Raw genomic sequence first — 57,671 nt, forward strand, 5'->3', positions numbered from 1 at the left:
GGATGAGCGAAAAACGAGAGGGAAAAAATGTCCCTCTCGTTTTTCACTACAGACTGACCTTTTGAGACAGCCTCTTTTCTTTGGCACTGAAGCGGCGGTTCTCGATTTCAGGCGCGGCTGACGCTTGCCAGCAAGTCTTTTGCATCTTTATAGGCCAATCCGTGTGCTTCCGCGACGGCTTTAAAAGTGACATAGCCGTCCAAAGTGTTTAAGCCCTTCAAAAGCGCCTCATCTTCCAGGCAGGCTTTGACATAGCCTTTGGCCGCGATCTTGGCGGCGTACGGAATAGTGACATTGGTCAGGGCCAGAGTCGACGTTCTCGGGACGGCTCCGGGCATGTTCGCAACGGCGTAATGGACGACGCCGTGCCGGATAAAGGTCGGATCGTCGTGCGTGGTGCTGTGATCCGAGGTTTCAACGATCCCGCCCTGATCGATAGCGACATCAACAATCACCGAGTTTTCAGGCATGGAGGCAACCATTTCTTCGGTGATCAGTTTCGGAGCTTTGGCACCGGGGATCAGCACACAGCCGACAACGAGATCGGCGTCTTTAACTGCTTCAGCGATGTTGTACGGATTCGACATCATTGTGTTCAGTGAGGTGCCGAAGATGTCGTCCAGATCACGAAGCCGGTCGGCACTGATGTCAAGAATTGTTACATCAGCGCCGAGACCGACGGCAATTTTTGCGGCGTTGGTTCCGACGATGCCGCCGCCGACAATCGTCACCTTGCCTCTTGAAACTCCGGGTACACCGCCGAGCAGGATGCCCTTGCCCGCCCCGTCGCTGAATTTTTCAAGATATTGGGCACCGATCTGCACGGCCATCCTTCCGGCCACTTCACTCATCGGCTGCAGCAGGGGCAGTACGCGGTCTGCACGCTGAACGGTTTCATAGGCGATCGACACCACTTTGTTCTGAACAAGCGCCCGGGTCAATTCGGCACTGGCCGCCGGTGCCAGATGAAGATAGGTAAAAAGAATTAAACCTTCGCGGAAAAAATGATATTCCTCGGGTTCCGGTTCTTTGACTTTAATAACCATTTCCGCCGACCATGCCTTTTCGGCAGAAGTGATTACTGCCCCCGCTTCCGCATATTCCTTATCTGTAAATCCTGCGCCTGCACCGGCCAGCGTTTCAACGTACACCTGATGGCCTTCACGGACCAGGTGATACGTTCCGGCCGGGGTAATCGCCACACGACGCTCGTTGTTTTTCAGTTCTTTTGGAATACCGATAATCATTCTCCATTCCTCCCGAAATTTTATAAATTCCCAAATCAGCCGAATAATCACACACCCGAGATTATTTCTGTCCGGATCCAATGCCGTCCTTCACGAATAAATTCTGCTTTTCGGAATGCCTGCAGGATCCATATCGTCCTATTGTTGTGCAGTGTATGTTATTCTTTATTAAGAATAGTACAAATAAAGCGTCATTATTTCATCATACGTTTTGTCTACTCTTTTTGACAGTTTACTTGACAAAAGCATTGAATGTAATATGATATTACATCATGAGGAATATTATATACATTATCGGGGTGGCTGCTATGGTCGAAGAAATGTCATTTTGTATTAAAGATGTTCTAAAAAGGCCGCTTTTTCATCGTGCGGCATTGATTGCCGGAGAAAAAGGAATCTATCGCGAAGTCCGCTGGGTTCACATATTGGAAATCACTCATGCCGCTCCTTATGTCAGCAAAAACGATCTGATTCTGACCACCGGCCTCTGGCTGAAACGGTCGGTTGAATCAGGGCTCGACTATATGCTCCCGATCATCGACCATGAGACCGCGGGCCTGTGCATTGAGTTCGGGACCACCATTGATCAAATTCCTGAAAAAATTATTGAACTTTGCAATAAATATGATTTTCCGCTGATTCTTTTCAGACAGCCGGTGCGTTTTGAAGAGATCACGCAGGACATTCATTCTTTTTTAATCAACCGGCATTTTGAAGTCATGAAAAACCTTGAGCGCTTTTCCCGGAAGCAGCAGCAGATTATTCTGCAGAGCACGGATATCCCGGCAGTTCTCCGCCTGCTGCACACATACACGTCCAGTCAGGTTGTTTATCTTTCCTCAACCGAGATGAACAAATTCTATCCTGAAGTCGATAAAAAGTCTGCTGAACAGTTCAGTGCCTTTTACAAAGAGAAAAAGAACGATCTGATTTCCTTGCGGGAAGCGAGCGTATTGAAAATGGACGATTGCCGCTTTTTCCTGATTCAGCCTGTTGTCTGCTTCGGGCAGGTTTTTTCTCATGTCGGCATCATTCTTCCTCAGAGCCACCCGACGGAATACATGATGCTGCTGAGCGATTATACTGCCAAAGCCGTGGCGACGCTTTTGCTTCGCACGCAGTTTCTGGAAGAAAAAATATTGAGAAACCAGAATGAGCTGATACAGGATATTTTAAGTCGAAGAATAGAAAGCGAAGAGCAGGCGCAAATGCGTATGGGGCTTCCGGAACTTAATGGAGAAAACTATCTGTTTATCGGAGGAATCATTGAATTCGAACATGACGTGACCGAGGCGGGACCGGAGCAGATGGAGGCGATGAATCAGGATATTCTCGTTCTGATTCGCTCTCTTCTGAAAAAATACCGGATGTACCATCTGATCATGATGAAAAGCAATCAGATCTATCTCTTATGTGCGAAAGAAACATTAAACGGTGAATCCGCCATTTTATTAAAAGACAACATTCGGGCGCTTATTGAGGGATTGAAAAAATATATTGAGCAGGTCTTGGGCAGGCTGGCCTTTCACGCCGGCTTTGGAAAAACGAGTCAGAAACTCCTTGAAACATGGAGAAGTTTTAACGAAGCCTGTCAGGTGATTGAGCTGTCGAAAACGGTGCCGTCGATGAAACACTGCTGTTTTTACGATGATTTAGGGATCTATCAGTTGCTGAAAGCCGTGCCGCAGCCGTTTTTAATCACATTTATCAGCGATCAATTAGGCAGTCTGATCGCCTATGACGGCAAACATCATCTGAATCTGATCAAAACGCTGGATGTTTACTTCAGAAACATGGGTTCAAAAGGAGAAACAGCCAGGCAGCTGTTTATACACAGACAAACCTTGTATAATCGTTTAGAAAAACTGGCCGATCTGCTTGGAGACAATTTTTTTGAACCGCAGAGGCGTTATTGTCTTGAGATGGCGTTGCTCGGCTATGAGATGTTAGGTTCCGGTCATTCGGAAAAAATAACATGATCATACGCTGAAATAATTTTAAGTCTATGCTGTTTATAATAATGAAAGATACGCGTAGTGCCTGTGCAGATGATCGCGAGGTATCCTTTATGTTTATCGATCGGGAGGAACAATGAATATTGATCGTCTTTATTTTCAGCTTCATTATTGCAAAGAATGGAAACGCACGAGCATGCGCAAAAAAAGCGGGGGAGTCAGCCGTATCCTGACGCACCATGAATTTATTTTTTTCGTGCGCGGGGAAGGCAGCTTCGCCATTGATCGGAAAAGCTATCCTGTCCATCATGAAACACTTCTCTATGTACCCGCTCATACCCTGCAGTCGTTCAGAATAAACGGACCGGTCGACTGTATCACCGTTCATTTCAGCTATGCTGTTATTTCAACCTGCGACAATCAATGGGAGATTCACAAAGAGGACGGTCCCCTGCCTTTCCCGCCGGTTCAGCAGATGGCAAATTCCCGGCACGTTGAGCGTCATTTTCGGCGATTGTTTGACTGCTGGACTAAAAAGATGCCCCAGTTCGAATGCCAATCGCTGATTTATTTTCAGCAATTACTCCTCGATCTTTACCAAACGCCTGATCAACAGAGCATGAATCAAAGATTAAAGATTAAAAGCGCGATTCATTATATGCACCAAAAGATCGATCAAAAAATAACTCTGGGAGAGCTGGCCCAATTCGTCCATACTTCTCCTGCTTATTTATCGCGGATATTTAAACGAATGACCGGATATACAGTCATTGCTTTTTTTAATCAGATAAAAATCAATAAGGCGAAAGAAATGCTCATTGAAGAAGACAAAAAGATTAAAGAAATTGCACTGGATCTTGGTTTCGTCGATGAATTTTATTTTAGTCGAGTCTTTAAACAGCTTGAAGGCGTAAGTCCGACTGAATATAAAGACAAAAATGTCCATGATCTATAATTCTATTCATGTTAGATAGACGCTTTCTATGATACGATGACGTTATAATCGTTCATCATTTCAGAAAGAGGGATTGCTTTTGTCTGTCTGGGAAAGAAATGATTCGCGGTCGGTCCGGCATGTTTATGAACGGAATCCTTATAAGTCGGGCTGCACCGGCATTTTTAAACCTCGTGAGGCATCCCTGTACGGATCCGTCCGGAGAGATTTTTCAATCATCCGGCCTTATTTTTGGTGCTGCCTTTATTGGATCCGCTGTTACGGGAATTCTTTTCATTCCCCGGGTTTTGTGCGTGCGACGCAGCCATCCGGTTCGGTTTAACTGCTGTACGGTTTATCTCCTCCGCAATGACACCCATGAAGAAAATCATGTCTTTTTCCGCTGCTGGAAAAGTTCTCTGCACCGGGCATGCCTGCTGTTTATTCAGCGGACCGGCTGCTGCATGGCCGGAAACCGGCAAGGTATATCCCGGGGCAAGCCGCTTGCTGCCGGCCGGCGGAGTTCGCGTCTGTGTTAAGGTCTGTCAAAAAATGAAACAGATGCATAGGGATCATTGCCCGTTACAAAAATAGAAATGGAATTGTGAGGAGGGCACGGATGAACTATTTGAAAACATACTGGAAGAAATACCGCTTGAAATTTGTGATTGCCATTGTTTTTTTGGCAGGCGAAGCGCTGGCGGATCTGATGCAGCCCGCCTTGATGGCTCAGATTGTAGACAAAGGAGTTGCCCGCTCGGATACTTCGTTGATTATTCATTTCGGGCTGCTGATGCTTCTGATTACATTTCTGGGCGCAATCTGTGCCAGCGTACGAAATGTTCTTTCAGTCGATGTTTCGCAGAAATTCGCGCTGGATCTGAGACAGGATTTGTATATAAAGATTCAGGGATTTTCTCAGAGGAATATCGACCGCTTCACCAGCGGTACGCTGATCACCCGGCTGACGAACGATGTCACCCGGGTACAGACCTTTGCCAACGGATTGATGCGGGTGATGATGAAAGCGCCGATCGTCGGCATCGGCAGCCTGCTGATGGCGATCCGTCTCAATCCGCGGCTTTCCGTCACTCTTGCCGCGATCGTCCCGATCATTGCCCTTTTGATCTATCTGAATATGAAAATCAGCTATCCTTTTTATCGGAACGTGCAGTCCGCGCTGGATCATGTCAACATGTCGATGCAGGAGTATCTCTCCGGCGTCCGCGTCGTCAAAGTGTTCAGCCGTTTTTCATATGAAGAGAAACGTTTCCGGGAAAACAGCCGCAGCCTTGGCAATCTGTCGACCTCGGCGGCCAAAGTCGGCAGCCTTTTCGGACCGCTCGTCAACCTGACCGTGAACTCGGGAATTATTGCCATTATCTGGTTCGGAGGCATCGGCGTGAACAACGGAACGATGCAGGTCGGTTCAATCATTGCCTTTATTAACTACATGATGCAGATCCTGTTTGCGATTATGGTCGTCAACAACGCTTTTAACATGTTTGTCAGAGCAAGGGCTTCGGCCGAGCGGATCGGCGAGGTGATGCGGGAGAAAAACGGGATGCGTTTTCCCGACTCGGTTTCTGAAGGCCGGAGCGAATCAGCCGTAGATGCGCAGAGAGGCCGGCTGGTCTTCCGCCATGTCTCTTTTTCATATGTGAAAAATGCAGAACGGCCGCAAGCGTTTCTTAAAGATATCAGTTTTACCGTCAATCCCGGGGAGACCGTGGGCATCATCGGACCGATCGCTTCCGGAAAAACAACACTTGTGAATCTGCTCCTGCGTTTCTACGACCCGGATAGGGGAGAGATCCTGCTGGACGGGAGGAATATTAAAACGTACAGCGAGGATCGCCTGAGAAGAAAACTGGCCGTCGTTCCGCAAAAGTCGCTGCTCTTTTCCGGGTCCGTGCGCGAAAACATACGCTGGGGCGATGAAAGGGCCAGTGACGAAGCAATTCTCGAAGCAGCGGTTGCCGCGGAAGCGGACGGCTTTATCCGTCATACGCCGCGCGGATATGACGCGATCATCGGTCAGGGAGGCGTTAATTTTTCCGGCGGCCAGAAGCAGCGGATTGCGATTGCACGGGCGTTAATCCGGCGGCCTGAGATACTGATTCTTGACGATGCGACCAGCGCGGTGGACGCACGCACGGACAGAAAGATCAGGACAAAACTGAAAAGCCTTGCCGATCGGCCGGCCTGTATTATTATCTCCCAGAGAATTGCTTCACTGATCGATGCCGATAAAATCATCGTGATTGACAACGGGAAGATCGAAGCGATCGGCACCCATGAACGTCTTCTAAAAACATCTGCTCTTTACCGGGAAATCTACGGAACGCAGTTTGAGGAAGAAGGCAATGAAAATGGCTGACAGACAACGGGATATGCCGAATTTCGGCCGGACATTGTCGGGAAGAAACCGGGGAAGGCGGGGGCCGGCGCGTTTTGCTCCCGTCGAAAAACCGAAGAATATGAAAAAAACTTTGAGCAGGCTCCGAACCTATTTTGCCGCTGAAAAAAAGACGCTGCTCTTTGTGTTTATGCTGATCGTTGTGGATACGGCGGTTACGCTGCTCACCCCGTACGTTATCGGTTTGGCCGTCAACCAGATCGGGCTGCACAGCCATAGCGTTCATTTTACCCTGTTGATCATGTTTCTGCTGATCCTGGGGTTATCCTATTTTCTGGACGGCCTGCTGACATTTTTTCAAGGATGGATCATGGCTGCCGCGGGCCAGAAGATTGTCATCAGCCTGCGAAACGGTTTATTTCATAAACTGCAAAAATTGCCGATCGCCTTTTTTGATCGCCATCATCACGGTGAGATCATGAGCCGGCTGACCAATGATATTGAAAATGTGGACGTCACGATTTCACAGTCGACCGTCCAGCTGATGAACGATGCCATATCGATTGCCGGTTCATTTATCCTGATGATCTGGATCAGTCCCATCCTGACATTGGCCAGCATGATTTCGGTGCCTCTCGTCTTTCTTCTGACGCGGACGATCGCGTCGAGGACCTCCCGGCTGTTTGTGGAGCAGCAGAAGGAGCTGGGAACATTGAACGGCCACATTGAGGAATCGATTTCGGGATTGAGCGTTGTTAAAGCGTTCAGCCATGAAAAAAAGGAAATTCAAAAATTTACGGAGATTAATCGGCGGCTGACGGACGTCGGCACGAAAGCACAAGTCTGGTCGGGTTTTCTGATGCCGATGATGAATGTGATCAATAACCTGAGCTTTACTGCGGTTGCTTCCGTAGGCGGTTTTCTGGCAGTCAAAGGCATGATTACGGTCGGCATGATTGCCAGTTTTCTCACGTATTCCAGACAATTTTCCAGACCGCTTAACGATGTGGCCAGCATCTTCAACACGCTGCAATCCGCGGTTGCGGGAGCGGAACGCGTATTCGATATTATGGATGAGGAAGAGGAAAAGCCGGATCGCAAAGATGCGAGAAAAGTCGGGAATTTCAAGGGAGATATCGTTTTTGACGATGTTTCTTTTCATTATGAGCAGGGGCACCCGATTCTGAAACATGTCGATTTTCACGCCCGTCCCGGTGAGACGATAGCGCTCGTCGGGCCGACCGGTGCAGGAAAAACGACGATTATCAATTTGCTGACCCGCTTTTATGATGTCAGTGAGGGCGCCGTACGGATCGACGGCGTGGATATCCGCGATTACAAACGGTCGGAATTCCGCCGGCTGTTCGGCATTGTTCTTCAGGATACCTATCTGTTCAGAGGCAACATTCTTGAAAATCTGCGCTACGGGAAACCCGGCGCGACGGACGAAGAGGTCAGACAGGCGGCACGGGCGGCCAATGCGGACGGTTTTATCATGAAAATGGAAGAGGGTTATGAAACCCTTCTCCAGGAAAACGGTGAGGAACTGAGCGAAGGGCAGAAACAATTGCTGACGGTGGCACGGGCGATTCTGACCGATCCCGCCATACTGGTGATGGATGAAGCGACGAGCCACGTCGATACGCAGACCGAGAAACGGATTCAGGCGGCGATGTCGCGGCTGATGCAGGGGCGGACCAGTTTCATTATTGCCCACAGGCTGTCGACGATCCGCAGCGCCGATAAAATTCTTGTCGTCGAAAACGGGCAGATTGCAGAACAGGGGACCCATCGCGAACTTTTGAGAGAAAAGGGACTTTATTACACATTATACATGGATCAATTCCCTTTGGCAGAAAGATAATCGGAAAAACATGCTGAGGCAGGTCGTCTTAAAAAGGCCTGCCGTTCTCCCGGCCAAAGGAAAAACATCCGCCGGATTCAGACCGCCGCCTAATTTAGGAGGCGTTCTTTTCCATGGATGTTTTTTAGATGCCCGCTGAATACCCGCCTTTTTCCCTGAGCCGGTCCTAAAGCCGATTTCAGGCGAAGCGGGCCGTGCCCCGTCTATCGCCGTTTACATTATCTGTCCGCTGCGCGGGCGGGACAAGGTATTAGGGACGTCAGTCGGCGGTGCCGATGTGAGCGGAAGGACAATTCTGGCAGGGGACGGACAGAGCTGCCGGCCGAAGTCCCGTTTATTCTTTTCTCTTCAAGAAATCGCTGACCTGTCTGACAAATTCAGTGCGATCGTAATCACGGTAAAGCGCACTCGCGAGCCGGATCGGATCTCCGAAAAAGAAGCGCTCATACAGGGTCTGCCTTCCGGCAAATGCGCTTAATGACAAATCCCAGGCGAGCCGGAACAGTTTGACCTTTTCATATCCGTCACGGTCGGACGACTGCAGATAGTTCCTTATGTCGGCTCCCGACTCCGATTGGAAATCTTTTTCCGTCGGAATAGAAACGAGCCCGCTTGCACCGATCAGCTGCATGATCTCGACAAAGCGCGGATAGATGCGCGGATACAGGTTCATGGCGGCCATTAACGGGTGGCGGTCCGGCGTCATCGTTCCCCACTGATCGATCGACGCGTGGACTTCCGAAGCCGTCAGCAGCGCCTTGAGTGTCTCAAGCCCGAGGATGACCTCTGCGACTTTTTCCTGAATGTGCTGATATTCTTCGATATTGATGGCATCAATCAGGGACTGCAGGACGCCGAGTACAAACTCGGTTTTGACGATGTTCTTGGCTGTCACCTGGTGCACCTGCTGAGGCATAAATCCGCTTTCTGTATAGAGTTTACTCGCAACTTCCGTGTTTCCGTGCAGAAAGACCCTGTCCCACGGAACCGTGACGTGATCAAAAATAACGATGGAGTCGATCTCTTCGAATCGTGCGCTTAACGGATGGTCGAATACATTTTCTCTGTCATTGAAAGACTCGCGGCAGAGGAACTTCAGGCCCGGTGTATTGGAAGGGATGGAAAAAGCATAGGCATAAGCGTCGTCAAAGTGAAAGGCGCCGGTGGGGAAGACAAGAATCTCGTCGGTCATGCCGCCCTGTGTCGCGAGCAGCCGGGCGCCGTGAATGACAATTCCCCGATCATTTTCGGCGATCATCCGCGCGGCAATCGCATCGGACGGATTTTCAAAGTAGAGGGACGACCGGTTCACCTGAGGCTGAATGAACGTATGAGTCAGCGAAATATCGTTCTCCCGGCAGTATTCATAGAAACGGCGCATATTCCGGCTGCATCGTTCGTCGGCGAAAAGATCGGCGCAGGCGGCAAAGGTCATGACGACGGTATTCATATAATCGGGGGAACGGCCCATCATCCCGGCATTTTGCCGGGCCCACAGCTGGACAGCTTTTCTTCTTTTTGCCAGATCTCTTTTCGTTTTGGGCTCGAGATAAGTCGCTCCGACTTTCTGTCCGCTGCTTGGCGATCGATATGTCAGTATATTGGTGCAGGCCTTCTCGTACTGCATATCGTATAATTTCGCCTGGCTTTTCATGGCCCCTTTAAATGCTGGATGTTGGGATATTTTCCCGGTTATTTTCGAACCGTCGATTCTGACATCCGATTGCAGCCCGTCGATTCGGTCGAGATACGTTTTCCCGTCGATACAAGGCATGAACAACACCCCATTCTGTGAAAATTATTCTGTTTTACAAAATATGAGAGGGCTGCCCGGGTCATGCCAAGATAAATTGACGGCGGGAGCTGTCCCGTTTCCATCTTCACTGATATTTTTTCCAGGCCGGGCTTTCCTCAGCATTGCCGATGAGACTCGAAAGCGGATTTCTAATGTAAAAAGGAGAAAATTGTGTGTATTCCGCGGGCCTGATTGGAGCATCTTATACACGAGTCTTTGCAAGCGGAAATAAACGGGGGGAGACGCCGTGCCGTATATAGAAACGCCTAAAGGAATTAAGCTTTATTATGAAACGTTCGGGCAGGGACGTCCGATCGTTTTTATCCATCCGCCGTTAACGGGACATGTTATTTTCAAATATCAAGAAAAGCTGGATAAATCCTTTCAGGTTGTCCTTTATGATCTGAGGGGACACGGAAGAAGCGGTTATCTGCCTTCACAGTCGCAGGAGCACGTATTTCCGGATCACCTAGGCGACTTAAAAGCGCTGATCGACGGCCTGAAGCTTGAAAATCCGGTCGTTGCCGGCTATTCCGCCGGCGGACAGCTTGCCCTCTCCTATGCACTCGCCTATACGGAAAGAGTCGGCGGCCTTGTTTTATCCGGGGGCTATCCGACGATCGACTCACTGCTCCTGGCCTGGGAATATCAGATTGGTCGGATGCTGATCCGTGCGAAGAAGAAAAACGTATTAAGCAGCATTTTGGCAAACAGCCATAAAGTGACGGAAGCTGACAAAAAAATGCTGTACACATATGCCATGAAATCGAACGATAAGGCGGTTCTCGATCTTTACATTTCCGGGAAACGCTTTAATGAGGTTGAACGGCTGCCGCGGCTGAACCGATTGCCGGCGCTGATCCTTTACGGAACCCGGGACCGGTTCATCAGCAGGCACAAGAAGTATTTTGAACCCCTGTCCCGGACGAAAATCGTTTTTATCGACCGGGCTTCTCATCAGATTCTCACACATCAGCATGAAATATTCAATCAGGCGCTCACCCGGTTTTTAAATGAGAACCTGTAGGAGAGCAAATCGTGAATAATGCAAGGGAGATTGACCCGCCGTCTCTCTTTTTCTCATGTTAAAAAAGTTTTTTTTAATCGCCGCCTTGTAGGGAGCGGCTCAAAATGACAACCTGTCGCATCTGCTTTTTATGCTTTTTTCAGCAATTTTTGCCGAAAATCAGCGGCCTTAAATGGAGCAAATGGGAAATCGTGACAATGACAACGAAGTCTGCAACGATTATATTATTTATAGAGCATGCAAACTGCCCGCTATACATAGACACGGAACCGGCAACAGAATTCTGCAAAAGCTGTAAAATCAGGAATGGCATTTATGTGCCGCAGAGCGGCACTTGAAATGTTTTTTGAAAGTCAGATAATTTGGGCACGCAGGCCGTGCGTGCTCTGGATCTTGAAAAATAAATGTATCGGGATTTCCTGACAGGGAAAAGGATTTTCACGCACCTTTTCCTATTGTTTTTTGCGTTCATTAAAGAAATCAAATTCTCGTGCATGAGAAGGGTACGGTAGGCACATGAAGCAGATTTTTGCTGAATCGGCAGCAAGCAGCAGTCCGAATACATACGAAGTTGAAACAAGCATAAAAAGCAAAGGGCCGGCGCCGATGAGCCGGTCGACGGCCCTGAATGAAAGACGCCTTCACCGACGCTATATGCCGGGGCTTGACGGCCTGAGGGCTATCGCTGTTATGGCTGTAATTTTCTATCATCTGGGCATTTCCTGGGTCAGCGGAGGCCTGCTCGGCGTCAGTGTTTTTTTTGTTCTCTCAGGATATCTGATTACCGATCTGCTTGTCTCCGAGTGGGAGAGATCGCAGACGATCCATCTTAAGCATTTCTGGCTGAGACGGGCGAAACGCCTGCTGCCGGGCATGATTTCGACCGTCGTTCTGCTGCTTGTCTGGACGTCGCTGTTCAGGCCGCAGCTCCTGGGCACGTTGAAAGGGGACGCTGTCGCTGCCCTTTTCTATGTCAGCAACTGGTGGTACATTTTCCATCAGCTTTCCTATTTCCAAAGCTATGCCAATCCATCGCTTCTGATCCATTTCTGGTCGCTCGCCGTCGAGGAACAATTCTATCTGATCTGGCCGTTATTCCTCTTTTTCGCCATCAGATTCACAGGCATCCGCAAACATTTATTTTTCATTGCGCTGGCCGGTGCCGCCCTTTCGGCCCTGCTGATGGCCGCACTCTATCATCCTGATATGGATCCGAGCAGAGTTTACTATGGTACGGATACCCGTGCATTCTCCATTTTGCTCGGTGCCGCGCTCGCCTTTATATGGCCGAGTCAGAAACTCTCAACCAGCCTCTCGAGATGGTCACGAATCTTCCTCGATCTAATGGGAACCCTTGCCATGGTGATGATCTTCATTATGATTACGATGGCCGACGAGTATGATCCGTTCCTTTACCGGGGCGGACTTTTCGTGCTCTCCGCGGCGACCGTTATTGTGATCGCCGCGGTAGCCCACCCGTCGACATGGCTGGGGAAATGTCTGGGCCTGGCTCCGCTTCGCTGGATCGGTGCACGGTCTTACGGAATATATCTCTGGCAGTATCCGGTTATTATATTGATGGGCAACAACTTCGACTCGGGCGGCATGCAGATTGTGCGCGGCATCGCGGAAGTTGCCCTGATCTTCCTGATCTCGTCGCTGTCGTTCCGGTATATTGAAAATCCGATCAGACACGGTTCGTTCGCGCAGTTCCGAGAGAAAATACATAGTGTAAGCAAACCGGAATCGCGGCGGAAAATTATCGGAGGCGGAGTGCTGGGTATCGTCTTATGCCTGGCGGCTATTGCCGCCTTCGCCGCTCTGAACGAGTCGAATGCAAGCGAGCGGACGGCGGCCACCCAGCATACAGCCGGCGTTCGGCAGGCGGAGAAAGTACCGGCCGCCAGCAGCGGCGGAGCTCAGTCCTCGGTGGAAACGGCTCGTGCCGTACGTTCACATCAGCTGGCGCAGGCAGCGCCTGTCAAAGGTGAACCGGCCGCGAAAGCTGCGGCTGTCAGCGAACAGCCTGTCACAGCTATCGGCGATTCGGTCATGGCCGACGTTAAACCATTCCTGATGAATGAATTTCCAAAAGCAACTGTGGACGCAAAGGTTGGACGGCAATTTTATGAGGCCATGGGCATTATTCAGCAGCTTAAAAACCAGGGAAAACTGGCTGACGCGGTCGTCATTGAACTGGGTACCAACGGTCCGTTTTCGATGGATCAGCTGGCCTCAATGATCCGGGAGATCGGTGCTGCCCGGCATGTGATTTTAGTCAATACGCGAGTGCCCAGGCCCTGGCAGGCCACGGTCAACCAGTCGCTGCAAAAAGCGGTATCCATGTATCCCAATGTACGTCTTGTAAACTGGTATACAGCGAGCGCGGGCCACGCCGATTATTTCGAACCGGATGCCGTGCATCTGAACACGGCCGGTTCGAAAGTCTATGCGGATTTGCTGGCACAGTCGATTACAGCTGCGAAAAAATGAATCCAATAACCGGCCGGGCCGGCTGGCTCTTGATGCCGTCCGTTAAAAATTGAACGTCAAACCCCCGCTAAAGCCTCTTCCGGCGGTATCCGTAAAAATCCGGATTTCACAGCGGCCGATTACAGGGCACGGCTTATGATGAATTTGATAACGATTCCGCAAACGACGCCGATAAACATTGAGGCAAGGGTGCCCAATAGAAAATATTCCGCAAAGTCACGGTCGTCCATCTGCTTGAAGCGTGCGATCGACTTGGCCGCTGCAATGAAAGCGATGCCTGAATAGGCTCCGCTGGCCATCAGGACAATGACCAGCAGCCTCTCAAAATAACCGATAGTCACGCCTCGCGTGCGATCGCTCTTTTTATTGATTAAATAAGTGTATTTTTCCTGTAGAGAAGATGTGTTCCGGGACGCGTCCGATCCCGTCTCCTGGTTTGTCAGTACATATTTTCCTTCAGACAGGGATAAACGGTCGGGAATCATGCCGACAAGAAATCTGATGAAATGACCGCTGACTGTTGTTGCGACGATCAGCATGATCGCCAGAAGCAGAAGGACACTGACCGGCGCTGCCTGAAGGGGGAGTCCCTTCTTAATGACTGCGGACAGCCGATCGAAATAAGCCGGAAAATTCACGTTCAGAAAAAACGCACAGACGAACATGATTGAAGCAACGTGCAGAAACTGGTCGATCACAAACAGATAAAGCGGATATAAAGGAGAACCGTGTTTTTTTGAAACAATTATTTTTCCCTGATCGATGCCATAATGGAAGAGAACAATCATGAGCGATGCGCAGGCGATCTGAAAGAATGAAAGATGGAGCCGCTGGTTTGCGAGCGCCAGAAGCGTCAAAACGAAAAGGGTGAGAATCAGGTGATGCACTAAATGCCTGATCAGATATTGGGATTTATGCGCGGCCATTGTACGGGTCTGCAGATAAAAATCACCCACTAAATGGGCCAGAATCAGGCTTAGAAAAATCATCCATTTTCCCTTCTTAGTCTATTCTTTATTAAAAAAAAGAAGCGAAGACATTGATTTTTTCAATTGTCCGCGGATAGCGTCATTCAAGTCGTGAATCAGCAGCAAAATTCGATTAAAATCCTGTACTCCGGCTCCTTCTTCCAGGCCGAGCAGTTTCTGAATCTGAAAAAAATTTTTCTGCAAAAGTTCGCTTCGTCCTCTTGTAAAATGCGAAGATATCGTGGACGGCGTCTTGTTAAGGAGTCGGGCAATTATTTTCTGTTCATTGAAAATGGAGTAGAGGGCATAAACCAGCCTTTGATTTTCCGATTGTCCCTGCTGCAGAACGAGCTGATTTTCGATCAACAGATTCAGGACGTCCGCGTTCGAGATCAGGTTGTGCAAATCGGATTCATCGGCAAAGCGCATCGTTATTTTCCGGTCCCTGTCCCGTTTAATCTTTTCATTCTGGGACCGGGCCTGTTTGATCAGCGGATGATTCCAGATCTCGATATCGAGCCGGTCAATGTCCTCTGACACGGCACCGTGCGACAGCCCGAAATAAGGCCTCTGTTCCGCAAACTTCCAAAACAGGCTCATGTAATGAGCAATCGTGTAAGCGGAAAAGCAGTGTTCGCCGACAAACAGGATTTCGTCCCCGCGCCGATGCGACACCTTGGCCGTCATAATATTGCTGCACCAGCCGTCGATCACGTGCTCCCATTCCTGCAGATAATCGGTGATCCGGTTCCAATTGTCCTTGGAAGACGAGCTGCTGATATCCATAATAAAAACTGAAATATATCGTTTCATTTGCTGCCTCCATTTTATCATTAAAAACATTTGTTCGCATCTGTTTTTCAGCTTTTTAATAATATTGATAAAATCGGTACACTTATTATAGATGTATTCGACAAAATAGTCTAATTGATCTTCGATTAGATATATTCGTCGAATTTATAACAAATTCGATCAATTCGTCTACATCCGTTGAAAGATATAGGCAGCGCCTTTGATTGACAGTGCTCCGGCTGAAGCAGTATCTTATAGGGTAGTTAATTCGTACATTATATTGAATTTAGGGTGATTGTATTGGCTGTCTCTTATGAAACAGAAGAATATGACGGACTGCTGGCCGCCGTTCAGAGAGCCGGCAGGCTGGGTCGGAAGGTTCTATTCAGCCTGACGGAAAGAACCGGCGCTGTCGACCCGTTGTCGTTCTCTTACAGGGGCCGGTCCCGATTTTCCGAAGGACGTTTTTTTTGGCGAAACGGGACGGGCAATGAGATTATTGCCGGATTGGGACAAGCAGTTAAGATAGAAGCAGATAAAGAAGTTTCACGTGTTAAAAATGTCAGAGACACATGGTCGGAAATTCTGGATCAAGCCGTTCTGTCCGGAATTACCGGCCGGGAAGGCACCGGTCCGCTCCTTCTCGGCGCTTTCTCTTTTGATCCGAAGACGAAACCTTCCCGGCTCTGGCGCCGCTTCGGGACCGGTTTGTTTTCTATTCCGGCCGTATCGCTGACCGATTTTCACGGACAGGCTTATCTGACGCTGAATTTAGCCTGCGCGGCCGGAGACGATCCCAAAAAGCTGATGGGCCGCCTGCAGGAAATGAAAAAGAATGCAGCAGGGGAGTTCCCTGCAGTCCCGGATTTCAGGGGCCGGCTGATGGAAAAGGAAGAAAAAAAGCCGGATGAATGGAAAAGGACCGTCCGAAAGGCTGTCGATCAAATCAAAACGTCCGGCCTTAACAAAATAGTATTGGCGAGGGCCCTGGAATTGGCTTTTGATGATCCGATCAATCCCGAAACCGTTTTAAACAGGCTGCAGGAGCAGCAGAAAGGCAATTTTATTTTCAGCCTGGAATCCGCCGGCGACTGTTTTCTCGGAGCGACCCCCGAACGCCTTGTCCGGAAAAAAGGCAGTGAGTTATTTTCGGCATGTCTTGCGGGTTCGATGGTCCGGGGAAAAGACGAAGAAAGCGACGAACGGCTGGGAGAAGCATTATTAAACGATCCCAAAAACCGGCTTGAACATCAGTACGTCGTTTCGACGATTAAAAAAGCGCTCGGCGGGCTGTGCCAAAGCTTAAATGTGCCCGTTGAACCGGTTCTGATGAAGAACAAACATATTCAGCATTTATATACTCCCGTACAGGGCCTGTGCAATCCGGAGTTTTCCGTTTTCGATGTGATCGACCGGCTTCATCCGACGCCGGCGCTCGGAGGCGTTCCTACGGAACAGGCGGTAGACTGGATCCGCGAAAATGAAAATCTGGAACGCGGATTATATGCTTCTCCGATCGGCTGGTCGGACGCATTTGGCAACGGCGAGTTCGCGGTCGGGATCCGTTCGGCGCTGATCCGGGGAAAGCAGGCAACGCTTTTTGCCGGGTGCGGCGTGATTGAGGGCTCAATAGCGGAAAAAGAATATGAAGAAACAGCGGTCAAATTCCGTCCGATGCTGAGCGCATTTGAGGTGAAATGATGAATCATAGTGAACTGCTTACGGCTTACTTATCTTCTTTTGTTGATGAACTTTCGATTAACGGGGTCCGCGATGTCGTCATAAGCCCCGGCTCCAGATCCACACCGCTTGCCCTGCTTTTTGCGGAAAATCCGAAAATCCGGGTTTATCTTGATATTGACGAGCGTTCTGCCGCTTTCCTGGCACTTGGTCTGGCTAAAGCAAAGAAAAAACCGGTCGCGCTGCTTTGCACGTCGGGAACGGCAACGGCCAATTATTATCCGGCCGTCGTCGAGGCATTCTGCGCCCGGGTTCCGCTTCTTGTACTGACGGCAGACCGGCCTTACGAGCTTCAGAATGTCGGCGCGCCGCAGACGATCGGCCAGTCGGAATTGTACGGCAGCCATGTGAAACAGTTTATCGAAATGGAGGTACCGGAAAACGACCTTTCCCTGCTCCGGCACACGCGGACCGTCTGCGCCCGGGCCGTTTCGCTGGCTCTTACCCGTCCTTTCGGCCCGGTGCATCTTAATTTTCCGTTAAGAGAACCGCTTCTGCCGGACATGAAGACGGCCGCCGGCTATCGCCGGCAGGAGGAAAAAGCTGTCCGCATACACGGCGGTCTACTCGCCCTGTCCGTTTCAGACAATCGTTTGATTGCTGAAACGATCCGAACAGCCCAAAAAGGGATCATTATCTGCGGGCAGCTGGAATCCTCAGGGACAGAAGAGGCCGTAACGGCTTTTGCGGAGCATCTCGGTTTTCCGATTCTTGCCGATCCGCTTTCGCAGCTCAGACGCGGACCGCATGCTTTTTCAAACATCATCGAGTGCTACGATGCTTTTTTGCGGGATGATCGGACGGCTTCGCTTCTTCAGCCGGATTTGATCATCCGTTTCGGGCCGATGCCTGTTTCCAAAGCCCTGACGCTTTGGCTGAAAAAGCAGCGGACGCCTCACTTTGTGGTTGACGGCGGCCGGGGCTGGCGCGATCCTTCAGCGGCGGCAACGGAAATGATTTACTGCGATGAAGAACGGTTTTGCCGTGATCTGACCGGACTTCTTCCGCAGAGCGGGCGCCGGGACTGGCCGCTCCTTTGGAAAAAAATCAATCAGGCTGCCAAAACGGCACTGCTCAGTGTCCGTGATGAACAAAAGCTGAGTGAGGAAAAAGCCATGGTTCAGATCGGCGATTTGCTGCTCGATCAATCCTGCCTGTTTGTCGGAAACAGCATGCCGATCCGGGAGCTGGATACGTTTCTCTTTACAGACACCCGGGATGCGGCGGTCTATGCCAATCGGGGCGCAAACGGAATCGACGGTGTCGTTTCGACTGCCGTCGGCGTCAGCCTTGCCGGCAAGCCCACAGTACTCGTGATCGGCGATCTCAGCTTTTTTCACGATATGAACGGCCTCCTGGCGGCCAAACAGCAGCGGACCGATCTGACCATCGTTCTGATCAATAACAACGGGGGCGGAATCTTTTCGTTCCTCCCCCAGGCTGCGGAAAAGGATTATTTTGAAACACTGTTCGGCACGCCCCACGGGCTGGATTTTGCCAATGCGGCACGGCTCTATGGAGCAGATTATCAGAATGTCCGCAGCTGGAGCGAATTTACAGCGGCCTTCACCCGTTCGTTTTCAAAACCGGGATTGAAAATCATTGAGATCCGGACAAACCGTGAAGAAAACGTCCGCAGACGGGGGCGGCTAAGGCTCCTTGTCAATGAACAAATATCGGCGGTTTTAGGAAGGGACGGACAATGATCGTCACACTTCGCGGCATCGCCTATCATATTGAAATGTCCGGACAGGGCGAAACGGTGCTGCTTCTTCATGGATTCACAGGGAGTCTCGCGACTTGGCAGTTTCTCGATCAGGCGCTCGGAGACCGGTTCAGGCTGGTCAAAATCGATTTAATGGGACACGGACAGACGGCCTGTCCGGCAGATCCGCGGCGATATGCAATGGATGAAGCCGTCAATGACCTGGCAGCCCTGATTGACAGGCTGGGGCTTGAGAAAGTACATATTCTGGGCTATTCGATGGGCGGAAGGCTCGCACTCGGTTTTGCCTGTACCTGCCCGGACCGGGTTCGCAGCCTGATACTCGAAAGCGCCTCACCCGGACTGGCGGATGAAGACAGCCGGAAAGCACGCAGGCTCCACGATCGAAAACTCGCCGATTTTATCAGGCATTCGGGAATCAGGCGGTTTGTTGATTATTGGGAGAACATCCCCCTTTTTGAATCGCAGAAGCAGATGGCGGCGGAAAAACGGGAAAAATTAAGAAGGGAACGGCTGGCGTGCAGTGAAAACGGACTGGCGGGCAACCTGCTCGGCATGGGCACCGGTTCCCAGCCGTCGTGGTGGGATGATCTTGATTCGCTCTCTTTTCCGGTTTTGTTGCTGACGGGCCGGCTTGACCGGAAATTTTGCCGCATTGCGGATCAGATGGGCAAACGTTTAAAAAAAGTGGACCGGCAAGTGATTGGTTCGGCCGGCCATGCGGTTCATCTCGAAAAGGAGTCGGTTTTTTCGCAAAAAGCCCTCAAGTTTCTGATCGACCGTACCGGACGCAAATAGACTGTCTGTCCGGCCGAAAATTTTGGCTCGACTGAAGTGGGAGTGATGAGATGGAGATTGATTCAATCACCCTTCGACTAATTTCATCGCCGCTGAAAACACCTTTCATCACTCACCTGGAAACCGTCACAAAGCGTGAAGCGATCATCATTGAAGCCAGGGATCGGGAGGGAAGAACAGGCTATGGGGAAGCCGATCCTTTTTCCAGCCCGTGGTATACGGAGGAAACAATCGCTACCTGCTGGCTGATGCTGCGTGACTATTTAATTCCCCTGATGCGGCATCGGGAAATTTCCGGTCCCCGGGTGCTGGATGCCCTATGGTCCGGCATTCGGAGAAACAGGATGGCCAAATCGGGCTTAAGCCAGGCAATATGGGATCTGTATGCCAAGGAAAAAGGCCTGTATCTCGGCCGGTTAGTCGGATCGGTGAGAAAAAAAGTGGCGGCTGGCGCCGTGATTGCAGCGGGAAATAATGAAGAGGCGGTCCGGCAGATTGAACATTATTCGGCATCCGGTTATCAGCGCTACAAAATAAAGATTTCCCGTTCGACGGATGTAGCCCTGCTTTCTCTAATCAGAGACCGGTTTCCGGATATAGCTTTGACGGCCGATGCCAACTCGGCCTATTCGTTACGGGATCTGGAGCATCTGAAGCAGCTCGATGCCTTTAAACTGCAAATGATCGAGCAGCCGTTTGCGTACAACGATCTCGTTGAACATGCGGCCCTGCAGCATCAGATAAAAACGCCGGTCTGTCTGGATGAAAGTATTTGCTCGCTTGATGATGCACGTTCTGCTTTGAAGCTCGGCAGCTGCCGGGTCGTCAATCTGAAAATGGCCCGCGTCGGCGGCTGGGCCGAGGCCCTGAAAATTCACGGACTTTGTCTGAAAGAAGGCATTCCGCTCTGGTGCGGGGGAATGATTGAATTCGGCGTAGCTAAAGCACACAATATTGCTCTGGCGGCGCTTGAAGGCTTCACACTTCCGGGAGATCTGTTTGCTTCTTCACGCTATTGGCCGCGCGACATTATTGAACCTGAGATAAAAGTTGAAAATGGTTATATCCGTGTCCCGGACGGTAAAGGAATCGGATTCGGAATCAATCAAAAACAGCTTGAAGCGCTGACAAAAAATTGCATGGTGTTCAAAATGTAAGACTTGTTTTCCAAATTTATTTTTCTCCCACAAAAGCCATGAGGTCAATCTCATGGCCTTTGTCATAATATGGAATCTTTTTGCCCGTTTTCCGCTGCCGGGTGCCGAATCCCGCCGCTGTTGAAATCGATTTCATCGCCGCACTTTTATTATCCGTTGCGGATCAGCGGCTGTTACAAGCTGCTTTATCAGCTGCCGTTCAGACATGCATCGATTAATCGCTCCGAGACGCTGACAGATGCCAAGATACGGAAGCATTATCCCCGAATGCGAAGCATGCCGCCCTATCTTTTTTAGAAACAACATCTGCTGTCCGGTGTTCAGGCTCAGGCAGCCGGCCTTCTCCACTGCGTGTTTCAGCCATCCGCTTTTTTCCTTAAACTCTTTCTCATTCAGACCTGCCGCTGACGGATTCAGTTCGGCCGATGAAACGCTGCCGCAGCGAAAGACCGGATATTCTCTCCAAGCAAAACCGGCCGGTTCGCGATTCATATGGCGGACAGGCAAAGAGCCCGGCGAAAATGGCGGGCAGAGACCTGCTGCGTAAAATTTCTGTGAGACAAACGTCCTCCGCTAATAATCCTTTCAATAAATAGGTGCCAGTACAATCAAAAATGCCTAAAGATTAATAACGTATAGAGTAATTGAATTATGAGGTGTTGCGCTAATGAAAAAAGCCATAATTACCGGCATTACGGGACAGGACGGATCTTATTTAGCCGAGCTTCTTCTTAAGAAGGGCTATGAGGTGCACGGTATTGTCAGGCGGCACAGTTCCCCGAACACAGAAAGAATCGATCATTTATTGAAAAATCAAACAAAAGATCGGCAGAGATTGTTTCTCCACTACGGAGATTTAAGCGATTCAAATAGTTTAAGCAAATTAATCTATGCGATTCAGCCGGCTGAATTTTATAATCTGGGCGCCCAGAGCCATGTCAGTGTTTCATTTGATATTCCGGAATTCACATCGGATGTAAATGCATTGGGGACCTTGCGTATCCTGGAGTGTATTAAGGAAGTCAACCCAAACATTAGATTCTACCAAGCTTCCTCAAGTGAACTTTACGGTCTGGTCAGAGAGATTCCCCAGAATGAAAATACGCCCTTTTATCCGAGGAGCCCTTATGCGGCTGCAAAGCTCTATGCTTACTGGATTACAATCAATTACAGAGAAGCATACGGTCTGTTTGCCTGCAACGGCATCCTTTTTAATCATGAATCGCCGAGAAGAGGAAAAAACTTTGTGACTCGAAAAATTACAACCGGTATCGCCGACATATTGAACGGAAAACGGGAAAAACTCGTTTTAGGAAATTTAAATGCAAAAAGGGACTGGGGTTTTGCAGGCGATTATGTCGAAGCGATGTGGCTGATGCTGCAGCAGGATCACCCCGACGACTATGTGATCGCAACCGGAGAAACGCATACCGTGAGGGAATTCTGCGAGCTGGCCTTTAGAATCGCCGGTATTCAATTGACCTGGACCGGTGAAGGGTTAAATGAGAAGGGGATCGATGCGGACACCGGCAAAGAATTAATTTCCGTCAGCAGCGAGAACTTCAGGCCGAGCGAGGTTCATCTGCTGCTGGGGGATCCGTCTAAGGCCAAAAGCAAACTTGGATGGAAAACGAATGTGACCTTTGAACAGCTTGTTAAAATGATGATGAATCATGACCGAAGCGGCTGAACGACGAATGCTAAAAAACAAAGGGCGCTGACTGCAATGGAAAAAAACAGCTGTATTTATGTGGCAGGGCATACCGGACTGGTCGGCTCTGCCTTAGTTAGAAGTCTGAATCGGAATGGCTATAAAAATATCATCGGCAGGACCCATGGAGCACTCGATTTAACGAATCAGGCAGCAGTTGAAGACTTCTTCGCAAAAGAAAAAATTGACTATGTGTTTCTGGCGGCGGCCAAGGTCGGAGGAATCGGAGCCAACCGCACTTACCCGGCAGACTTCATTATGGATAATTTACTCATGGAATGCAACGTCATTAAAAGCGCGTTTCGCCATAAAGTCAAGAAGCTTCTTTTTCTAGGCAGCTCCTGTATTTATCCCAAACTGTGCCCTCAGCCGATAAAGGAAGAATACTTGCTGACAGGTCCTCTGGAACCGACAAATGAAGCTTACGCTCTGGCGAAAATATCGGGGCTTAAGATGTGCAGCTACTATAAAGAACAGTACGGCGCGAATTTCATCAGCGCAATGCCCACAAATCTGTACGGCCTGAATGATAAGTTCGGCTCGAACGGTTCTCACGTTATTCCGGCTATTCTATCAAAAATGGAAGCTGCGAAACGACTCGATCAACCGGCCGTGAAATTGTGGGGCACCGGAACGCCTCTCAGAGAATTCTTATTTGCGGATGATATGGCAGACGCGTGCGTCTATCTGATGGAAACTTACAACGGCCGCAGCCATATCAATATCGGCACGGGTCGGGAGTTAAGTATTCGCGATCTGGCGGAATTAATTAAAAAAACAGTGGATTACAAAGGCGACATCGTTTTTGATCCGGGCATGCCGGATGGAACGCCGAGAAAATTGTTGGATTCGTCCAGAATAGAAAAATTAGGATGGAAAGCGAAAATCGGTCTGGAGGAAGGGCTCAGGTTGACTTATGATTCGTATATCCGCAGCCTGAGAGCGTAGGCTTTTTGCAGTTCCGTGTGTTTTATCATCAATCAACAGGAGTGCGTTATGTTATATGGAAAATTATGCCGTTATTATGGCCGGAGGTTCCGGAACAAGGCTGTGGCCTCTTTCCAGAGAAAAGAAACCGAAACAGTTTATATCTATTGACGGCGGCAAACCGTTCCTTGTTCAGACGATTGAACGTATATGTGAAGTGATTCCGGCAGAAAGATGCTTTGTGATCACCAACAAAGATTATCTTAATATGACAGAAGAGGCCGTTAAGGACTTCATTCCGCTTTCAAATATCATTACAGATCCCTTAAAAAAAAATACAGCAGCGTGCATCGCTTACGCAACTTTATATTTAGAAAAAATGTTCGGCCGAGGCTCGGTATGTTTTATTCCGGCCGATAGCTACGTTAAGAATAAAGCCGGCTATCTGAACGCTGTCCGGAAGGCCTGTCAGGCGGCCGAAGACAGCGGCGACATTATGGTTGTCGGCGTTAAGCCGTCTTATCCGTCCACGGCGTTCGGCTATATACGAATCGGCGCCGAGAGTCGGGAAGGAATATATAAAGTCGTCCAATTTAAAGAGAAGCCTGATCCTGAAACGGCCGAAAAATATATCAAAACAGAAAAATATCTATGGAACAGCGGTATTGTTGCGGGGCAGCTGCAGGCACTGGCAGCCGGAATCCGGCATCACATGCCCGAGCATTATAAGAGACTGTCCGAAGCTTTGAAGTATCAAGGTACTTCCCGTTTTTCCCCGATGATTGAAGCCGCCTACAGCGGCCTGGATGACATCTCCTTCGACTCGGGAGCCTGGAGGCCATTTCCATCCTGATCGGAAAAGACGACCATAATAATTCCGTCGTTGGAAAACATTTAGGCATTGATACCGAGAATTCTACGATTTACAGCCTCGATAGCCTCATAACCACGATCGGACTCAGCGACATGATTGTCATGGAAATCGGCGGTACGATTATTGTTTGTCCGAAGTCCAGGGCGCAGGACGTAAAAGCTTTAGTCGAAATGCTTAAGAAAAACGGGTATGAAAAATATTTATAGGCATGCCGCTTTTCGATTTTTCGCAATAAATACAGACGGCGGCCGTTGAATTAAGATTCAGCATATTTTTATTTTTGCTTTTGAGAGAAAAAATATTTCAGGAGGAGTGTCTGATGCATTCGGCGAATCATGATTTGAGCATTTTTCAAAAACACGAAAATTTCAAAATCAGAATTATCCGGGAAGAACCATTAACTGTCGGCAAGACTGGACAGACGGATCAAAACAGCGGGGCGAGCCAATGCCGTGTGCCGGAGAAAAATGAAAACACAAAGGATATTTTAGTAGCGACTTCCATTAAACCGGATGATATTAAGTTGCAAACAGAAGCGATTGATACATGGCTGAAAACGGGTTTTAAAGTAGTTGCTCTGAACACCCGGGAAGAGGCCGAGCGGCTGAAGCCTTATTTTCCCAATATCCACTTCCATATCATTGAAAGAAGCGCTAAAAAACGATACGGGCGGTCCTATATCTATATCTACGATATCATGCGCTATTTGAGCGGCACGGATTACGATATTGTCGGGATCGTCAATTCCGATATCTATTTTAAAGGCGTCCGCCGCAATTTTGTTGATTTTATCCGGCGGGAGGCGGCCGGCAGTCTTGTATACGGACACAGGCTCGATGTGAGCCATCTTAGTGATAACTATGGGACTCTCAGGAACGGAGTCGACTATTTCTTCTTCGATAAAAACCTGATTCCGATTTACAAGGACGACGGAATGTGCCTGGGACAGCCCGCCTGGGACTGGTGGATGGTCTGCGTTGCCGCTGCGGCTCATAAACCGACCAAACGGTTATTAAGTAAAATTGCCTTCCATCAGATCCACCCCAAGGAGTGGTATGAATCGCTGAACCAGTATCTCATCGAAAGTGTCGTTTTCAGAAATTATTTGCAAAAATTGTATCCCGGCGCAGCAAAACGTGAACTGAACAGTAAAATGTGGGATATTGTGATTTCCAAAAACGGCATTGAATATGAAGCGGAAGATACGGCTTCTCCACTGGAATCTCCTGCTGCAGAAGTGCCGGAGACGGAACCCGAAGAAAAGCAAATTCCGGCCGCTTCACCAAACAGTATCAAATATGAGGCGGAAGATACGGTTTCATCACCGGAGCCCCCTCTCGCAGAAGTGCCGGAGACGAAACCTGAGAAACTGCAAATTCCGGCCGTTTCACCCAACGGCATTAACTATGAGAAGAAAGCCGCGGCTCCTTTGCCTGAGCTTCCTGCTCTCAAGACGCCGGAAAAAAGGCTCGAAGGGACGGAAATTCCGGCCGCTTCACCAAACAGTATCAAATATGAGGCGGAAGATACGGTTTCATCACCGGAGCCCCCTCTCGCAGAAGTGCCGGAGACGAAGCCTGAAAAGCTGCAAATTCCGGCTGTTTCACCCAACGGCATTAACTATGAGAAGAAAGCCGCGGCTCCTTTTCTTGAGCTTCCTGCTTCCAAGACACCGGAAAAAAGGCTTGAAGGGACGGAAATTCCGGCTGTTTCAAATAGAAAAGCGCTCAAGCTCAAGCCCATCTTAGTGGCGACTTCCGTCAGTCCCGACAGAATAGAGGCACAAAAAAGGGCCATAAAATCATGGCTGGATGCGGGTTTTGATGTCGTTTCTCTGAATACGGAAGAAGAAGCAGATACGCTTAAGGCCCATTTTCCGGACATTAAGTTTCACATCGTGAAAAGAAGCGCCAAAGAAAAATACGGCAAACCCTATATTTATATCTATGATTTTATGAGTTATCTCAACAGTACGGATTATAAAGTTGTCGGAATCATCAATTCTGACGTCCAGTTCAGGAATATAAGGCCCGATTTTATAAACGTTATTTACAGTGAGGCGCTGAACAGCCTGGTTTACGGACACAGAATGGATGTCACCCATATAAGTGATTCCTCGGGTACGCTCAGCAACGGCGTCGACTATTTCTTTTTCGACAGAGACTTGATATCTGTTTATCAGGACGATGGACTCTGCATGGGACAGCCCGCCTGGGACTGGTGGATGGTCTGCGTCCCCGCATCAAAAAATAAAATAACGAAACGGATATTGAATCCGATTGGATACCATGAAATCCATCCGCAGCAGTGGGATCAGGAACTGAATAAACATCTGATTGACACCATTGTTATGGAAAAGTATGTAAAGAAATTATACCCGGATGTTGCCGATTATTATGAATTGGATCGCAAGATGTGGGGTATCGTGATTACGAAAAACGGTATCGCAATTTAGTGAAAGGAAAAACAACAAACGGCAGTCCGCTTCAAACACCCGTCTTGCTCCCTTTCTTCCGCCTTCTTTTCATTCATATCCGGCAGGATAAATGCCTTTCTTGCGGAGGCAAGAGAGTTTTTGCAAAGAGAAAAAAAGTGCTCGATCACTCCTATAGTTTCTTTAGAAACCGATCGGCCGTTCACTTAGGCGGGCGGTTTTTATTTTAATGGGTATCCCCTCAACTCATGTATCAGTCGGGCCCCAGCGTGAAAATGCCATCGATTCTTCCGGAATGCTCATGAGAACGGCGGTTTATTTCGCTGAAAAAGAGGGCTGTCCGGCGCAGACAGGCGCTGCCTGCGGAGATGCCCGATCTTTTTCTTCGGCTGCCGCGATTGATGAAAATGCCGGCTATCAACTTTAAATGGCTGCTTATCAGCGGTTGCTTTCGGTTTAAACTCCTGATGGGCCGATATTTCGCCGGAATAGGGCGAATCGAGGCCCTTTTAGGGCGATTGTCTGCTGCTTTGGGGGCAATTAGCCAATTTTTTCGGGGATGAGGATTCTCGGACCGATACTGGCCGGCGGCCTGGCTGTATGGATCGGATTTTAGTCCATTATTGAGCTGTTTACCGATTATTACCGCGGTTTTATCGGCCGTCGCCGGCGATTAATCGGTCGTCAGCAGGTACACCCGGTTTATCAACCGTGACAGGAGTTTATCGGCTGTTGCAGAAGTCCGTTATTCACGGAAGCGCTCTCCGTCTTTCGAGAGATTGATGTCTCAGGAAAGGCCGGTCATCATCTGAAGGCTCAGCAGGAAAATGAACGAAAGAAATACTCATATTTTTTTCCCCGAAACCTCATACCATTCGTTTTTGCCGTATTCTTAGGGTAAGATAAAGAAGAAGAGCTGATAAAGAAAGAAGGTGGTTCCATGCCGATCAATAAGAAACCCAATCGATTAATCGCTGAAAAGTCTCCGTATCTGCTTCAGCATGCACACAACCCGGTTGACTGGTATCCATGGGGAGCCGATGCATTCGACAAAGCGAAACGCGAAAATAAACTTATTTTCGTATCGATTGGGTATTCCTGAGCTGGCGTGATAAAGCTACATGTCACTGGTGCCATGTGATGGCACGCGAATCATTTGAAGATGAAGAAACGGCAGGGCTGCTGAATCAATATTATGTGTCCATCAAGGTGGACCGTGAGGAACGTCCGGACATTGATGCGGTGTACATGAAAGTATGTCAGGCCCTCAGCGGACAAGGCGGATGGCCTCTGAACGTGTTTCTGACGCCGGACCGGAATCCGTTCTATGCAGGCACCTATTTCCCGAAAACAAGCGTGTACGGCCATCCGTGTTTTAAGGATGTTTTGTTGTCTCTGAAAAAGCAATATGATGACAATCCTTCCGAGATTGAAAGCCTGGCAGACCGGATTGTCAGAACGCTGTCGGAAGAATCGAGACGGAATGTCTCCCTGCCCGAAGACGTTCTCGATGAAGTTTTTAATCACCTTCTGCAAAATTTTGATCCGCAGTACGGCGGGTTCGGAGCGGCTCCGAAATTTCCGGCGCCTCATCAGCTCCTGTTTCTGCTGCGTTACGCGCGCTGGAGAAAAAACGGACGGGCCGTCGGGATGGTCCGAAAAACGCTTGTGTCGATCGCCAGGGGCGGCATTCACGATCATATCGGGGGCGGATTTTCGCGTTATGCAACGGATAGGAAATGGCTGGTTCCGCATTTTGAGAAAATGCTTTACGACCAGGCCATGCTTGCGATCGCCTATACGGAAGCCTACCAGGCAACCGCCGATCCGCTTTTTGAGCGTGTGATCGATGATATTTTTGAATACTGCGGCAGGGAACTCCGCAGTCCGTCCGGCGGTTTTTATTGTGCGGAAGATGCGGACTCGGAAGGGATCGAAGGGAAATACTATGTCTGGTCGCGGGAAGAAGTCTGCGAAATTCTCGGAAAAGAGCAGGCAAGGCTGTTCTGCACCGCGTATCATATCGCCCGCGAAGGAAATTTCAACGGGAAGAACATACCGAACCTGATTGGGACCGATCCGGCCGATCTGGCCCAAAGATTTTCTGTCGGCGCAGCAGAACTTGCGGACCGATTGCATGAAGCCGGAAAGAAGCTGCTTGAAGCACGGAACGGCCGTGTGCATCCGCGCAAAGATGATAAAATTCTGACCTCCTGGAACGGACTGATGATCACGGCTCTGGCTAAGGCAGGCTTTGTTCTACATAAAAAAGATTATGTAAACTTAGCAGAAAGTGCGTGGCAATTCGTCGAAAAGCATCTGATACAAAACGGAAGATTAATGGCCCGCTTTCGCGACGGCGAAACAAGATATGACGCCTATCTGGATGATTACGCATTCTTATCACTCGCTTGTGAAGCTCTGTACGAAGCAACCTTTCATCCGATTTACCTGAAAGAAATGAAGCACCTTGCCGATGAGATGATCGCCCGGTTCTGGGATGAGGCGGGCGGCGGATTCAGGCTCTGTGCCGCTCGTGACAAACAGTTGGTTCTTAAGACGAAAGACGCCTATGACCATGCGATTCCGTCCGGAAACAGTGCGGCAGCTTTTGTTCTGCTGCGCCTTGCGCAGCGGACCGGAGAGAGCGGCTATGCCCGTTATGCGGAAAAAGTATTTTCCGCTTTTGCCGAAGATATTCGTACTTATCCGCCCGGTTACACCTTTATGCTGACGGCTCTGCTCTTTCGGGCATCCATTCCGAAAGAACTCATCGTCCTGAAAGGCGGGAAGGGAGACTCTTTCAATGATGCCATCAGGCGGCTGCAATCGCTTTTTCTTCCTGAAGTGACTCTTTTTGCGGGGGACGAAGATACGCTGGGAAAGCTGAATCCGCACTTGAACGTGTATTCGGCCATCGGCGGCCGGACAACCTATTTTCTCTGTGAGGATTTTATCTGCCATCTTCCCGTCGTTCACCTCGGGCAGCTGCTCAGGCAGCTTGGTGAAACAGATTCCTAATTGTGCCTTAACTTCTCTTTTACAAAGCCTTTTGCTCATTATGGTATGATGGAGAAACAGGAGATCAGATGGGGAGGAAGAAAATGAACGTCAATACGGTATTGTTTGATTTCGACGGCACGCTCGCCAATACGTTGCCGCTGGCGATATACGGCATGAAGCAGGTCTTCGAAAAGTTCGACGGACGCTCTTTTGATGAAAATGGAATCGTTTCGATGTTCGGTCCGACGGAAGACAGTATGATCGCCAGGAACTTCCGGCATAAAGAGAAGATTCAGGAAGCTATTGACTCTTATTATCAGATCTATGAAGACCGGCATCACGATTATGTTGAGGACAATTCGGATATTGTAAATCTGCTTCAGGAGCTGAAAGAGCTCCGGATGAAAATCGGTGTGATCACCGGAAAGAGCCGGCGCGCTTACCGCCTGTCTGAAAAAGCGCTCGGTTTTAAAGGCTTTTTTGAAAGTGTGATCACAGGCGACGATGTCAGCAGGCCCAAGCCGGATCCGGAGGGGATCAAAAAGACGCTTAATAAATTTGCGGCCTTGCCGGAAACAGCCATCTACATCGGGGACAGCAATACGGATATTCTGGCAGGAAAAGCCGCGGGTATCAGAACGGCGGCCGTGCAGTGGCTTCCGGTCACCCAGTCGAGCTCTTTTCCCGCACGGCCGGACTATCATTGGTCGAAAGTCAGTCAATTGATCGATTGGCTGAAGGGCGAAAGGGCACTTTAAAAAAAATCCGGGCAATCCCGGAAGAACATCTCCGAATAATCGGATCAGCTCAGCGTGTCCGGATCAAAGTGGTTGAAATCTGCCTTGATAAAAGTGTCGATGCTGTCCATCTGCACGGCCGGACGGTCATTGACGAGCAAGGTGGGAATCCCGTTCATGGCCGCATAGACGGGAAGCAGGTTGGCTGGCGTCACGGTCAGCGACGTGCCTAAAATGAGCAGACGGTCGGCGGTCCGAACCGCATTTTCCGCCTGCTCAAAACCACGGACAGCTTCACCGAAAAGCACAATATCCGGTTTCAGGACAGTTCCGCAAATACCGCCTTTAGAATCTTCGGCCGTACAGCGCGGAACTTTTTCATGACGGACAGAATCGGTCGGGTAGACAGCCCCGCATTTCGGGCATACAGTGCGGTCGAAAGCGCCGTGTACCTCGATGACATGACGGCTTCCTGCTTTTGAATGGAGGCCGTCGATATTTTGTGTCATAACGGTCACTTCTCTGTCTTTTTCAAGGCTGCTCAGCCAAAGATGGACCGGATTGGGTTTTGCGCCGAGCAGCAGGTCCGCGTCAAACAGGGACCAGTAGAACGCCCAGAATGATTCGGGCCGGCTCTCGAAATAGTTCATTGAAAGATAACGTCCGACATCGGCATGCTGATAGAGCCCGTTGCTTCCGCGGAAGGGTGGGATTCCGGAGGGGACGCTGACGCCGGCACCTGTCAGAACAGCAATCCGCTTATCCCCGGCAACGATCTGGTTCAAAGTCTTCATAAAAACAACCTCCTCGTTTCATTGATTCGATGCGGTGAATCTCATCTTTATAGTAGAATAAATCATACACTTTATATAGCGAACATTTATTCGTTATGCTATAATTAAAGGCAAAAGTTAGTCAGTAGTTGACCGAGCTTTATAAAAAAGGATAAGGAAGGTGTCCCGGATGAAAGTGCGTCAATCGATGGCGGATCTGCTGGCGATGCTGAAAAAGGATCCGAATATTGTACATTGGCACACCATTCCCGGCAGAAAGGCAATGATGGCTCCTTTTCCGGAAAATCTGGATGGGCGTTTGAAGCGGGCGCTTGTTGCGCGCGGCATCGGATCGCTTTATGTCCATCAGGCGGAAGCCTTTGAGACCGTTCTGGCCGGAAAAGATCTCGTTCTTGTGACGCCGACAGCGTCCGGCAAGACGCTTTGTTATAATCTCCCGGTACTGCAGACCGTTCTTTCCGATCCGTCGTCCCGGGCGCTTTATCTTTTTCCGACCAAAGCGCTCGCGCAGGATCAGAAAAATGAAATGGGAGAACTGATCGACGCGATCGGAGTCCCTCTGAAAAGTTATACATACGACGGCGACACATCGGGAGAAATCAGGCAGAAAATACGGCAGGCGGGGCAGATCGTCATGACGAATCCGGATATGCTTCACTCATCCATTCTGCCTCACCATACAAAATGGGTGTCGCTGTTTGAAAATCTGAAATACATTGTCATTGATGAACTGCATACGTACCGGGGAGTTTTCGGAAGCCATGTGGCCAATGTTCTGCGCCGGCTGGCCCGGATCTGCAGCTATTACGGCAGCCGTCCCCAGTTTATCTGTACGTCGGCGACGATTGCCAACCCGAAAGAGCATGCTGAGGCGCTGACCGGGCGGAAGATGGCTTTGATCGACCGCAACGGCGCGCCGAGCGTACGAAAGCATTTCCTGTTCTATAATCCGCCGGTTGTTAATAAACAATTGAATGTACGTGAGGACGACATGCTTGCCGTAAAGGATCTGGCGGCGCGGTTTATCAAAAACGGCATACAGACGATTGTTTTCGCGAGGAGCCGCCTGAAAGTGGAGCTTCTCGTCAGCCATCTTCAGAAAATGAACAGCGGCCGGGAAGCACGTGCGAAAATCTGTGCGTATCGGGGCGGTTACCTTCCGCTGGAAAGAAGAAAAATTGAGAAGGGGCTGAGAGACGGCGAGATTATGGGCGTGGTCAGCACGAATGCCCTTGAACTCGGCGTGGACATCGGCCGGCTGCAAGTCTGCATTATGACCGGCTATCCCGGCAACATGGCCAGTGTCTGGCAGCAGGCAGGCCGTACCGGCAGACGGAGCGAGGATGCCGTGATTATCATGGTTGCTTCCTCTAATCCGCTTGACCAGTACATGACCGGCAATCCGGATTATTTTTTCTCGAGAAAACCGGAAGAGGCGCGGATCAATCCCGATAACCTGATGATTCTCGTCGATCATGTCAAATGTTCCGCTTATGAGCTGCCGTTTAAAAAGGGCGATACGTTCGGCGGCCAGCAAGCGGACGAACTGTGCGAATTTTTATCGGATGAAGATGTCCTGCATTATCAGGCGGGCAAGTGGTACTGGATGAGCGATGCTTTTCCGGCCAATGAGATCAGTCTTCGTTCCGCTGTTCAGGATTCATTTGCCATCGTAGATATAACAGACCGGGGACACGTGAAGGTGATCGGGGAGATGGACCGCTTCGGAGCGATGACGATGCTCTATGAAGATGCGATCTATATCCATCAGGGCCGGCAGTATCATGTGGACGAACTGGATCTGAAAGAGCGGAAGGCGTATATCCGGCGCGTGGACGTCAACTATTACACGGATTCGGATCTGGCCGTTCAGCTCGATGTCCTGGAAACGGATGAGCGCGGCTTTCTTCCTTCGGCCGATGCCGAAAAGGGCTATGGCGATGTTTCTGTACGCGCGCTGCCGACTGTTTTTAAGAAAATACGATTTGAAACGCTTGAAAATATCGGCTGGGGACGGATTCACCTGCCCGAACTGGAAATGCATACCAATGCGGCATGGATCAGCTTTCCCAGTGACTGGGTAGACCGGTTCGGAAAAGATATCTTCCAGGGGGCACTGGTCGGGCTGAGCCATCTGCTGCGTCACGCCGCTCCGCTGTACGTGATGTGCGATCAGGCGGACCTTTCCGTTGTCCCGAAAATCAAGGCGCCGCACACGGAACGGCCGACCGTCTTTATTTATGACAAGTACCCGGGCGGAATCGGCCTCAGCAGAAAGCTCTATGAAGCGATGCCCGAGTTGCTTGAAAAAGCAAAGGAGATGGCCGAGCGGTGCGGCTGCGAGTCCGGCTGCCCGTCCTGCATCGGTTTCGTCAACGAAGGAAAGGCGGCCAAACAGGCTCTGATTCGCCTTTTAAAGGATCGATCAATGTGTCGCTAAAACGAAAGCTTCAGCTTTATAAAAAACAGCTCCACCAGGCTCAGAAAGCAGAAAATCAGGAACACAAAGAGAAAAAAGTAAGCACCGATTCCGACACCTATGAACGGGAGATCAGGCAGGCGGCACGGGATATGGATGCGGAGATCCGTCATTTTGATAATCAGTACGTTTTGGTCCATACTGAAAGACTGAAGCCGGAGACAGCGATCGGCCCTTATTCGGCAGGCGCTCTTTTTAAGACGGTTTCAGACTGGCAGAAGGGATCTTCCGTGCATCCGCTTTCCGCATACGGATTGGCGGCGGAAGATCTGCTCTTTTTTGATACGGAGACGACCGGACTGGCTTCCGGAACCGGGCAGATGATTTTTCTGATCGGCCTGGCCCGTGTGACTCCGGCCGGTGTGATCATGAGACAGTATTTCCTCCCCGGGCCCGGACATGAGGCGGCCTTTTTCAATGCTTTTCTGAGAGACAGTCATTCTCTGAAGAATCTGGTGACGTTTAACGGCAAAGCATTTGACTGGCCGCGAGTGAAGACGCGCCACCGCTTTGTCCGTGATCAGGTGCCGCGCCTTCCGGCTTTCGGCCATTTCGATCTGCTGCATGCTTCACGCCGCCTGTGGAAGAACCGTCTGGATTCTGTCCGCCTGCAGACGGTGGAAAAGGAAATTCTCGGCCTGGAACGTGAAGAAGACGTTCCGGGTAAGATGGCTCCCTTCCTCTACTTTCAATTTTTAAAGCGGCCGGAAGCGGACCTTGTTAAGGGAATTATTGAACACAATCGGACCGATGTGCTGTCTCTGATCGCTTTATATATCCATCTATCAAACAAAATTCTCGGGAATATGCCGTGCGATGAGCATGAGCGTTATGAGATCGCCAGGTGGTACCGTCAAATCGGCGACAGTGAAAGAGCCCTTCCGCTGTTCAGAAAGCTGGCGGCTCACGATTCGGCGATAGGCGCCCGCTCCAGGGCTCAGGTGGCTGCTCTATACAAACGGGAAGGATATTACGGACAGGCCTTAACAATGCTGCAGTCGGTCATTGGCGACGACAACAGGGCGGATGATCATATTTATATCGAAGCCGCAAAACTGATGGAGCATCAGTTTCAAAACTATGAAGGCGCCATTAGTTATACGGAACGTGCGCTCAGATCGCTGCAGGAGAAGCAGAAAACATTGCCGGATGAGATAATCGAAAGAAAAACGTCGGCCTATATAAAGCGGATCAATCGCCTGGATGAAAAGTGGCTGAGAAAAAAAGAACGAGGATAAAATCGCAGATAATGAAAATAGGGCAGCATTTTTATTGCCCGGGTAAGCGCAAATAGCGCCCGCAATCGGCAATTATCGAACATTTATCAATATTTTTTTCGGCCGATTCGACATCATTCGCCGTTTAAAACCTTGATGTCATGAACCCCGCGCTGTTTAATTCCCTTTGGCGGGAAATAAAGGACGGCGAAACAAGCAGAGGGTGAAAATCATGGATCATTCGGAAGTCGTTCTTGTCACAGGATACAAACCTTACGAACTGGGCATATTTACAGCCGATCATCAGGGAATACCCGTCATCCGTTATTGTCTGAAGAAGCAAATCAGGAGACTTGCCGACGAGGGGACGACGTGGTTTGTGATCAGCGGCCAGGCGGGCGTCGAACTCTGGGCGGGCGACGCCTGTCTTGAAGTGAAAAAAGAAGACGGCCTTGATATTAAACTCGCTGTGCTGGTTCCCTTCCTTAATCAGGAAGTACGCTATAAGGACTGGCTTAAGGAGCAATATTATCGAATTATCGAGGCGGCGGATTTTACGGGAGCGATCAGTCGGCGTCCGTATGAGAGCCCGGTGCAGCTCAGGCAGAAAAACGATTATCTGGTTGCGAAAACCGATGGAGCACTGGTCCTTTATGATGAAGAGACCCCGGGGTCGCCGAAATACTGTCTGGCCGCGGCAAAACGGAAAGCCGGGAATGAGGACTATCCGATCCGGATGATCGACCGTTACGATCTCTCATCTGCGGCGGAAGAGCTTCAGCAGCAAAATCCGGATTATTGGTCGCAGATGTAATTGACATTGCCGGGCAAATTTGAAAAAATATAATGTAATTAGATTCGAACTTTGGGGTGATGGTTCAGAATGGCAGATCAAAAAACGGTCAAACTGACGAAAAATGAAATTCTGCATAAAGAATTCAAAACAGTTTTTCACGGATATCAGGCAGATGAGGTTGATCAATTCCTGGATGCGGTAATCAGTGACTACGATATATTTAATGGGGAAATTTCGCGTCTCCGCGAAGAAAACAAACGACTGAAAAGCGAGCTTCTTTCGCGTGGAGAATCACAGAGAGAGCAGCCGGTTCCTCCGGAAAACCAGGGACAGACGAATTACGATATTCTGAAACGGCTTTCTAATCTTGAAAAGCACGTTTTTGGCAACCGTCTCGATGAATAAAAGAGACGATTGTTGAACAAGGGTTGATTCTTTTATAAAAATGGATTATAATGTACATCTGTGACATTGTTTGTGTTCGGGTGATCGCTGTATTCCTTGAGAATATAGAGGAAAGTCCATGCTCGCACGATCTGTGATGATCGTAGTGTTCGTGCCTGGCGAAGTCATAAGCCAGGGTAGTCCGGAACTGTCCGGGCTAACGGCAGATGAACGGCCTGTGTCCCTTCCGGGGGATATGGTTCAGTAATCTTGAAAGTGCCATAGTGACGATCTCTTTCGGAAACGAAAGAAGTGGAACGCGGTAAACCCCTCGAGCGGGAAACTCAAACTTGGTAGAGGAACCCTTTGGAAGGAATCGAACGGAAAAAGGGACAGATGATTCTGTAGATAGATGATTGCCGCTTTTGTACGAGGAGCGACCGCTCCGTTTGAGTGCGAAAGTACAGAACATGGCTTACAGAACATGAATAATGCATTTTTTAAAAGAAAAGCCCTTTACGGGCTTTTTTTATTGCCGATAAAAAGTTGGGACCGGGAAAGGCGCTGAACTTTTTTAGAACGAAGAGGCTGCTTGGGAGGGCGAAGCAATGGCAAAAAGTCTGTCTCTGATCGCCACGGCGGCAATGGGTCTTGAATCCGTCGCTGCCGATGAGCTCAGAAAACTTGGCTATGCGGATCTGACGGTTGAGAACGGCAGGATTACATTTGCTGCAGATCCGGTTGATATTTGCAGGACAAACCTTTGGCTGAGGACGGCCGATCGGGTGAGAGTGAAAGTAGGAGCGTTTGAAGCGCTGACTTTCGATAGTCTCTTTGAACAGACGAAAGCCCTGCCGTGGGCGGATTTTCTTCCGGAAAACGCTGCTTTCCCGGTCACAGGGAAATCGCATAAATCCCGGCTGCACAGTGTCCCCGATTGCCAGGCGATCGTGAAGAAAGCGGTCGCTGAGAACATGAAGACCCGTTATCACAGGGAATGGTTTACGGAAGACGGCCCTCTTTTCAAAATACAGGTTGCCATTGACAAGGATCAGGTCATTCTGTCCATTGACACAAGCGGTGAAGGGCTTCACAAGCGAGGCTATCGCCGGCTGCACAGCGCCGCCCCTTTAAAAGAAACGCTGGCGAGTGCGCTGATTTATTTAAGCCGCTGGACGCCCGACCGCCCGTTTGCCGATCCTTTTTGCGGTTCCGGGACCCTTCCGATCGAGGCGGCGATGATCGGGCAGAACATTGCGCCCGGGTTTAACCGCTCGTTTGCCTCGGAGAACTGGCCGATGTTCCGGAACAACGAGTGGAAGGCTGCCCGTGAAGAGGCCGAAGATCAGGCGAACTACGATCGACAGCTCAATATATTGGGGAGCGATATTGACCATAATATGGTCGAGCTTTCGGAACATAATGCTCTGGAAGCGGGCCTGGGCGGTTTGATCACTTTTAAACAGATGCAGGTGGCCGACTTTACGGCAAAACAGGATTACGGATGCCTGATCGGCAATCCTCCTTACGGGGAACGGATGGGCGAGCGGGAACAGATTGAACAAATCTGCCGCGATCTCGGACAGCTTTTCCGGAAAAATGAGACCTTGTCTTTTTACTTCATTTCATCGTTTGAAGCTTTTGAAACGTTTTTCGGCAGAAAAGCGACAAAGAAACGGAAACTGTATAATGGCCGTATCCGTACGGATTATTATCAGTACTTCGGGCGTAAAAGGCCGAGAGAAGCAGAACCGTCACGATAATGACTGAATTCTGATGGACGCCCCGCTTCCAAAAAAAGCTTTCGATTGTTTTAGAAAGGCCGGCCGATAAAAACGGATATTGCACTATAAAGAACTTTGACGATTTTGTTGCAAGCAGGACATTATCTTTTGAAAAGAGAAATAGACTACAGATTCTTCTTAACAAAAAAGAGAAAGGTCGGGGGTCATGATGCCGATTGAAGAAACAGTGAAAGCTTATTATCGATACGTTAAAAAAATTATGGATTTTAATGAAGCGATTGCCTTGGCAGAATGGGATATGCGCACGGGCGCTCCGAAAAAAGGAATTGCACAGCGTTCGGAGGTTGTCGGAACGCTGGCGGATGAAGTGTTCAAACGGTCTGTTTCTGCGGAAATGAAACAGTACATCGATGCCCTGACGGATCCGGCGGTACAGAATAAGCTGAGTCAGGCAACCCGGAGAATGATTGAAAAATCAAAAAAAACATACGATCATTATGTAAAGATACCGACGGAAGAAAATCAGGCGTATACCGTTCTGCAGTCGCAGGCACAGAGTGTCTGGGAAGATGCCAAGGCAAAGGGCGATTTTTCGCTGCTTCGTCCTTATCTTGAAAAAATGGTAGATTTTAAGCGGCATTTTATCCAGTATTGGGGCGTCGAGACAAATAAGTATGACGCGCTTCTCGACCTTTATGAACCGGGACTGACCGCCGACACGATCGACCGGATATTTGATCAGCTGCGCCGGGGGATTGTTCCCCTTGTCCAGGCCATTGCTTCCTCAGGCAATCGGCCGGAGAGCGGTTTTCTAGCCGTCCGCTTTCCTGCCGAAAAACAAAAGGCATTCTGCCTGCACATTCTGCGTGAAAACGGCTACGATTTTGCGGCGGGCCGGCTTGACGAGACGGAGCATCCGTTTGAAACAACCCTGAATCCCGGCGATGTGCGCGTCACGACCCATTATCGGGAAAACGATTTTATCGCGGCCGTGCTCGGAACGATTCACGAAGGCGGGCACGCGATCTATGAGCAGCATATTTCCCGCGATCTGGTCGGAACGCCGCTCTGCGAGGGCACGTCGATGGGCATCCATGAATCGCAGTCGCTGTTCTTCGAGAATTTTATCGGCCGCAGCAAGGCTTTCTGGGAATATCATTATGAAGAACTGAAGCGTTATGCAAGCGGACAGTTTGACAATGTTTCGCTTGATAATTTTTACAGGGCCATTAATCAGTCTCATCCTTCTTTTATCCGGACACAGGCGGACGAACTGACCTACCCGCTGCACATCATGGTGCGCTATGATATTGAGAAGGCGCTGTTCGACGGAGATCTGGAAGTCGCGGACCTTCCGGGGGTATGGAATGAGAAGATGAAGGAATATCTCGGCATCGAGCCGAAAAATGACCGTGAAGGCGTGCTTCAGGATATCCACTGGCCAAGCGGAGATTTCGGCTATTTTCCGTCCTACGCGCTTGGGTATGTGTATGCGGCTCAGTTCAAACATGCCATGCTTCGTGAACTTCCGGATTTTGACGAGCACGTCCGCCGCGGAGACATTGCGGCCATTACGGACTGGCTGAGCCTGCACATTCATCGGTTCGGCAGCCTCAAGAAACCGCTTGAGATTCTGAACGATGCGACGGGCGAGGGTCCCAATCCCGACTATCTGATCCGTTATCTGACGGAGAAGTACAGCGATATTTACAGACTGAATCATTAATACGGGAAATACGTTTATTAAAGGATATTGCTCTCTTTTTTCATAAAGACAGAATGATGCCGCCTGAAACGGAAAACAGCCGTCAATCAGGCGGCGAAAGGGGTTTTTTATTTGGCAAGACAGGTACCGGCCTATGACGATGACACAATTCAAATTCTGGAAGGCCTCGAAGCGGTCAGAAAACGTCCCGGCATGTATATTGGATCGACGGATTCGCGGGGGCTGCATCATCTCGTCTATGAGATTGTCGATAATGCCGTTGATGAGGCTCTGGCGGGCTTTGGCAACGAGATCCTTGTCAGAATCCATAAGGACGGCAGCATCAGTGTCCGCGATTTCGGACGGGGCATGCCGACGGGAATTCACCGGACGGGCAAGCCGACGGTCGAAGTCATATTTACCGTGCTTCATGCCGGCGGAAAATTCGGACAGAGCGGCGGCTACACAACGAGCGGCGGTCTTCACGGCGTCGGATCGTCTGTTGTCAACGCTCTGTCCGAATGGCTTGAAGTGACGATCTGGCGGGACGGTTCTATTTTCAGGCAGCGTTTTGAAGGCGGCGGCCATCCGGTCTCGACTCTTGAAAAAATCGGAACGTCCAGGGAAAGCGGTTCGTTGGTCCATTTTAAACCGGACCCTTCTATTTTCAGCACGACAGCGTTTCAATTCGATGTTCTGAGCGAGCGGCTGCGCGAATCGGCATTCCTGAAGAAAGGGATGAAGATCGTCCTGACCGATGAACGCGCCGGAAAAGAGGAAACGTATCAGTATGAGGAGGGCCTGAAAGCGTTCGTTGCTTATCTGAATGAAGATAAGGATACCCTGCATCCGGTCGTTTCATTTGAAGGGAAGGCAAACGATATGGAAGTCGACGTTGCCTTTCAGTTTAACGACGGCTATTCGGAAAATCTGATCTCGTTTGTCAACAACGTCCGGACAAAGGACGGCGGAACACATGAGTCCGGATTCCGCACGGCTTTGACACGCGTTTTCAATGATTACGCCAGAAAGTCGGGACTGCTGAAAGAAAAAGATAAGAATCTCGACGGCAGCGATATCCGCGAAGGCTTCATGGGCATCGTCTCGGTCCGGATACCGGAACAGCTGCTTCAGTTTGAGGGCCAGACAAAGGAAAAACTGGGGACGAACGAGGCCCGTTCGGCCGTCGATACTGTCGTTTCCGAGCAGCTGTCCTATTATCTTGAAGAAAATCCGCAAACGAGTGAAATGCTGATCAGAAAGGCCGTCCGGGCCCAGCAGGCGCGTTTTGCTGCCCGCAAAGCGCGCGAGGAAGCGAGAAACGGCAAAAAAACGCGGCGGAAGGAGTCTCTTCTGAGCGGGAAGCTGACACCGGCTTCTTCAAAAAATGCAGACCGCAACGAGCTCTATCTGGTGGAAGGCGATTCGGCCGGCGGTTCCGCCAAACAGGGACGGGACCGTAAGTTCCAGGCTGTCCTTCCTTTGCGCGGAAAAGTGATCAACACACAAAAAGCGCGGCTTGAAGATATTTTGAAAAATGAAGAGATCAGTACGATGATCTATGCAATCGGAGCGGGCGTTGGGGCTGATTTCTCAATCAAAGACAGCAATTACGATAAAATCGTGATCATGACCGATGCGGATAATGACGGAGCCCACATCCAGGTACTGCTGCTGACCTTTTTCTATCGGTATATGCGGCCGCTGTTCGATGCGGGAAAGGTCTATATTGCCCTGCCGCCTCTTTACAAGGTAAGCCGGGGAACAGGGAAAAAGGAAGTGCTTGAGTACGCCTGGGATGATCAGGGCCTCAAAGAAGCGATCCAAAAGATCGGAAAGGGATACACCATCCAACGTTACAAAGGCCTGGGTGAGATGAATGCGGATCAGCTCTGGGAGACGACGATGAATCCGGATTCGCGGACGCTGATCCGTGTGAAGATTGATGATCAGGCCTATGCCGAGCGGAGGGTGACCACTTTGATGGGCGATAAGGTCGAGCCGCGCCGCAAATGGATTGAATCGCATGTTGCGTTCGGCCTTGACGAAGAGACGAACATCCTGGAAAATGAGAACCTGACAGTCGTGAAAGGTGCTGAGTAAAGATGGCAAAACGCGAAAAACTGCTCGATCTGCCGCTGGAAGAAGTCATCGGCGACCGCTTCGGCATATACAGTAAATACATTATTCAGGAACGCGCGCTTCCGGATGTCCGGGATGGTCTGAAGCCGGTACAGCGCCGTATTTTATTTGCGATGCTGCGCGATGGGAATACGAGCGACAAACCGTTCCGCAAATCGGCAAAGACCGTCGGCAATGTCATCGGCAACTATCATCCGCACGGCGACGCGCCGGTCTACGAAGCAATGGTCCGGATGAGCCAGGATTGGAAGGTGCGGATGCCTCTGATCGAAATGCACGGGAACAACGGCAGCCTGGACGGCGATCCGCCGGCAGCGATGCGTTACACAGAGGCCCGGCTGTCCCGCATTTCCGAGGAACTGCTGCGCGATATCGATGCCAAAACGGTCGATTTTGTGCCGAATTTTGATGATACACTGGAGGAACCGATTGTTTTCCCTTCGAAGTTCCCGAACCTGCTCGTTAATGGATCGACTGGGATTTCGGCCGGTTACGCAACGGAGATTCCTCCTCATTCTCTTGCTGAAATTATCGATGCGGCTGTCATGCTGATGGAGAAACCAGACAGCACGGTCGACGATCTGATGACTGTCGTAAAGGGGCCGGATTTCCCGAGCGGCGGCATTGTCCAGGGGATTGAAGGGATTAAAAAGGCCTATCGGACCGGAAAGGGCAAGATCGTGATCCGTGCCCGTACAAAAATCGAAGTTCTGCGTACGGGCAGACAGCAGGTTGTCATTACTGAACTCCCTTATGAAGTCAATAAAGCACAGCTTGTCAAAAAGATGGATGAACTGCGGCTCGACCACAAAGTAGAAGGCGTTGCGGAAGTCCGCGATGAGACGGACCGAAGCGGAATGCGCATCCTGATTGAATTGAAAAAAGATGCCGATGCCCAGGGCATTCTGAATTACTTTTTTAAAAATACCGATCTTCAGATTGCCTATAATTTCAATATGGTCGCTATCGATCATAAGGCTCCGCGCCAGCTCGGCCTTAAGGAGATCCTTGAGGCGTACGTTGAGCATCAGAAAGAAGTGGTCCGGCGCCGGTCGCAGTATGAGCTGGATAAAAGCAAAGAGCGCCAGCATATCGTTCAGGGCCTGATCAAAGCCGTTTCCATCCTTGACGACGTGATCCGCGTGATCCGCGCGTCCAAAGACAAAAAGAATGCCAAATTGAATCTGTCCGAAGCGTTTGGCTTCAGTGAGGCGCAGGCCGAAGCGATTGTCAATCTTCAGCTGTACCGTCTGACCAATACCGATATCGTAACGCTGCAGAAAGAGGAAGCCGAACTCGCAAAGACCATTGAACGGCTGGAAGGCATTCTCGCTTCTGAAAAGAAATTGATCGCCATCATCAAAAAAGAGTTGACTGCGATCAGAAAAAAGTACGCCGATGCGAGGCGGACAACCATTGAAAATGAAATCGAGGAAATAAAAATCGATCTGGAGGTCATGGTCGCCGCCGAGGATGTCGTTGTTTCACTGACCAAACACGGATATATTAAGCGTTCCAGCCTGCGCTCTTATTCTGCCAGCAGTGAAGATGCCGTTGCCATGAAAGAAACGGACCGGGTACTCTTTCAGCATGAGATGAATACGACCGATACGCTGCTCGTCTTTACAAACAGGGGGCACTATCTTTACATCCCGGTCCACGAAATTCCGGACAAACGCTGGAAGGAATTAGGCCAGCATGTGGCCAGCCTGGTGGCCGTCGAGGCGGATGAACAGGTTGTTGCGGCAGTTCCTGTAACGGATTTTCATACGGAAAACTGTTATATGACTTTTATTACGAAGCTTGGTACGGTGAAGCGTACAGAATTGGCTGAGTATAAAGCCCAGCGCTATTCAAAGCCGCTGACCGCACTGAAACTGAAAAAGGATGATGAATGTCTTCAGGCATTTCTGACGAACGGAAAGGCGGAGATCGTTGTCGCCACCCGGCTCGGCTATGGTCTGCGTTTTTCTGAAGATGACGCCGGCACTGTCGGCCTGAGAGCTGCCGGCGTCAAGGCGATCCAACTGAAGGCAGAAGACAGAGTCGCCGGCAGCGCCGTATTTTCAACGAATACGTCTCCCGGTTTGTTTATTGCCACAGATCGGGGAGCCGTTAAGAAAATGCCGCTGGACGGGCAGCTGGAAAAAAGTTCGCGCGCACGGCGCGGCCTCATGCTGCTTCGTGAATTGAAAACGAGGCCGCATCGTATTGCCGGCATTGAACTCGTGTCTTCCGAAGACTCTGTTCAGCTCTTAACTGAAAAGGGCAAAATCGTGGCCGTCGATGTTGCCGGAATGCGCCTGTCCGACCGGTACAATAACGGTTCCTTTGTTGTCGATCAGGATGAGGACGGCGATGTTATTGAAATCTGGAAAAATGTTTCGAATCATAGCCAGGATCGGATCGTTTAACTCCGGTCTGTTTGCAGCTGCTGCCGGGAGCGATCTGGCCGAGGGACGGATCCGGCTTCTGCTTTCTTCACGCTGACGGGTTGATTTTCCGGGCAGGAGCAAATTTTATGTAAGTTTCATCTGTTTACCTCCCTTGTCAGAATGGTTTATTATTATTTAGAGTGGGCTGTATGAGAGAGAACCATCCAATTTTGATAAAAATGCCTTCAGACTTTCAGACTTTCAGATTTTTTTCAGCGAGCAATGATATTTTATTTTTTAAGAGGTGAGGACTTGCAGATGAAGCGGTTTTATGCTGAAGAGCCGGCTCACCGGACGGTCTGCCGCAAGGTCGGCCATCCGTTCTCTTGAGAGGGCAGATAAGACGGTGCGATCTTTTCTGAATCCGGCGGAAACCGTGTTTTTCTTTTTTTGATTGAGGCGAAATATGGAGCAGTTCATTTCTAAAATAAATTCTGGAGGGGTTATTTTGACTGAAGATCAGGCTCTGTATGATGTAACGATTATCGGCGGAGGTCCGACGGGTCTTTTTACCGCTTTTTATGCCGGACTGCGCCAGATGAAGGTAAAAATAATTGAAAATCTTCCGCAGCTGGGCGGTCAGTTGGGGACGCTTTATCCGGAAAAAGATATTTTTGATGTTGCCGGGTTTCCGAGAGTCAAGGCAAAAGATCTGGTAAAGCGTCTCATCGGTCAGGCCGGACAGTTCCATCCGACGATGATACTTGGCGAGAATGTCAATGCACTGCATAAAATGGATGACGGCACGATCGTTCTTGAGAGCGAATCGGGAGCCAGTCACCGGACAAAAACGGTTATCATTGCTGCGGGCGTCGGAGCCTTTTCACCGAGGCCGCTGAAGGTGGAAGGCGCCGAGAAGTATGAGCAGACGAACCTTCACTACTACGTTAATGACGTTCAGAAATTCAAGAACAAAAAAGTTGTCATATTGGGCGGCGGAGACTCGGCCGTTGACTGGGCCAATACGCTGGAAGCGATAGCGGACGAAGTAACGATCGTTCATCGGCGCAATGCATTCCGCGCTCATGAAACAACCGTTCAGCGGATGAAGGACTCTTCGATTAAGGTATTGACCCCGTTTACGGCGAAAGCCATTGAGGGAGCGGACGGAGTCATTAAACGGCTGATCGTTTCTGAAGTCAAAGGGACCCGCGAAGAAAATCTTCCGCTTGATGATCTAATCGTTAATTACGGCTTTGTTTCCGCACTGGGGCCGATTAAGGACTGGGGCCTGGAATTAGATAAAAATTCGATTGTGGTCAATTCCAAAATGGAGACCAATATTCCGGGCGTATATGCTGCCGGCGATGTAGCTGCCTATCCCGGAAAAGTAAAACTGATTGCGAGCGGGTTTGGCGAAGCCCCGACGGCTGTCAACAACGCGAAGCACTATATTGATCCGGATTCACGGACACAGCCGATGCACAGTTCAAGTGCCGAAGAGCTTTTTTCAAAGTAAAAAATAGCGATCGGATTTTTTACTGCTGATTTGAGGAAAATAGATCAATAATTGGATGGCAAACCAGTCACTCGATGGAGAGCAGTGGCTGGTTTTATGATGCACTTCAGTAACTGAACGTTATCCCGCGCCATCTGACTTATAATCGTAAGGTGTGTGATCGGGGCGGAGAGACGGTGCGAAGCTTGCTGCCCCGAGAAGAATTTTTGATCCGTGACCGGCACCGGCTGAAGCACCAGAGCACGGCTGAACAATAAGATTAGGAGACCTATGAATGAACGAACATACATTACAGGAAGATTGGATAAACGCCGTCACGACTGCAGTCAGTCTGATCGAACAGGCGGGCGTACCCTATACGCTGGAAGGGATCGGAGCACTTGTTGTTCAGGGCGTCATGGCCCGGCCCCGGGAAAAATCGGAGACGCGGCTGTCCGTACAGTGGGATGCAATGACTGAGATTCAGCGGCTTTTTCATAGCTATGGAGCGGGCGCCGTTGAAGAAAGAGGAAGGGAGACTTCATTTCTGTTCAAAATCGACTGTTTTTCTTTCAGAATCGTCTGCAGGCACGGCGAAGTGATCCGGACAGATCCCGAACGTCTCAGGATATTTTTCAGCGGTTTTGCTCTTTTTGTCAAATCTGTCGATTCCTTTTTATATGTTCTGAAGAAAGACGATCCCGTTTATCTTGAAATAAAAAAATATCTTCACAGGCTGCAGGAGTCTGCTGCCGGTCAAAATGGCCGGGCATGGAACGACGAAGCGTACAAAGCGTGGGTCGAGCGCTTTGGCCCGCCGGAGCAGGCCGCTGAAAAAATCAGGCGTGATCCGGAAGGCAGACTGGCGCAGCTGGCTGCCTATATCGGCGATCCAAGAGGGAAAAAAATCATCAATCTGCTTGGCTCACACGGCGGTAAAGCACTGGCGCTCGAAATACTGGGCGCGAGCGTCACGGTGGCGGATATATCGGAGGAAAATGCGGCCTATGCCAGACAAACGGCCGCTGCACTCCATGTCGACCTGAACTATATCGTCTCTGATGTTTTAAATCTCCCGGATAAAATCCAAAAACCGGAGAATGATCTGGTCCTTATGGAACTGGGTGTGCTGCACTATTTCGTCGATCTTGAACCGCTCGCTTCTCTGATCTACCGGCTGCTGAAACCGGGCGGAAAGCTGGTACTCCAGGAATTTCATCCGGTGTCGATGAAGCTGGTGACGACCCGCGGAAAGAAACAGGTCGTCTTTGGCAATTATTTTGACAAGAAGCCCCGGGAACGGGCGGTGGCCTTCAGCAAACATCTGGCGTCGGCGGAGGAACTGCAGAATAAGGTTTATCTCCGGGAATGGACGCTTGGCGAAATTGTCACGGCATTTGCACAGGCCGGTCTGCGTGTCGAACGGCTGGATGAAGCACCCAATATGAAAATCAGCGACATCGGCATTCCTAAAATATTTACCCTTGTCTGTTCCAAATGAACGCCGTGATGAATTTTAAGCAAAAACCGATCTTCTATTAATCCATTAAGTGAAATAGAAAGATATTTTCTATAAAATAAAGTTGAGCGACGGGGCAGCGCCGGCGGCGAAGCGTTTTGAAAAGGATTTGTTTTTCGGCCTTTTCTTTTGTCCAGCAATGCTGACCATGGAAGCCGGGCAAATGATTTGATCAAATAATAGGTTTACATATAAACTGATGTTAATCAAAGCGTTCGTTAGAAATCGAAATGAGCAGGGCGGAGGAGGGAGCAACCGGTGCAGGAAGAAGAGGAACATTTTTCAGTGAAAGAAAAACGGCTGGGTGTACGGCTTTGGTCTAATCTGTCCAGGTCATACATCAGCCGCTTCCGGCGGTCTAATGAATTTCTAAGAGAGTGGCATCTGAGCAGTGCTCAGTTTGATGTCCTGACTCTGATCGGTTCCCATGCCCGCCTTTCTCAGAAAGAACTGGCTGAGAAACTGATGGTAACAAAAGGGAATATTACACAGATCCTGCGAAAGATGGAAGATGCCGGATATATTATCAGGGAACAGGAATGGAAGACAAAGTATCTGTCGCTTACCGAAAAGGGGACAGTCCTGTTCAATGAAATTCTGCCCATGCAAGAAGCGTTCCAGGCCTCATTGTTTCAGACACTGACAAAAAAGGAACGAAAACAATTATTGAAACTGCTGAAAAAAGTGAATCGTGAATAAGGAATAGGCAGATGGAAAAGCCGATTTGCCCAATAATATCGATTAGAGGATCTGCACTGTTTTAATTAAACGTTTGTTTAATTTGTGTATTCGCTTATTCGGCGATTCAAAACGTGGCCCAGGCATCATTTTGTGTTCGGCCGGCATTGAGGCACACGGGCTCAATCCAAATGCTGTAGAGGCAATGAAAGAAGCAGGTATTGATATCTCGCAGCAAACATCCAAGCTGATCGACAGGAACCTGCTCAATCAGGCTTATCGGGTCGTCACTTTGTGCGGCGATGCAGAAGAACGGTGACCGATGACCTCTCACAGGTCAGGCGGGAACACTGGGGCTTCGAGGATCCGGCAAAGGCACAGGGCACAGAGGCAGAAAAGCAGGCCGTATTTCAGCGTGTCCGGGATGGCATTGAAAAACGGATCAAACAGTTTGCGGAGGAAGAAAAATCATTAAACCCTTGAACGGAAATAAGCCGGACAAAAATATCCGGAAAGAAGACCGGTCATTGACGGGGCCGGGATCTTCCGGTTGCTGTTAAATACAGGGCAGCAATGCTTTAACTAAGGGTGTGCTTTCCATTTAAAAAACAGCTGAATAGTTTACATAATTATTTTATGATCGACAAATTGCTCCAATCCGATCTTCCCACATCTCCGCTCTTTTTTTTAACGTAACATGCTTCGAATTCAAAATAGAAATTCTGAAGAATGGATCGTAAACGAATCAATGGATTGGAAGATGGATCAGGAGACTTTGTCCGTCATGTCAGCAATCATCCGGCCGGTCTTTGCGTCAATAAATAATCTCGGCATATCGGCTTATACATATAAATTGCGCATACATATGCAGACAATGTACATATGTTCTCCTTCCATTATACGTATATATCGTGTATATTTATAAATATAATCTGAATAGTTTAGATCCAAATCCCAAATGAGAGGAAGTTGCCCATGCCGAATAAAACGATTTATGTTCCGGATGCCGATCTGCAGGTTTTTGATCAAGCTCAGAAAGTTTCGGGAAATAATTTGTCGGCTACCATTGTTCAGGCGCTGCGTTACTTTGTCAAAATTGGCGAGGGAAAGGGATTTGAGCAGGTGGATGTATTAGAAGGAGAAAACGGTTTTTATAAAAGGAAACGATTTATCGGCCGGGAATTGGCATCCGCCAGTGTTTATGACGATGCCGACGAACGGATGACGAATTATATTGTTTATGAAACGGTGCACGGGCGTTACGCCGTTCTAATCACCGAGGAGAAAAAAATTCCTTTGGAGCAATCAATTGAACGGGAGCTTGAGAAAAGGATTATGGAGAGGCTCGCGGGAGAAAATAAAAAGAGCATTCAGATCTCTAAAGAAGAGGATGTTCCGGATATCCGCCGGCTGGAAGTTTATGATTCGATCGACATGCTTGCCGGGCATGTGCCCGGCGATCTTTACCGTGCCCTTCATGAGATCAGGGACGGCGAGTTTCTTGATATATGACAGTCCGCAGCGCGATTCTGTCTGCGGCCGTCTGCCGATATTTTTTATAGGAAAATGCCTGATATACGCTCATTATTCAGACACCGTTTTCGATTAAATGAATGCAGACAAACAATGGCATAAGCTTTTGTAAAAAGACAAAAAAAGGCTTTTCATCGTTTGCGGAAAGGCGTTATTATAAGAATATAAGGCCATGAAAAGTGATCTGTCATTTTTGATTTTGCCTTTCAGAAATAAAAAATGAGATCAACTGAATCGGAGGGTAATTGGATGTCCATTTTTAAGAGATTGCGCGATTTAGCCGTTTCCAATGTGTATGCTTTGATTGAAAAAGCGGAAGATCCGATCAAAATGACGGATCAGTACTTGCGTGATATGCAGGAAGACGTACTGGATGCTGAAAAAAGCGTTGCGGCGCAAATTGCTCTTGAGAAAAAATTCAAGGCTCTTTATGAAGAACAGTCCGAACTGGTCGCAAAACGTGAGAAACAGGCCCATATTGCCGTTGAGGAGGGCAATCTTGATCTTGCGAGAAGAGTCATTGAAGATAAACAGCATGCCGAACAGAAAGTGAATGAATATAAGGAACGTTATGAGCAAAACAAGGCGGCTTCGGAAAATCTCCGCGAGAAGCTTGACGAGATGCGCAAACAAGTCGCTGCACTCAAAGACAAGCGGGAAACGCTTGTTGCCAGGGTCAATGCGGCAAGGGCGCAGAAAAATATTAACGAGACTATGTCAGGCTTTGATTCAAACACAGCAATGGCCGGTCTGAAACGCATGGAAGAGAAGACATTGCAGATGGAAGCCGAGGCGGAAGCAAGCGGCGAAGTCTACAAAAAAGACAAGTCCATAGATGAAGAGTTTGAGAACCTGGGCAAGGATAAAAAAGTGGAAGATGAGCTTGCCCGGCTGATCGAGCAGCACAAAAAGTAAAAGGGCCCAAAGGCAACAAGAAATAAGCGAGCGGAGAGCCGGCATGCCGAACAGATTTTTAATAGACGGCTGCCGGCTTTATTTTTACCATCAAACAAACGGCCAAACGGCAAGCCAGTTTGAGCGGCCGAACATAAGCGCCGCGTCCGGCATGAAACTGTTCCGGCTGTCACGCCGTCACAAGAAGGCTTCGTTATGGGTACGAGGCCAAAATTTTTAAGGCAGTTTAAGGCAGATTGAGAGGAGAAAATAATGTCAGTTTTTCGCCGAATCATCAACTTAGTCAAAAAAACGGAACCGGCAATCGTCGAAAAGACGCCCTACACGTTGTCGGTAGGCGATATTGTCGATATCTCATTTTCAAGTTATACGGTGGCCGGCAGAACGTTTTTCCCGCAGCGCCAGGAGGTTTTTTTAACTTTAAAGGACGGAAGCACGGTCAAATATATGCAGGTAGCCAAGCGGGAAACATTGGATCTGGCACTCTTTGAAGCTATCGATGGCCGCCTCGAAGATATCAGTGAAGTTCCAACGACGATTGAAATGGACGGGACTCTGTATCATATGGGAGATCAGGCAGTCGGCGCGGCTCATGCGTCAGGGGATACCTCTTTTCCGTCTTCGGATGAACGGTATCTCTGGGATTTTGAATCTGACGATCGCAAGCTGCTGCGTATTGAATGGCAGGCAGGCCGGATTATGTTATATGAAGGGGAAACTGTGCTGCCGATGGAAGTCAAAATCATTCAATCATGAAGTCATGAGCAGAAAGAAGCGTTGAGCATGTTCAGACAATTGTCAAACGCCTTAAAAATCGTCCTGGTTCTGGTACTTGGGGCTTCCATACTAGCCGGATGTTCCGGGCAGTCCGCTGTCGGCGGCTATCCGCTGCTCTCCGTCTCTAAAAACGGCAATCAGGAGTCGTACATCTATCAGGCCGATAACCAGACCGTTCCGGAAGTGGCCAAAAAATTAAGCGGTCAAAGGAAACCGGAACAGATGTCTAAGACGGACAGTCAGCAAATGTTCCTGGTTTATTCCAATGAGCTTTATGATATTCAAAAAGACAAGAAGAACCCGAACAATACCGTGATTGAGGTCAGCAACAAAGCATTCGTAGACAATAACTACAGTTCATCTTTTCTGAAGGGATATCTGTCGGCGGTTCTGCTTGATCAGATCTTTCAACTGGGTCAGAACGCTGTAGGAAATTATCGGGGCTATACAAACAGCAAAACCTATCCGTCCGCATCGAAATACCGCCGGCCGACGGTACAGGAGAAAAAGGTGATTCCTCCGATAACGAAGCAGACGACGGGATCGATCATCCGGCGCAGCAATTCCGGCAGCAATTCAAATACCGTTTCAAGTACACTGTCGAAAATAGGAACGAGCGTTTCAAAAGATATGGGGCAGGCTGTCCGTTCTGTTGAAAAGAGTACAGGGAAAATTTTTAAAGCAAACAGCGGCTCCGGTTCCAATAAAGTTGCACCCAAGAGTTCAACTATTTCAATACCGAAAAACAATTCTCCTCCCAAAATAAAAACCGGCGGCTTTGGGAAGATCATAAAACGGAGCAGATAAACAGTTCTGCCGACATAAATAAAAGATATAAAAGATATATAAGAACAAGCCGCTCAATGGAGGAGGGGGTTCATCATGGATTATGTTCAGGAACTGCGGGAGCTGATCGGACATCGTCCGCTAATTATCGCAGGGGCAACCATCCTGGTTTTCAATGATAAGAGAGAAATATTGCTTCAATTACGGTCGGATACAAAAGAGTGGGGGCTGCCGGGAGGTGCCATGGAACTCGGTGAGTCGTTTGAACAGACCGCCAGGCGCGAGTTATTTGAAGAAACCGGATTGACCACAGAAGAGCTGGTATTTGTTGCCGTTTTTTCAGGCCGGGAATTTTATTTTAAATATCCGAATGATGATGAAGTCTTTAATGTAATCGTTGCCTATGAAACGAACAGGGCGACGGGGGAACTGGCGATGAATGACGGTGAGAGCCTGGAGCTGAAATTTTTTGATTTTCGGCATTTACCGGAAGAGCTTGACGAGCGGACGAAGATTATTTTGGCACGCGGCGGCATTCAGAAAACGGTTAATTAAAGAGTACATAAATTATATTATGTAAACTGGACTGAGAAAAAGAGGGAAGGGAATCCGTCTCCCGTTAATCCGATTGCTTTTCTTCGGGAAACGGTTCCTGATTGTCGAAGTGATCGTCCATATGATCCACGGCTTTTTTCAGTTCATCGTTAGACAAATGTGTATAGATCATCGTCGTCTGAACGGACGAATGCCCCAGTTGACGGCGCAGCTTCGGAATATCGTTATTCTCGGCCTGATAGCGTGTCGCAAAAGAATGCCGCAATTTATGTACCGACAGCGACGGTTTGCCGAAAGCCGTTGCGTATTTTTTTACCAGATTTTCAACGGCCCGCGGGCTGAGCCGCCGTGTTGTATCCTTTGGACCCATGGGTGCAGAAACAAATAAGGCTTTATTGGATGACGGCAGATGGTATTTTTTAGCGCGGACATTCAGATAATCCTCAAGATCGAGGCTGGCCTGTTCACTGAAAAAGACGTACTGCTCCTTGTTTCCCTTGCGAATGACACGGACCATTCGTTTTTTGAAGTCAACATCGCTGACATCCAGGCCGACGACTTCGGAAAGGCGGAGTCCCGACCCTAATATGAGGGAAACGATCGCTGTGTCGCGTTCAGCGTTTTGGCTGTGGAAATGAAGCAGCTTCCGGTTATCTTTTACTACATCGCGGTAGTCGCGGGCGACAAAACAGCGAAATTGTTCGTATTCATCATTCCAAAGAATTTTTCCGGCCATTTTCTGGGCGATTGTTTCCTGGTCTTCTTTTATTTTGTTAAAAGCAATTTTAGCCATGACATTGCGCAGCAGATAGGGCTTGAGATCGGGTGTTTCAGCGACGTTCTGCAGATAGTTGAATAGTGATTTCAGTGCGGAAAGCTTGCGGTTGATTGTGAATTTGTCATTATGCAGCCGAAATTGCAAATAGGAAAGAAAATTTTCCACAGACTGCGGGGTCAGCGACTCCAGACAATCCAGCGGAATTTCTGTGCGCTTGCCGGTGAAGAAACCTTCAGCGAGCAGCCAGTCAAAGAAGATTAAATAATCATGGCAGTAATTAAGCAGTGATCTCGGCGACATCGTCCGCATTTTCTTGTCGACGTACTCTCGGACATACCACGGCAATTCAGCCGTTTTTTCATCAATACGGTCGTAAAGTCGGCGGTTGCGTTCATCGGCCATTGAAAACACCTCCATAAAAATAAAAATAAAAATGCATTAACTAGGGAGAAATCAGTTTTTATTTTAACACGAGGATATTACTTCGTCAAAATTATATTTTACGCAGTAATCTAGGGCAGTGAAAATGCTCCTCTTTCTATCAATGATTCTCGTGTCACAAATCTGCAGATCATATTTTCTTTTGCACTTTCTTCATCCTTTTAAATATCCTTTTAAATATCAGATTCAAACTCATTAAATATCAGATTCAAACTCAAAGATTTTTACATTTTCTATCGATGGTTCCCACGCCGCCGATTCATTTCATTTCATTAAAATCTGAAATGTAGATCTGTCAAAAACAACATAATCTGAAACGATATCGCTAAAATAAATCACTTTAAATTTTAACAGTCTTTCTGACTGACTTTACTTACCCATTATTTCATTCATTTGCTTTATCTCTTTTCCTGACAAGCAGGCAATTATTCCTGGATCCGTACCACCGCATCGACTTGCCTGAGAAAAAATCATGATGTCATGCACTGTCCTCGCTTTTTACCTACCTGCTCGCCGTCCTCCTTCCTTTCGGCTTAGCTTTTAATTTATCTGAATTTTTAATCTACCGCGGTAAATTTGACGGATCAATGAGTACTGCCTATGATAGTTACGCTGCAAAAGATTTTTTGATCCTGCTCCCCTTTTGGACTGGCCAAGATCGGTTGCTTGCAAAATATATAAGCGTATTTTAATATAAAGATATCGAAATATAGTTGATGAACAATATGCCGACGGTGATGATTAATGCCCTCTCGATCGATGCCACTCCGATGACGGGTTTGATGCGCCGGGCACTGGTTTATGCGAACGGGGTCGGTGCCGATCTGGGTCCGAAAATGACGCCGATTGGCTCACTGGCCACCCTGCTGTGGCTGCATGTGCTGTCCGAAAAGGGCGTCAAAATCAGGTGGGGACAGTATTTTAAAATCGGTGTTGTTATTACCCTGCCTGTTCTGTTGCTCACCTTGATCGGTGTTTATCTTTCTGTACTGCTGTTTGCTTGAATCGGATCAAAAACTTTTTAATAAAAATGGCCGGCTCATCGCAAGTCGGCCATTTTTTACTCATTTTGTTTATATCCCGATAATCGGGCTTCTGCGCTCCATCAGAATCACATCGTGCCATGAGCCGTCGGGCATTTGAGCAATTCTTTCCCGAAACCCGATTTCCCTGAACCCACACTTTGCATGCAACGCTAAACTTGCCTTGTTTTCTCGGGTGATGGCAGATTGCAAAGTCCAAAAGCCATTGTCCTCCGCATCATGAATCAAGTATTTTAAAAGCGCTGTTCCCACCCCCTGCCCTTTGCGTGTATCGCTTATATAAATACTGATCTCGCCGATTCCTTTATAGCAGCAACGGCTCGAGGTCGGACTTAATGCAGCCCATCCCAATATTGAGCCTTCTGAACGTGCGACAATCCGGCATGTCTTCACATGGCTTTGATCCCATTCGCTCCATTCCGGGGCCCCGGTTTGAAAGGTTGCTAACCCTGTTTTTATACCGTCGAGATAAATTTGTCGGATCTGATCCCAGTCGGATGGGTTCATGCCATCAATATGGTAGTTCGTCTGATTGATTTCCATTTGGTCTCGCTTCTTCCAGTAGGAAAATAAAGGTTGAATGCATGGAGGACTCTTCCACGCATTCGCTTTATGCTTATTTTACACCTTCTTTTCCATCGGAATAACAGCTAATTTTGTTTAACCAGTATGGAATATAACCGCATCACTTTGGCTTCTACGAATTTACTTTAGCAGTTGGAATTGTGATCTTGGGACCTTATTGTCTTATGTTTTTACATCACCGGTCTCAAATCACTCAGCCCTATGGTGGCTGGCATGCTGGAAACTTTAGATCCTTTCACAGCTTACAGTTTTTAGATATCATTTTAACAATTCTGACTATTATTTTTAATTTTCCGGCCAATAAAGTTAGCATCTAAATAGAAAAGAGAGAATAGATCGTGAGTATTACATCCTTAATTGCGATTTTTAAATGACTTTCCAAAAATAAATACCATGATAATGGTTACTGAAAGAGACGGACAAATTGTCAAACTGCGGTTTAATTTAAATAACGATTTATAAACATAAATTCAGTGAGAAATTAATCTCATTTGTTTTTCTCTCAACTCAATTCCATTCTACTCTACAAATGCTAACCGCTTAGGGTTTGGAACACAGTGATCCAAGTTCTACAGGGTTCCGCAGCTTGAAATCGATAAACAGTTTACTGTGTTCACAGAAGGGATAAAGGCCTCCTAAAAATGAAGAACCGAGGTGGAATTCGCACAGAAATTTCACTCCGGTTCTTTTTGTTGGTGCGTTCGGCTTTTCTCCTTAACGATAGGTTCCATCCTCCACCCTTTTTATGTTACATTATAATTACCGAAAGAGTTACTGACACCATTGGAGATTAAATCAGGAGGAAAATCGGGTACATGCGCATCTTAGAAATTAAGAAAAAAGCCAGAAAATCATTGAAAGATTATTGGGCGGTTGCTGCGCTGCTCACTTTTTTAACGGCACTTATCGTTATCGGCGCCCCCTATTTTTTCGAAATTGCACTTTGCGGCGGAGTGAGCAATTGGATAAATAATTGGGCAATGACGAACCAGACACCCGCATCCGTACAGCTCATTGAATTGGTTTATTCCCTCGTGCTTACGCCCTTCACATTCAGCGTCTGCTGGTTCTACCTCTCGCTTGTCAGGTCTGAGCATCCGCAATTATATGGCGTGTTTTCGGTTTATACCGATACAAATAGATCACTGAGACTCATCTGGGCTTCAGTCGTCATGGAAGTATATGTCATTCTGTGGTCCCTGTTGTTCATTATTCCCGGAATCATCAAAGGTTTATCCTATTCTCAAACCGTTTTCATCCTGAGAGACCATCCTGAATATTCCGTTTCAGAAGCGATTACGGAAAGCAGAAGGATGATGGACGGCCATAAATGGGAGCTTTTTTTATTAAATTTAAGTTTTATCGGCTGGATGATTCTTTCCGTGTTCCTGACGGCGTTTATCGGCTTGTTGTGGGTTATTCCCTATGTTCTCGCTTCCGTTGCCGAATTTTACGATGAACTGAGGTCGGAAGAAAGATAACGTCCCGACTCCTGAACCGGATGTTCGTCATGAGGAGATTGATCGCAAAAAATAACCGCCCGGCCTGCCTTTCTCTGCCGGGCGGTTATTTCTGTCGGCTTACGTTCACCGTTCCGCGAGCTGGGGTTAAAGTGTTTTTCGTCTGACACGCTGGATGACCATTCTGTCCTCAGGCAAAGCAGGAATGCGCGACAGATTGATACTCAGGTCCTGGACAGGCACTTCATAATCGATCTCATTCGTCAGAAAATGCAGACCAGCCTCCATGACGCGAACAGTCAGTGCCTCTCCGGCACACCGATGGCCGAGGCTGTTGTCTCCGCCTCCCTGCGGAATAAAGTCAAAAGGGCTGCCCTGCCAATGGTCAAAGCGCTCGGGGCGGAACTCGTCGGGCTGATTCCAAATACGGGGATCGTGGTTCATTCCATAGACATCAAGCAGTACCAAGGTTCCCTCTTCAAATTGATAGTTTTTCCATGTAAAATTGCGGCGCACCCGTGCTCCGACAAAAGGAGTAAACGGGTAGGAACGCCGGACTTCTTGGACAAATTGCTGAACATATGGCCCTTTCCCGGATTGCATTTTCTTCCGGCATTCGGGATGTTCATAAAGAGCGTGGACGCCGAAAGTGATGTACGTCGCGATCGCGACGATAGGCCTCAGGATATTAAGCAGCTCCACCGCAGCGATTTTGCTTTCCAGCGGCTTGTCGTTTAGCCCACGGTGCCGGGCGATGACATCGGCGGCAGTACCCTTCGGAGGATTCAGCTCCCCTTCCCGGATTTGTTCAATCATTGTTTCGATCCATTGCTCGGATCTTTTGCGGGCTTCCTTCCCCTGCCAGTGTCTCGGCCCTACCGCTCCAAAACCGTCCACCATTTTGCCTAGATCGTCGGCTCTTTTG

General features: G+C 48.9%; 44 protein-coding genes, 1 other RNA gene and 2 pseudogenes (1 of these 47 running past the window's edge). 39 read left to right on the forward strand and 8 right to left on the reverse strand.

Going from position 1 to position 57,671, the window contains the following annotated elements; translation table 11 throughout:
* Positions 1 to 107: 107 nt before the first annotated feature.
* On the reverse strand, positions 108 to 1,247 hold the full coding sequence (gene ald / locus Q6A92_RS09800) for an alanine dehydrogenase (protein WP_274399580.1): 1,140 nt from the start codon (positions 1,245 to 1,247) through the stop codon (positions 108 to 110).
* Between the two features lie 308 nt (positions 1,248 to 1,555).
* On the opposite strand from ald, the gene Q6A92_RS09805 reads away from it, so the two are divergent.
* The 4 genes from Q6A92_RS09805 (at position 1,556) to Q6A92_RS09820 (ending at position 8,359) form a co-directional block, all read left to right on the forward strand.
* Positions 1,556 to 3,226, forward strand: coding sequence for a PucR family transcriptional regulator (locus Q6A92_RS09805; RefSeq protein WP_332237993.1), 1,671 nt, complete (start codon positions 1,556 to 1,558; stop codon positions 3,224 to 3,226).
* A 112-nt stretch (positions 3,227 to 3,338) separates the two neighbouring features.
* Entirely contained in the window at positions 3,339 to 4,157 is an 819-nt protein-coding gene (locus Q6A92_RS09810) for a helix-turn-helix domain-containing protein (protein WP_274399578.1), read from the forward strand.
* A gap of 598 nt (positions 4,158 to 4,755) precedes the next feature.
* The gene (locus tag Q6A92_RS09815) at positions 4,756 to 6,516 is read left to right on the forward strand and encodes an ABC transporter ATP-binding protein (protein ID WP_332237994.1); all 1,761 of its coding nucleotides are present in this window, start codon (positions 4,756 to 4,758) and stop codon (positions 6,514 to 6,516) included.
* A complete protein-coding gene (locus tag Q6A92_RS09820; RefSeq protein WP_332237996.1) occupies positions 6,509 to 8,359 on the forward strand; it encodes an ABC transporter ATP-binding protein in 1,851 nt (616 codons plus the stop codon). The genes Q6A92_RS09815 and Q6A92_RS09820 overlap by 8 nt, the downstream gene beginning before the upstream one ends.
* Before the next feature lie 334 nt (positions 8,360 to 8,693).
* On the opposite strand, the gene hpaB is transcribed toward Q6A92_RS09820, so the two are convergent.
* Positions 8,694 to 10,133: a 4-hydroxyphenylacetate 3-monooxygenase, oxygenase component gene (hpaB, locus tag Q6A92_RS09825; protein ID WP_332237997.1), complete on the reverse strand. Its 1,440-nt coding sequence runs from the start codon at positions 10,131 to 10,133 to the stop codon at positions 8,694 to 8,696.
* A 268-nt stretch (positions 10,134 to 10,401) separates the two neighbouring features.
* On the opposite strand from hpaB, the gene Q6A92_RS09830 reads away from it, so the two are divergent.
* Both Q6A92_RS09830 and Q6A92_RS09835 read left to right on the forward strand, forming a co-directional pair.
* Positions 10,402 to 11,181, forward strand: a complete 780-nt coding sequence (locus tag Q6A92_RS09830) for an alpha/beta fold hydrolase (protein WP_274399573.1) — start codon at positions 10,402 to 10,404, stop codon at positions 11,179 to 11,181.
* A gap of 516 nt (positions 11,182 to 11,697) precedes the next feature.
* The gene (locus Q6A92_RS09835) at positions 11,698 to 13,674 is read left to right on the forward strand and encodes an acyltransferase family protein (RefSeq protein WP_332237999.1); all 1,977 of its coding nucleotides are present in this window, start codon (positions 11,698 to 11,700) and stop codon (positions 13,672 to 13,674) included.
* A 119-nt stretch (positions 13,675 to 13,793) separates the two neighbouring features.
* Here Q6A92_RS09835 and Q6A92_RS09840 read toward each other — a convergent pair whose 3' ends face one another.
* Together Q6A92_RS09840 and Q6A92_RS09845 are read right to left on the reverse strand one after the other, a co-directional pair.
* A complete protein-coding gene (locus Q6A92_RS09840) occupies positions 13,794 to 14,663 on the reverse strand; it encodes a DUF3307 domain-containing protein (RefSeq protein ID WP_274399571.1) in 870 nt (289 codons plus the stop codon).
* 18 nt (positions 14,664 to 14,681) lie between these two features.
* On the reverse strand, positions 14,682 to 15,455 hold the full coding sequence (locus Q6A92_RS09845; RefSeq protein WP_332238000.1) for a hypothetical protein: 774 nt from the start codon (positions 15,453 to 15,455) through the stop codon (positions 14,682 to 14,684).
* 279 nt (positions 15,456 to 15,734) lie between these two features.
* Between Q6A92_RS09845 and Q6A92_RS09850 the strand changes: the two genes are divergently transcribed.
* From Q6A92_RS09850 to Q6A92_RS09905, 13 genes are all read left to right on the forward strand, one after another.
* Positions 15,735 to 17,135 (forward strand): isochorismate synthase, encoded by a 1,401-nt coding sequence (locus Q6A92_RS09850; protein ID WP_274399569.1) that lies wholly within the window; start codon positions 15,735 to 15,737, stop codon positions 17,133 to 17,135.
* Complete coding sequence (menD, locus tag Q6A92_RS09855) at positions 17,135 to 18,880, forward strand: 2-succinyl-5-enolpyruvyl-6-hydroxy-3-cyclohexene-1-carboxylic-acid synthase (RefSeq protein WP_332238001.1); 1,746 nt, start codon at positions 17,135 to 17,137, stop codon at positions 18,878 to 18,880. The genes Q6A92_RS09850 and menD overlap by 1 nt, the downstream gene beginning before the upstream one ends.
* A complete protein-coding gene (menH, locus tag Q6A92_RS09860) occupies positions 18,877 to 19,698 on the forward strand; it encodes a 2-succinyl-6-hydroxy-2,4-cyclohexadiene-1-carboxylate synthase (protein WP_332238002.1) in 822 nt (273 codons plus the stop codon). The genes menD and menH overlap by 4 nt, the downstream gene beginning before the upstream one ends.
* A 50-nt stretch (positions 19,699 to 19,748) precedes the next feature.
* Complete coding sequence (gene menC / locus Q6A92_RS09865; RefSeq protein WP_274399565.1) at positions 19,749 to 20,855, forward strand: o-succinylbenzoate synthase; 1,107 nt, start codon at positions 19,749 to 19,751, stop codon at positions 20,853 to 20,855.
* Between the two features lie 667 nt (positions 20,856 to 21,522).
* A complete protein-coding gene (gmd, locus tag Q6A92_RS09870) occupies positions 21,523 to 22,545 on the forward strand; it encodes a GDP-mannose 4,6-dehydratase (protein ID WP_332238003.1) in 1,023 nt (340 codons plus the stop codon).
* 36 nt (positions 22,546 to 22,581) lie between these two features.
* On the forward strand, positions 22,582 to 23,514 hold the full coding sequence (locus tag Q6A92_RS09875) for a GDP-L-fucose synthase family protein (protein ID WP_332238004.1): 933 nt from the start codon (positions 22,582 to 22,584) through the stop codon (positions 23,512 to 23,514).
* Positions 23,515 to 23,569: 55 nt separating this feature from the next.
* A complete protein-coding gene (locus Q6A92_RS09880) occupies positions 23,570 to 24,346 on the forward strand; it encodes a mannose-1-phosphate guanylyltransferase (RefSeq protein ID WP_332238006.1) in 777 nt (258 codons plus the stop codon).
* Positions 24,346 to 24,573, forward strand: coding sequence for a hypothetical protein (locus Q6A92_RS20300; protein ID WP_443029716.1), 228 nt, complete (start codon positions 24,346 to 24,348; stop codon positions 24,571 to 24,573). Before Q6A92_RS09880 ends, Q6A92_RS20300 begins: the two co-directional genes overlap by 1 nt.
* Before the next feature lie 113 nt (positions 24,574 to 24,686).
* Positions 24,687 to 26,822, forward strand: coding sequence for a hypothetical protein (locus tag Q6A92_RS09885; protein WP_332238008.1), 2,136 nt, complete (start codon positions 24,687 to 24,689; stop codon positions 26,820 to 26,822).
* A gap of 208 nt (positions 26,823 to 27,030) precedes the next feature.
* A complete protein-coding gene (locus Q6A92_RS09890; RefSeq protein WP_274399560.1) occupies positions 27,031 to 27,228 on the forward strand; it encodes a hypothetical protein in 198 nt (65 codons plus the stop codon).
* A gap of 513 nt (positions 27,229 to 27,741) precedes the next feature.
* Complete coding sequence (locus tag Q6A92_RS09895) at positions 27,742 to 27,903, forward strand: DUF255 domain-containing protein (protein ID WP_274399558.1); 162 nt, start codon at positions 27,742 to 27,744, stop codon at positions 27,901 to 27,903.
* A 38-nt stretch (positions 27,904 to 27,941) separates the two neighbouring features.
* On the forward strand, positions 27,942 to 29,822 hold the full coding sequence (locus Q6A92_RS09900) for a thioredoxin domain-containing protein (RefSeq protein WP_332238011.1): 1,881 nt from the start codon (positions 27,942 to 27,944) through the stop codon (positions 29,820 to 29,822).
* Positions 29,823 to 29,905: 83 nt separating this feature from the next.
* Entirely contained in the window at positions 29,906 to 30,562 is a 657-nt protein-coding gene (locus Q6A92_RS09905) for an HAD family hydrolase (protein ID WP_274399555.1), read from the forward strand.
* Between the two features lie 44 nt (positions 30,563 to 30,606).
* On the opposite strand, the gene Q6A92_RS09910 is transcribed toward Q6A92_RS09905, so the two are convergent.
* Positions 30,607 to 31,335, reverse strand: coding sequence for an SIR2 family NAD-dependent protein deacylase (locus Q6A92_RS09910; protein WP_274399554.1), 729 nt, complete (start codon positions 31,333 to 31,335; stop codon positions 30,607 to 30,609).
* A 169-nt stretch (positions 31,336 to 31,504) separates the two neighbouring features.
* On the opposite strand from Q6A92_RS09910, the gene Q6A92_RS09915 reads away from it, so the two are divergent.
* The 18 genes and pseudogenes from Q6A92_RS09915 (at position 31,505) to Q6A92_RS10000 (ending at position 52,439) form a co-directional block, all read left to right on the forward strand.
* Positions 31,505 to 33,775 carry a DEAD/DEAH box helicase gene (locus Q6A92_RS09915; RefSeq protein WP_274399553.1) on the forward strand — a complete coding sequence of 757 codons (2,271 nt, stop codon included), beginning with the start codon at positions 31,505 to 31,507 and terminating at the stop codon, positions 33,773 to 33,775.
* Positions 33,766 to 35,052: a ribonuclease H-like domain-containing protein gene (locus tag Q6A92_RS09920; RefSeq protein WP_274399551.1), complete on the forward strand. Its 1,287-nt coding sequence runs from the start codon at positions 33,766 to 33,768 to the stop codon at positions 35,050 to 35,052. Before Q6A92_RS09915 ends, Q6A92_RS09920 begins: the two co-directional genes overlap by 10 nt.
* A gap of 211 nt (positions 35,053 to 35,263) precedes the next feature.
* A complete protein-coding gene (locus Q6A92_RS09925; RefSeq protein WP_274399549.1) occupies positions 35,264 to 35,845 on the forward strand; it encodes a DUF1273 domain-containing protein in 582 nt (193 codons plus the stop codon).
* Positions 35,846 to 35,914: 69 nt separating this feature from the next.
* Positions 35,915 to 36,232: a cell division regulator GpsB gene (gene gpsB / locus Q6A92_RS09930; RefSeq protein ID WP_274399547.1), complete on the forward strand. Its 318-nt coding sequence runs from the start codon at positions 35,915 to 35,917 to the stop codon at positions 36,230 to 36,232.
* 72 nt (positions 36,233 to 36,304) lie between these two features.
* Positions 36,305 to 36,694, forward strand: an RNA gene (gene rnpB / locus Q6A92_RS09935) — RNase P RNA component class B.
* Between the two features lie 125 nt (positions 36,695 to 36,819).
* Positions 36,820 to 37,974: a THUMP domain-containing class I SAM-dependent RNA methyltransferase gene (locus Q6A92_RS09940; RefSeq protein ID WP_332238012.1), complete on the forward strand. Its 1,155-nt coding sequence runs from the start codon at positions 36,820 to 36,822 to the stop codon at positions 37,972 to 37,974.
* A gap of 190 nt (positions 37,975 to 38,164) precedes the next feature.
* Positions 38,165 to 39,682: a carboxypeptidase M32 gene (locus tag Q6A92_RS09945; protein ID WP_332238013.1), complete on the forward strand. Its 1,518-nt coding sequence runs from the start codon at positions 38,165 to 38,167 to the stop codon at positions 39,680 to 39,682.
* Positions 39,683 to 39,793: 111 nt separating this feature from the next.
* Positions 39,794 to 41,764, forward strand: a complete 1,971-nt coding sequence (gene parE / locus Q6A92_RS09950; RefSeq protein ID WP_274399542.1) for a DNA topoisomerase IV subunit B — start codon at positions 39,794 to 39,796, stop codon at positions 41,762 to 41,764.
* Positions 41,765 to 41,766: 2 nt separating this feature from the next.
* Positions 41,767 to 44,217, forward strand: coding sequence for a DNA topoisomerase IV subunit A (gene parC, locus Q6A92_RS09955; protein WP_274399540.1), 2,451 nt, complete (start codon positions 41,767 to 41,769; stop codon positions 44,215 to 44,217).
* 469 nt (positions 44,218 to 44,686) lie between these two features.
* A complete protein-coding gene (locus Q6A92_RS09960; RefSeq protein ID WP_274399538.1) occupies positions 44,687 to 45,697 on the forward strand; it encodes an NAD(P)/FAD-dependent oxidoreductase in 1,011 nt (336 codons plus the stop codon).
* A 274-nt stretch (positions 45,698 to 45,971) separates the two neighbouring features.
* A complete protein-coding gene (locus tag Q6A92_RS09965; protein WP_332238015.1) occupies positions 45,972 to 47,177 on the forward strand; it encodes a class I SAM-dependent methyltransferase in 1,206 nt (401 codons plus the stop codon).
* 276 nt (positions 47,178 to 47,453) lie between these two features.
* Positions 47,454 to 47,894: a MarR family winged helix-turn-helix transcriptional regulator gene (locus tag Q6A92_RS09970; RefSeq protein WP_274399535.1), complete on the forward strand. Its 441-nt coding sequence runs from the start codon at positions 47,454 to 47,456 to the stop codon at positions 47,892 to 47,894.
* A gap of 136 nt (positions 47,895 to 48,030) precedes the next feature.
* Positions 48,031 to 48,356, forward strand: a pseudogene (locus tag Q6A92_RS09975) (arsenate reductase/protein-tyrosine-phosphatase family protein); the annotation flags it as partial.
* Between the two features lie 492 nt (positions 48,357 to 48,848).
* Complete coding sequence (locus Q6A92_RS09980) at positions 48,849 to 49,385, forward strand: EXLDI protein (RefSeq protein WP_274399533.1); 537 nt, start codon at positions 48,849 to 48,851, stop codon at positions 49,383 to 49,385.
* Between the two features lie 270 nt (positions 49,386 to 49,655).
* Positions 49,656 to 50,321, forward strand: a complete 666-nt coding sequence (locus tag Q6A92_RS09985) for a PspA/IM30 family protein (protein WP_274399531.1) — start codon at positions 49,656 to 49,658, stop codon at positions 50,319 to 50,321.
* 252 nt (positions 50,322 to 50,573) lie between these two features.
* Positions 50,574 to 51,077, forward strand: coding sequence for a DUF4178 domain-containing protein (locus Q6A92_RS09990; RefSeq protein WP_274399530.1), 504 nt, complete (start codon positions 50,574 to 50,576; stop codon positions 51,075 to 51,077).
* A 27-nt stretch (positions 51,078 to 51,104) separates the two neighbouring features.
* Positions 51,105 to 51,905, forward strand: a complete 801-nt coding sequence (locus Q6A92_RS09995; protein WP_274399529.1) for a DUF4247 domain-containing protein — start codon at positions 51,105 to 51,107, stop codon at positions 51,903 to 51,905.
* 75 nt (positions 51,906 to 51,980) lie between these two features.
* A complete protein-coding gene (locus Q6A92_RS10000) occupies positions 51,981 to 52,439 on the forward strand; it encodes an NUDIX hydrolase (RefSeq protein ID WP_274399528.1) in 459 nt (152 codons plus the stop codon).
* A gap of 64 nt (positions 52,440 to 52,503) precedes the next feature.
* Here the strand turns inward: Q6A92_RS10000 and xerS are convergent, their stop codons facing one another.
* Positions 52,504 to 53,619, reverse strand: a complete 1,116-nt coding sequence (gene xerS / locus Q6A92_RS10005; RefSeq protein ID WP_332238018.1) for a tyrosine recombinase XerS — start codon at positions 53,617 to 53,619, stop codon at positions 52,504 to 52,506.
* A gap of 752 nt (positions 53,620 to 54,371) precedes the next feature.
* On the opposite strand from xerS, the pseudogene Q6A92_RS10010 reads away from it, so the two are divergent.
* Positions 54,372 to 54,662 (forward strand): annotated as a pseudogene (locus tag Q6A92_RS10010) (ArsB/NhaD family transporter); the annotation flags it as partial.
* Positions 54,663 to 54,731: 69 nt separating this feature from the next.
* On the opposite strand, the gene Q6A92_RS10015 reads toward Q6A92_RS10010, so the two are convergent.
* Positions 54,732 to 55,244, reverse strand: a complete 513-nt coding sequence (locus Q6A92_RS10015) for a GNAT family N-acetyltransferase (protein WP_332238020.1) — start codon at positions 55,242 to 55,244, stop codon at positions 54,732 to 54,734.
* Between the two features lie 857 nt (positions 55,245 to 56,101).
* Here Q6A92_RS10015 and Q6A92_RS10020 point away from each other — a divergent pair.
* Complete coding sequence (locus tag Q6A92_RS10020; protein WP_332238022.1) at positions 56,102 to 56,767, forward strand: DUF975 family protein; 666 nt, start codon at positions 56,102 to 56,104, stop codon at positions 56,765 to 56,767.
* 126 nt (positions 56,768 to 56,893) lie between these two features.
* Here the strand turns inward: Q6A92_RS10020 and Q6A92_RS10025 are convergent, their stop codons facing one another.
* Positions 56,894 to 57,671: the 3' portion of a cytochrome P450 gene (locus Q6A92_RS10025; RefSeq protein ID WP_332238030.1), read on the reverse strand. 479 nt of this gene lie beyond the right edge of the window; only the last 778 of its 1,257 coding nucleotides appear in the window; the start codon falls outside the window, past its right edge; the stop codon is at positions 56,894 to 56,896.

Origin of the sequence: Sporolactobacillus sp. KGMB 08714, from assembly GCF_036598985.1 — a bacterium.
GTDB lineage: Bacteria > Bacillota > Bacilli > Bacillales > Sporolactobacillaceae > Sporolactobacillus.

What these genes read in the sequence shown, in the direction of transcription:
- ald (WP_274399580.1), bottom strand. Translation starts at nt 1,247, where the DNA reads ATGATTATCGGTATTCCAAAAGAACTGAAAAACAACGAGCGTCGTGTG.
- hpaB (WP_332237997.1), bottom strand. Translation starts at nt 10,133, where the DNA reads ATGCCTTGTATCGACGGGAAAACGTATCTCGACCGAATCGACGGGCTG.
- Q6A92_RS09965 (WP_332238015.1), top strand. Translation starts at nt 45,972, where the DNA reads ATGAACGAACATACATTACAGGAAGATTGGATAAACGCCGTCACGACT.
- xerS (WP_332238018.1), bottom strand. Translation starts at nt 53,619, where the DNA reads ATGGCCGATGAACGCAACCGCCGACTTTACGACCGTATTGATGAAAAA.
- gmd (WP_332238003.1), top strand. Translation starts at nt 21,523, where the DNA reads ATGAAAAAAGCCATAATTACCGGCATTACGGGACAGGACGGATCTTAT.
- Q6A92_RS09900 (WP_332238011.1), top strand. Translation starts at nt 27,942, where the DNA reads ATGGCACGCGAATCATTTGAAGATGAAGAAACGGCAGGGCTGCTGAAT.
- Q6A92_RS09990 (WP_274399530.1), top strand. Translation starts at nt 50,574, where the DNA reads ATGTCAGTTTTTCGCCGAATCATCAACTTAGTCAAAAAAACGGAACCG.
- Q6A92_RS09980 (WP_274399533.1), top strand. Translation starts at nt 48,849, where the DNA reads ATGCCGAATAAAACGATTTATGTTCCGGATGCCGATCTGCAGGTTTTT.
- Q6A92_RS09985 (WP_274399531.1), top strand. Translation starts at nt 49,656, where the DNA reads ATGTCCATTTTTAAGAGATTGCGCGATTTAGCCGTTTCCAATGTGTAT.
- gpsB (WP_274399547.1), top strand. Translation starts at nt 35,915, where the DNA reads ATGGCAGATCAAAAAACGGTCAAACTGACGAAAAATGAAATTCTGCAT.
- Q6A92_RS09915 (WP_274399553.1), top strand. Translation starts at nt 31,505, where the DNA reads ATGAAAGTGCGTCAATCGATGGCGGATCTGCTGGCGATGCTGAAAAAG.
- Q6A92_RS09805 (WP_332237993.1), top strand. Translation starts at nt 1,556, where the DNA reads ATGGTCGAAGAAATGTCATTTTGTATTAAAGATGTTCTAAAAAGGCCG.
- Q6A92_RS09885 (WP_332238008.1), top strand. Translation starts at nt 24,687, where the DNA reads ATGCATTCGGCGAATCATGATTTGAGCATTTTTCAAAAACACGAAAAT.
- Q6A92_RS09905 (WP_274399555.1), top strand. Translation starts at nt 29,906, where the DNA reads ATGAACGTCAATACGGTATTGTTTGATTTCGACGGCACGCTCGCCAAT.
- Q6A92_RS09890 (WP_274399560.1), top strand. Translation starts at nt 27,031, where the DNA reads ATGGGTATCCCCTCAACTCATGTATCAGTCGGGCCCCAGCGTGAAAAT.
- parC (WP_274399540.1), top strand. Translation starts at nt 41,767, where the DNA reads ATGGCAAAACGCGAAAAACTGCTCGATCTGCCGCTGGAAGAAGTCATC.
- Q6A92_RS10015 (WP_332238020.1), bottom strand. Translation starts at nt 55,244, where the DNA reads ATGGAAATCAATCAGACGAACTACCATATTGATGGCATGAACCCATCC.
- menC (WP_274399565.1), top strand. Translation starts at nt 19,749, where the DNA reads ATGGAGATTGATTCAATCACCCTTCGACTAATTTCATCGCCGCTGAAA.
- Q6A92_RS09995 (WP_274399529.1), top strand. Translation starts at nt 51,105, where the DNA reads ATGTTCAGACAATTGTCAAACGCCTTAAAAATCGTCCTGGTTCTGGTA.
- Q6A92_RS09875 (WP_332238004.1), top strand. Translation starts at nt 22,582, where the DNA reads ATGGAAAAAAACAGCTGTATTTATGTGGCAGGGCATACCGGACTGGTC.
- Q6A92_RS09815 (WP_332237994.1), top strand. Translation starts at nt 4,756, where the DNA reads ATGAACTATTTGAAAACATACTGGAAGAAATACCGCTTGAAATTTGTG.
- Q6A92_RS09835 (WP_332237999.1), top strand. Translation starts at nt 11,698, where the DNA reads ATGAAGCAGATTTTTGCTGAATCGGCAGCAAGCAGCAGTCCGAATACA.
- Q6A92_RS09925 (WP_274399549.1), top strand. Translation starts at nt 35,264, where the DNA reads ATGGATCATTCGGAAGTCGTTCTTGTCACAGGATACAAACCTTACGAA.
- menH (WP_332238002.1), top strand. Translation starts at nt 18,877, where the DNA reads ATGATCGTCACACTTCGCGGCATCGCCTATCATATTGAAATGTCCGGA.
- Q6A92_RS10020 (WP_332238022.1), top strand. Translation starts at nt 56,102, where the DNA reads ATGCGCATCTTAGAAATTAAGAAAAAAGCCAGAAAATCATTGAAAGAT.
- Q6A92_RS09895 (WP_274399558.1), top strand. Translation starts at nt 27,742, where the DNA reads ATGCCGATCAATAAGAAACCCAATCGATTAATCGCTGAAAAGTCTCCG.
- Q6A92_RS09945 (WP_332238013.1), top strand. Translation starts at nt 38,165, where the DNA reads ATGCCGATTGAAGAAACAGTGAAAGCTTATTATCGATACGTTAAAAAA.
- Q6A92_RS09820 (WP_332237996.1), top strand. Translation starts at nt 6,509, where the DNA reads ATGGCTGACAGACAACGGGATATGCCGAATTTCGGCCGGACATTGTCG.
- Q6A92_RS09845 (WP_332238000.1), bottom strand. Translation starts at nt 15,455, where the DNA reads ATGAAACGATATATTTCAGTTTTTATTATGGATATCAGCAGCTCGTCT.
- Q6A92_RS09940 (WP_332238012.1), top strand. Translation starts at nt 36,820, where the DNA reads ATGGCAAAAAGTCTGTCTCTGATCGCCACGGCGGCAATGGGTCTTGAA.
- Q6A92_RS09910 (WP_274399554.1), bottom strand. Translation starts at nt 31,335, where the DNA reads ATGAAGACTTTGAACCAGATCGTTGCCGGGGATAAGCGGATTGCTGTT.
- Q6A92_RS10000 (WP_274399528.1), top strand. Translation starts at nt 51,981, where the DNA reads ATGGATTATGTTCAGGAACTGCGGGAGCTGATCGGACATCGTCCGCTA.
- menD (WP_332238001.1), top strand. Translation starts at nt 17,135, where the DNA reads ATGAATCATAGTGAACTGCTTACGGCTTACTTATCTTCTTTTGTTGAT.
- Q6A92_RS09810 (WP_274399578.1), top strand. Translation starts at nt 3,339, where the DNA reads ATGAATATTGATCGTCTTTATTTTCAGCTTCATTATTGCAAAGAATGG.
- Q6A92_RS09840 (WP_274399571.1), bottom strand. Translation starts at nt 14,663, where the DNA reads ATGATTTTTCTAAGCCTGATTCTGGCCCATTTAGTGGGTGATTTTTAT.
- Q6A92_RS09880 (WP_332238006.1), top strand. Translation starts at nt 23,570, where the DNA reads ATGGAAAATTATGCCGTTATTATGGCCGGAGGTTCCGGAACAAGGCTG.